Origin of the sequence: Citrobacter sp. KTE30, assembly GCF_000398825.1 — a bacterium.
GTDB classification, from domain to species: domain Bacteria; phylum Pseudomonadota; class Gammaproteobacteria; order Enterobacterales; family Enterobacteriaceae; genus Citrobacter; species Citrobacter freundii.
The window spans coordinates 3,735,002-3,792,672 of the sequence record NZ_KB976055.1 but is presented as its reverse complement, the minus strand read 5'-3'; the positions used below and the strand labels follow the sequence as shown (position 1 = coordinate 3,792,672).

Genomic DNA, 57,671 nt, shown 5'->3' with positions numbered 1-57,671 from the left:
GGCGACTATCCGTACGCAGGAAGCGCACGGTGCGGTTGCGCGTCAGGCGTTTCACGGCGAGGGGATCCTGGCATTCCTGCCGCTCAGCGATCCACACCTGTGTTCTATCGTCTGGTCGCTCTCGCCGCAGGAAGCAGAACGTATGCAGCAGGCAAGCATTGACGAGTTTAATCAGGCGCTGAATATCGCTTTTGATAATCGTCTGGGGCTGTGCAGCCTTGAAAGCGAACGTCAGGCGTTTCCGCTGACGGGACGTTATGCCCGTCAGTTCGCCGCCCATCGTCTGGCGCTGGTGGGGGATGCGGCGCATACCATCCACCCGCTGGCGGGTCAGGGGGTTAACCTTGGCTTTATGGATGCGGCGGAGCTGATCAATGAACTTAAGCGGCTACAGCGTCAGGGTAAAGATATTGGGCAGTATCTCTATTTACGCCGCTACGAACGCAGCCGTAAGCACAGCGCAGCGCTGATGCTGGCAGGGATGCAGGGTTTCCGTGAACTGTTTGCAGGCGAGAATCCGGCGAAAAAACTGCTACGTGATATTGGGCTGAAGCTGGCCGATACCCTCCCGGGCGTAAAACCACAACTCATCCGTCAGGCGATGGGACTGAACGATCTTCCCGAGTGGTTACGTTAGTGTCCGTAAGGACAATCTTAAGAGTTTGAGACCCGTCACACTTTCCTCTCCCGGCCTGCGCGCCGGGGTGCTTCTCTCATTTGAAATAATCTAATTCCACGCCTTTTTTCGCATTAGTTTTTTTAATATCACGTTTTTTTCATAACGCCATTTTTGACATTTTTTCCACATTTAATGTGGATTGGTGCTGTAAGTTTGCGCTTATCTTTGTTTGTTATTCTGATTTATCACTATATACATGGAGTTTTATTCTGTTGCCGATCTGGCTGTTTTTCGCCATAAGCTAATGTGATGGTTAATTTTGACTTATGGTTTAGCGTCTGTTTCGGTGGTAAGTTCAGGACAAAGAGAACGTTTGCGTCGTAGCCCCTGGAGCGGCTGCGGTGCTGGGTTTCGTGGCGAAAATTTCACCGCGAAAGAGTTGGTAGCCCCGCTTATTCAACGAGGAAAAGATGGCTCAACAGACTCCTTTGTACGAACAACACACGCTATGTGGCGCGCGCATGGTCGATTTCCATGGCTGGATGATGCCACTGCATTACGGTTCTCAGCTCGATGAACACCATGCTGTTCGCACCGATGCCGGAATGTTTGATGTGTCGCATATGACCATCGTCGACCTGCGCGGTAGCCGCACCCGGGAGTTCTTGCGTTATCTGCTGGCAAACGACGTCGCGAAGCTAACGAAGACGGGTAAAGCCCTCTACTCCGGTATGCTTAACGCTTCGGGCGGCGTGATAGATGACCTGATTGTCTACTACTTCACTGAAGACTTCTTCCGCCTCGTTGTTAACTCCGCCACCCGCGAAAAAGACCTCTCCTGGATTACCCAACACGCTGAACCTTACGCCATCGACATCACCGTTCGTGACGATCTGTCGCTGATTGCGGTACAGGGTCCAAACGCACAGGAAAAAGCAGCTACGTTGTTTACTGACGAGCAGCGTCAGGCGGTAGCAGGCATGAAGCCGTTCTTCGGCGTTCAGGCGGGCGACTTGTTTATCGCAACCACCGGTTATACCGGCGAAGCAGGTTATGAAATTGCCATGCCGAATGAAAAAGCGGCAGATTTCTGGCGTGCGCTGGTACAGGCTGGCGTTAAACCTTGCGGTCTCGGCGCGCGTGACACGTTGCGTCTGGAAGCGGGCATGAACCTGTACGGTCAGGAGATGGACGAAGGCATTTCTCCGCTGGCGGCCAACATGGGCTGGACCATCGCATGGGAACCGGCTGACCGCGACTTTATCGGTCGTGAAGCGTTGGAAATGCAGCGTGAAAAAGGCCACGAACTACTGGTCGGGCTGGTGATGACCGAGAAAGGCGTGCTGCGTAATGAACTGCCGGTGCGCTTCACCGATGCTTCCGGCAACCAGCAGGAAGGCATTATCACCAGCGGGACATTCTCCCCAACTCTTGGTTACAGCATCGCGTTGGCGCGTGTCCCTGCGGGTATCGGCGAAACTGCGATCGTGCAGATCCGTAACCGCGAAATGCCGGTAAAAGTGACTAAACCTGTTTTTGTGCGTAACGGCAAAGCCGTCGCGTAATTCATCCTTTTTTGGAGATTGATTGATGAGCAACGTACCTGCAGAACTGAAATACAGCAAAGAACACGAATGGCTGCGCAAAGAAGCTGACGGCTCTTACACCGTTGGTATCACCGAACACGCTCAGGAGCTGTTAGGTGACATGGTTTTCGTTGACCTGCCAGAAGTTGGCGCAACCGTCAGCGCGGGCGATGATTGTGCCGTTGCGGAGTCCGTAAAAGCGGCATCCGATATCTATGCGCCAGTAGGTGGTGAGATTGTGGCGGTTAACGACGCGCTCAGCGACTCCCCGGAACTGGTCAACAGCGAGCCGTATGCGGGCGGCTGGATTTTCAAAATCAAAGCCAGCGATGAAAGCGAAATTGAATCGCTGCTGGATGCGACCGCATATGAAGCATTGTTAGAAGACGAGTAAATACGCTTTTGCCGGATGGCGCTGCGCTTATCCGGCCTACAAAGCATGCGTAGACCCGGTAAGCGCTAGCGCTGCCGGGCTCGTAGACAGAGACAATCACGATTCACTGCACGTTTCAGGAACCATCGCCCATGACACAGACGTTAAGCCAGCTTGAAAACAGCGGCGCTTTCATTGAACGCCACATCGGACCGGACGCCGCGCAGCAGCAAGAGATGCTGAATGCGGTTGGCGCCGAGTCGTTAAACGCGCTGATCGGCCAGATTGTGCCGAAAGACATTCAGCTCGCAACCCCGCCGCAGGTGGGCGAGGCGGCGACCGAATACGCTGCGCTGGCTGAATTAAAAGCCATCGCTGGGCGTAACAAGCGCTTCACGTCCTACATTGGCATGGGCTACACCGCCGTGCAGTTGCCACCGGTTATCCTGCGCAACATGCTGGAAAACCCGGGCTGGTACACTGCGTATACGCCGTATCAGCCAGAAGTTTCTCAGGGGCGCCTGGAAGCGCTGCTCAACTTCCAGCAGGTGACGCTGGATCTGACCGGTCTGGACATGGCCTCCGCCTCTCTGCTGGATGAAGCCACCGCGGCGGCTGAAGCGATGGCGATGGCAAAACGCGTCAGTAAACTGAAAAACGCCAACCGCTTCTTTGTGGCCGCTGATGTCCATCCGCAAACGCTGGATGTTGTGCGTACTCGTGCACAAACCTTTGGTTTTGACGTGATTGTTGATGACGCGGCGAAAGCACTGGATCACCAGGATGTGTTTGGCGTGCTGTTGCAGCAGGTTGGCACCACCGGTGAAGTGCATGACTACAGCAAACTGATTACCGAGCTGAAATCCCGTAAAGTTGTGGTCAGTGTCGCTGCCGACTTTATGGCGCTGGTACTGCTGACTGCTCCGGGCAAACAGGGCGCGGATATCGTTTTCGGTTCTGCACAACGCTTCGGCGTACCGATGGGTTACGGTGGCCCACACGCGGCATTCTTCGCCGCTAAAGACGAATTCAAACGTTCCATGCCAGGCCGTATTATCGGCGTCTCCAAAGATGCGGCGGGCAATACCGCACTGCGCATGGCGATGCAGACTCGTGAGCAGCATATCCGCCGCGAGAAAGCGAACTCCAACATTTGTACCTCGCAGGTCCTGCTGGCCAACATCGCCAGTCTGTATGCTGTTTATCATGGTCCAGTTGGCCTGAAACGCATTGCTAATCGCATCCACCGCCTGACTGATATCCTGGCAGCCGGTCTGCAACAGAAAGGATTGAAGCTGCGTCATGCGCACTACTTCGACACCCTGTGCGTTGAAGTAGCCGATAAGGCCGCAGTGCTGGCGCGTGCCGAAGCGGCAGAAATCAACCTGCGTAGCGATATCCATAACGCGGTAGGTATTACGCTCGATGAAACCACCACCCGTGAAAACGTGGTGCAGTTGTTCAATGTACTGCTGGGCGACAGTCACGCTCTGAACATCGATACGCTGGATAAAGACGTGGCGCTCGACAGCCGTTCTATTCAGGAAAGCATGCTGCGTGACGATGCGATCCTCAGCCACCCGGTGTTCAACCGCTATCACAGCGAAACCGAGATGATGCGCTACATGCACTCACTGGAGCGTAAAGATCTGGCGCTGAATCAGGCAATGATCCCGCTGGGTTCCTGCACTATGAAGCTCAACGCCGCTGCCGAGATGATCCCTATCACCTGGCCTGAATTCGCTGAGCTACATCCGTTCTGCCCGCCAGAGCAGGCTGAAGGTTATCACCAGATGATCGGCCAGCTTTCCGAGTGGCTGGTAAAACTGACCGGTTATGATGCCGTCTGCATGCAGCCGAACTCCGGCGCGCAGGGCGAGTATGCGGGTCTGCTGGCGATTCGTCATTATCACGAAAGCCGTAACGAAGGTCATCGCGATATCTGCTTGATCCCGGCTTCTGCCCACGGTACCAACCCGGCGTCTGCACAGATGGCGGGTATGCAGGTAGTGGTTGTCGCCTGTGATAAGAACGGCAACATCGACCTGGACGATCTGCGAGCAAAAGCAGAACAACATGCCGACAACCTTTCTTGCATCATGGTGACCTATCCATCCACCCACGGCGTTTATGAAGAAACGATCCGTGAAGTGTGCGACGTTGTGCACCAGTTCGGCGGCCAGGTTTACCTTGATGGCGCGAACATGAACGCTCAGGTTGGGATCACCACGCCGGGCTTTATTGGCGCAGATGTCTCGCACCTCAACCTGCATAAAACATTCTGCATTCCGCACGGCGGCGGCGGCCCAGGTATGGGACCGATCGGCGTGAAATCACATCTGGCGCCGTTTGTACCGGGCCACAGCGTAGTGCAGATTGAAGGGATGCTGACCCGTCAGGGCGCAGTTTCTGCGGCGCCGTTCGGTAGCGCATCCATTTTGCCAATCAGTTGGATGTACATCCGTATGATGGGCGCAGAAGGTCTGAAGCATGCCAGCCAGGTGGCGATTCTTAACGCTAACTACATTGCCAGCCGTCTGAAAGATGCTTATCCGGTACTGTATACCGGTCGCGATGGTCGCGTGGCGCATGAATGTATTCTCGACATTCGCCCACTGAAAGAAGAGACCGGCATCAGCGAACTGGATATTGCCAAGCGCCTAATCGATTACGGTTTCCATGCGCCGACTATGTCATTCCCGGTCGCGGGTACCCTGATGGTTGAACCGACTGAATCTGAAAGCAAAGTGGAACTGGATCGCTTTATCAATGCGATGCTGGCAATCCGCGCTGAGATCGATCGCGTGAAAGCCGGTGAATGGTCACTGGAAGATAACCCGCTGGTTAACTCACCGCACACGCAAAACGAGCTGGTCGCGGAGTGGAATCACGGTTATAGCCGCGAAATCGCCGTCTTCCCGGCGGGTGTGGCGAACAAATACTGGCCAACTGTGAAACGCCTTGATGACGTTTACGGTGACCGTAACCTGTTCTGCTCCTGTGTACCGATGAGCGAATATCAGTAATCTGCTGATTCAACTATCTTTTAAAGGCGCTTCGGCGCCTTTGTTTTTTGGGAGAAACGTTATGGCTATAGCATTGGTGACGGGCGGCAGTCGTGGCATTGGTCGAGCAACCGCGCTGCAACTGGCGCAAGAGGGTTACACGGTCGCCGTGAATTTTCATCACCATATTCGTGCGGCAACCGAGGTGGTGAACAACATCGTCGCTGCAGGCGGTAAAGCATTTGCTTTGCGTGCGGATATCAGTGATGAAAGCCAGGTGGTGGCAATGTTTGAGTCTATTGACCGTGAAGGCGAGCAACTGACTGCCCTGGTGAATAATGCCGGGATCTTGTTTGAGCAAAGCACGGTCGAAAACTTAACCGCCGAACGAATTAATCGCGTACTGGCAACCAACGTTACCGGCTATTTTCTGTGCTGTCGGGAAGCGGTAAAGCGCATGTCGTTCAAGCACGGCGGTCAGGGTGGATCGATTGTAAATGTCTCTTCGGCGGCATCGCGGCTTGGTGCGCCATTCGAATATGTTGATTACGCGGCCTCGAAAGGCGCTGTGGACACGCTCACCACCGGCCTGGCGCTGGAGGTTGCGGCGCAAGGGATCCGCGTAAACTGCGTGCGACCAGGTCTTATCTACACTGAAATGCACGCATCAGGCGGCGAGCCGGGAAGAGTCGATCGCGTGAAATCACTGTTGCCTATGCAGCGTGGCGGGCAGCCGGAAGAAGTCGCGCAGGCGATTACCTGGCTGTTGAGCGAGAAAGCATCTTACGTAACGGGCAGTTTTCTGGAACTGGCGGGCGGGAAGTAGGGATTTAATTGCCGGATAGCGCTGCGTTTATCCAGCCTACGGGAGTATAAACTGTAGGCTGGATAAGGCGTTTACGCCGCCATCCGGCAAAAAATTACAGATTCTCGCCGTTGCTGGCAATCACCTCTTTGTACCAGTCAAAACTCTTCTTCCGTGAACGTGACATATCGCCGGTGCCGTCGTCATGTTTGTTCACGTAGATAAAGCCGTAACGTTTGCTGTACTGACCGGTGGTAAACGACACGCAGTCGATGCAGCCCCACGGCGTGTAGCCCATCAGGTCTACGCCATCATAGGTCACTGCTTTCATCATCTCTTCAACGTGGGCGCGCAGATAGTCGATGCGATAGTCGTCGTTGATGCTGCCGTCTTCTTCCACTTTGTCGTAGGCACCAAATCCGTTTTCAACGATAAACAGCGGCTTCTGGTAGCGTTCATACAGCTCACATAAGGCATAGCGTAGACCGACGGGGTCAATCTGCCAGCCCCAGTCGGAGGCTTTTACGTGCGGGTTCGGTACGCTGCCCTCAAAACCAGAAATGGCATCGCCGCTGCCGCCTTCCGCTTTTACCGCGTTGGTCATGTAGTAACTGAATCCGAGATAGTCACAGGTGCCTTCACGCAGGATTTGCTCATCGCCGGCTTCTATTTGGATGTTGAATTCGCGGCGTTCCCACTCGTTCAGTACATATGATGGATAGTAGCCGCGCAGCTGAACGTCAGTGAAAACGTAGCGCTCACGCATCGATTCCTGCGCGAACATTACATCCTCAGGCTTACAGGAGAACGGATACAGTGGCACCATCGCCAGCATGCAGCCGACTTTCATTTCCGGGTTGATGCGACGTGCCGCCTTTACCGCCAGCGCGCTGGCCACGAACTGGTGATGCAGCACCTGGTACATAGTCTCTTCAGGGTTTTCATGCTCGGTATACACCACGCCGGAGCAGCAATAACCAAACAGCGGCGCGCGCCAGTTACGCTGGTTGTTGATCTCATTGAAGGTCATCCAGTATTTGACCTTGTGCTTATAGCGCTCAAAAACGACTTCAGCAAAACGGACAAAGAAATCGACGACTTTACGATTGGTCCAGCTACCGTACTGTTGAACCAGGTGCAGCGGCATTTCAAAGTGGGAAAGGGTGATGACTGGTTCAATGTTGTACTTCAACAGTTCATCGAACATGTCGTCGTAGAACTTTAGCCCTTCTTCATTCGGTTGGATTTCGTCCCCTTTGGGGAAGATACGGGTCCAGGCGATGGAGGTACGGAAGCATTTGAACCCCATCTCGGCAAACAGCTTGATGTCTTCTTTGTAATGACTGTAAAAATCGACAGCTTCGTGGTTGGGGTAGTACTTACCGGGCTCAACTTCCTGAGTGATTTCTCGCGGAACACCGTGTGCCCCTCCGGTCAGTACGTCGCAAATGCTGGGGCCTTTGCCACCTTTGTTCCAGCCGCCTTCAACCTGGTGCGCCGCAACCGCGCCGCCCCATAAAAAATCGTTTGGTAAGGTAAGTTTTTTCATCTGCGCTCAGTCTCAAATTAATACAATCTGATTTTGAGTCTAACAAAGGAAAGATAAATGTCACGATATAACAAAATAGCGTAAATGTGATTTGTTACATCAAAAAAACAGATTGTTTTTTTACGCTATTCTTTTCGCCAGCTTGCGACCGAGTGATTCCAGAATATAAATAACGGGGATCTGCGTGGTTATATCGTATACCCCGGCAATACGCGTCTGTGGAACGTGCCAGGAGAGATTAAAGTCAGCCAATTTGGCCAGCCGCGAATGTTCATGACTGGTGACAGACAGGACCTTACAGTTATGCAGGCTGAACTGGCTGGCAAAGCGCAGGATCTCTTCTGTTTCACCGGAAACAGAAAGCACGATCGCCAGCGCGTTTCTGGCCATGTCATTCGTTACCGGGAAATAAGGATCGTCAATGTGATTACTGAATTTACCGACGTTTGAGAAAAAACGTGCGCCATATTTTGCCAGCGCTCCAGACGTTCCTGCTCCGACGAATATAATACGTTCGGACGATAATATAATATCAACAGCCTGATCGAGCAGTTTATCGAACTCGTCGTTATTGACGCCTTTAAAGAAACTGATAATTTCGCTGGCACCGAAATTAGCCTGTTGCGGTTCATTCTGCTCTAAATATAATTTGAAGCGCACGCGAAATTCTGAGTAACCTTCACATTTAAGCTTGCGGCAAAAGCGCAGTACGGTGGTAGTGGAAACACCCACGGCATCGGCCAGCTCGCGAATGGTCATGTACATGACTTTGTCACGGTTTTTGATGACATAGTTGTAGACCAGCATCTCAAGATTGTTGAGACTGGCGATGGCAGCGTGGGAGAACATACTCACAATGGCAAAACTCACTCATCAGACTTCATCTACAGGGAATAATAACATGCAGCCAAATGACATCACTTTTTTTCAGCGTTTCCAGGATGACATTCTGGCCGGACGCAAGACCATCACCATTCGTGACGAGTCCGAATCACACTTCAAAGCCGGGGACATTTTACGGGTTGGGCGCTTCGAAGATGACGGTTACTTTTGCACGATTGAGGTTGTTGGCACCTCAACCGTCACGCTGGATACGCTAACGGATAAACATGCCCAGCAGGAAAACATGACGCTTGAAGAACTTAAACATGTGATTGCCGAGATTTACCCGAATCAGACGCAATTTTATGTGATTGATTTTAAATGCCTTTGATTTAAAGAAACATCTGTTAGTTGAAAAATCACTTACAACACAATGATTTTAAATGATTAATATTAATGTGATATTTATTTTAGCTAACAGGTGTTCACTGGAACCATTCTCAGTTACGCTAGAGGCGCAATAACGAAAGTGTTCGTTTCTGGGGAGTAACTTATGGTTCAGAAGCCATTAATCGCGCAGGGATATTCGTTGGCAGAGGAAATAGCCAATAGCATCAGTCACGGTATTGGGCTGGTGTTTGGGATTGTCGGACTGGTGTTATTACTGGTCCAGGCAGTAGATACCAACGCCAGCGCTATGGCCATTACCAGCTATAGCCTGTACGGCGGCAGCATGATCCTGCTGTTTCTCGCCTCAACCTTGTATCACGCGATCCCCCATCAGAGAGCGAAAATCTGGCTGAAAAAATTTGACCACTGTGCGATTTATCTGCTGATTGCCGGGACCTACACGCCATTCCTGCTGGTGGGGCTTGATTCGCCGCTGGCACGTGGACTGATGATTGTTATCTGGAGCCTGGCGCTGATCGGTATTTTATTCAAACTGACCATTGCGCACCGATTTAAGGTTCTGTCGCTGGTAACCTACCTGACAATGGGCTGGCTATCGCTGATTGTGGTGTATCAACTGGCGGTTAAGTTGGCAGCGGGAGGCGTGACGTTGCTGGCTGTTGGCGGTGTGGTGTATTCCCTGGGCGTAATTTTCTACGTCTGTAAGCGTATTCCTTATAACCATGCGATCTGGCACGGCTTTGTGCTGGGCGGCAGCGTTTGCCACTTCCTGGCGATCTATCTCTACGTTGGTCAGGCGTAATCATTGACGCCGGATGGAGGCTAGCGCCTTATCCGGCCTACAAAACAAAAGCCAGCATGCCTGATAGACGCATCGCAATCAGGCATTATTCATTTACTCTTCCAGCGAATACGGCAGCGGTACGATTTGCAGCGTTTTTGCGTCGTCACGAACGCGGAACACGCTGTCGGCCTCCATGTCGTTATTCATCACAACCTGCACCAGTACCTGACCATCGGCCAGTTTTACTGCGGCAAGTACGGTACCGGTACGACGCCAGTTCTCGCCCATTTTTAATTCAAGGTCTTCACCAGCTTCCGGTACTCGACCGGCGGCACCCGCCAAAGTCCACATGGCGCGTTTATTGGCTCCGCGGAATTTTGCACGAGCAACCATTTCCTGACCGGTGTAGCAGCCTTTTTTAAAGCTGATCCCGCCCAAAGCCTGCAGATTGGTAGCCTGTGGAATAAACTGTGCGCTGTTGGCTGTATCAATAACGGGGATACCCGCTTCGATATCCAGCGCCAGCCACTGCTGGCTGTTATTTAACTCTGCTTCGCCACGCAGCTTTTCAACCAAGGTTTCTGCTGTGGTGGCATCAACGATCAGCAGAAAACGTTCAGCAGGGTGTTCGAACCACAATATCGTGGAGGCACCTTCGGTAATGACCTGCTTATCACTGTTCGGTAATTCGCTAAAGAGATTGGCCAGCGCTGCACGTGCCTGGAATCCCGCTACGCCCAGCAGGACACGCTCGTCATCCGGGGCAATCGCCACCTTCGAGAAGACCGCGTATTTTTTCAGCTCGGTGAGCTGCGCATCACGCAGGCTACGGCGCTCAAGCCATGCAAAACCGTCACCCTGTCGGAACAGACGCAGGTTGCTCCACATTTTACCTTTGGCGTCACAATGTGCAGCTAACAGGTGCTGATGCTCGGTCATCTGGCTGACATCCGCCGTGACCTGACCCTGAATATACTTCTCACTGTCGACACCGGTGATGGTGGCGAGCGCCCAGTCATCGAGCGTCATTAGCGTCAGAGGCAAACGCGTTGACGCGAAAGGCTGGCGAGGAGGAAAAGATGTAAAAGCCATAATAATGTCCTGATTTGCTTAACGCAGTGATAATGACTAATGGTAAAAGAGCTATGGCCCATTGCAAGCGGTTTAAACAGGCTATTTGTGCCATATATTGCGCTTTGCGAGGAAACATCAAAAAATGGTGAATCCTTTGGCTTAATAAGGTTTTATTTAGCGAGCGCGCTTCAGTTTACTGATATTCCCGTAAAAGAGCGGGAAAAACACGTTACAATAGCGGGATACTTCGTTTTCGCGAGACAGGGAGAAGAACATGGATATTAACAACAAAGCACGTATTCATTGGGCATGCCGCCGCGGTATGCGCGAGCTGGACATCTCGATCATGCCGTTTTTCGAACATGAATATGACAGCTTAAGTGACGAAGAAAAACGTATCTTTATCCGTCTGCTAGAATGTGATGATCCAGATTTATTTAACTGGTTGATGAATCATGGGAAACCAGCTGATGTTGAGCTGGAGCAGATGGTGCGACTTATCCAGACACGGAATCGGGAACGTGGTCCAGTGGCAATCTGATTTACGCGTATCATGGCGCGCGCAGTGGCTTTCACTGCTAATTCATGGGCTGGTCGCGGTGTTTATTTTATTGATGCCCTGGCCATTGAGCTACACCCCATTATGGCTGGTTTTGCTCTCTCTGGTGGTATTCGATAGTGTTCGCAGTCAGCGTCGAATCAACGCCTGTCAGGGTGAGATTCGGCTGTTGATGGATGGCCGTCTGCGCTGGCAAGGGCAAGAGTGGTCTATCGTTAGCGCCCCCTGGATGGTTAAAACAGGCATGATGCTGCGTTTGCGCTCTGATGCCGGAAAACGTCAACATTTGTGGCTGGCGGCAGACAGTATGGATGATGCTGAGTGGCGGGATTTACGGCGGTTGATGCTGCAAAAGGCGAAGCAGAAGTAGTACTGACGGTAAGGTTGCGACCTTAGCCGTCAGTCGGCAGAAATTCAGGACCAGTGCTCGGCCATTTCGCCAAGAATTTGCTCGCACCAGGCCTGAATGCGTTCATCGCTGAGATCGTACTGGTTCGTTTCATCCAGCGCCAAACCAACAAACAGCTGTCCATCGGCAATGACGGGTTTATCGCTGGTGAATTCGTAGCCTTCGGTGGGCCAGTAGCCGACAAACTTTACACCTTTGGTGATCAGTTTATCGTGCAACATACCCAGCGCATCCAGGAACCATTCACCGTATCCCAACTGATCGCCCATACCGTAAAGCGCGACAATCTTTCCTTCCAGGTTGAGGTCGTCCAGTTGCTCCCAGACCGCTTCCCAGTCCTCCTGAATTTCACCGAAATCCCAGGTTGGGATGCCCAAAATGAGCACGTCATACTGCTCCATTAGGATCGGGGAATCGTCTTTGAGGTTGTGCAGTGTCACCAGTTCGGGACCCAGGATATCGCGGATTTTTTCTGCTGCCATTTCGGTGTAGCAGGTGCTGGAACCGTAAAAAAGACCCATGTTCATGACGTAAACATCTCAATTCTGCTGTAGCGTTGCGGGTAGTGTAACAGAATCGCCGCAATCCCGGCACAATGAGGCATAATGCATCAAAAATGAGAGTGGAATAAGGGGCGCGAGTGGAACAGGATCTGGCGCGCATCGAGCAGTTTCTTGATGCCCTGTGGCTGGAACGAAATCTGGCGGAAAACACATTAAGTGCGTATCGTCGCGATCTGACCATGCTTGTGGAATGGTTACATCATCGCGGCGCTTCGCTTGCGACCGCGCAAAGTGATGATCTGCAAGCCTTGCTGGCTGAGCGGATGGATGGAGGGTATAAAGCCACCAGTTCTGCACGTTTGCTCAGTGCGACGCGACGTTTTTTTCAGCATCTGTACCGCGAAAAATATCGCGAAGATGACCCCAGCGCCTCGCTTGCATCACCTAAACTTCCGCAGCGTCTGCCCAAAGATCTCAGCGAAGCGCAGGTAGAACGACTGCTGCAGGCGCCGCTTATCGATCAACCGCTGGAGCTACGCGACAAAGCCATGCTGGAAGTGTTGTATGCAACGGGCCTGCGCGTGTCTGAACTGGTAGGACTGACGATGAGTGACGTCAGCCTGCGTCAGGGCGTGGTACGGGTGATCGGTAAAGGTAACAAAGAGCGCCTTGTCCCGTTGGGTGAGGAGGCAGTGTACTGGCTGGAAACATACCTGGAGCATGGGCGTCCATGGTTGCTCAACGGCGTATCGATTGATGTGCTGTTTCCTAGTCAGCGGGCGCAACAGATGACCCGTCAGACCTTCTGGCATCGTATCAAACACTATGCTGTGTTGGCGGGAATCGACAGCGAAAAGCTGTCACCGCACGTCCTGCGGCACGCATTTGCCACGCATCTGCTCAACCATGGCGCAGATCTGCGCGTGGTGCAGATGCTACTGGGGCATAGCGATCTCTCGACAACGCAAATTTATACTCATGTCGCAACGGAGCGCTTGCGGCAACTACATCAACAGCATCACCCGCGAGCGTGAGTGCTGACAGGATAGGATAGGCTATGAAAAAACGTTTTATGATGTTCACCCTGCTGGCGACGGCGTTTTCCGGCATGGTACATGCAGACGACGCTGCAATTCGCCAGTCATTAGCAAAGCTGGGTGTGCAGAGCACCGAGATTCAACCTGCTCCGGTTGTGGGCATGAAAACCGTACTGACCAATAGCGGCGTGCTGTACGTAACTGAAGACGGTAAACATATTATTCAGGGACCGATGTATGACGTGAGCGGCGCAAGTCCGGTGAACGTCACCAACCAACTGCTGATGAAGCATCTGAACGCGCTGGAAAAAGAGATGATCATCTACAAAGCGCCGCAGGAAAAACACGTCATTACTGTTTTCACCGACATCACTTGTGGTTACTGCCACAAGCTGCATGAAGAGATGAAAGATTACAATGCGTTGGGGATCACCGTACGTTATCTGGCCTTCCCACGTCAGGGGCTGGACAGCCAGGCTGAGCAGGACATGAAGTCTATCTGGTGTGCTAAGGACAAAAACAAAGCCTTTGATGACGCGATGACTGGCAAGGGTGTAAAAGCGGCGACCTGTGATGTGGATATCGCTAACCACTATGCGCTGGGCGTACAGTTTGGCGTCAGCGGTACACCGGCGATTGTGCTGAGCAATGGCTATGTCGTACCTGGTTATCAGGGCCCGAAAGAGATGAAAGAATTCCTCGACGCACATGCAAAACAAACCAGCGGTAAATAATTCGCGTGAAACAACAGATACAACTTCGTCGGCGTGAGGCCGACGAGACCGCCGAGCTACCTGCCGACTTGCCGCCACTGCTGCGCCGTTTATACGCCAGCCGTGGTGTACGTAGCGCGCAGGAGCTTGAGCGTAGCGTGAAAGGCATGCTGCCGTGGCAACATTTGAACGGCGTCGAAAAAGCGGTTGAGATCCTCTACAACGCCTTTCGCGAAGGAACCCGAATCATCGTTGTCGGCGATTTTGACGCTGATGGTGCGACCAGCACGGCGCTAAGCATCCTGGCGATGCGTGCGTTGGGCTGCAGTAACGTTGACTACCTGGTGCCAAATCGTTTTGAAGACGGTTATGGTTTAAGCCCGGAAGTCGTTGATCAGGCCCATGCCCGGGGCGCTCAGCTGATTGTCACCGTAGACAACGGCATCTCGTCTCACGCAGGTGTCGAACATGCCAGAACGTTGGGGATCCCGGTCGTTGTGACCGATCACCACCTGCCAGGGGATACGCTGCCGGGCGCAGAGGCAATCATTAATCCTAACCTGCCCGACTGTGAGTTCCCGTCGAAATCGCTGGCAGGCGTTGGTGTAGCCTTCTATCTGATGCTGGCGCTGCGTACTTTCCTGCGTGACAAAGGCTGGTTTGATGAACGCGGCATTGCACCGCCGAACCTGGCGGATTTGCTCGATCTGGTTGCACTTGGCACGGTGGCGGACGTGGTCCCGCTGGATGCCAATAACCGTATTCTGACGTGGCAAGGCTTAAGCCGCATTCGTGCCGGAAAGTGTCGCCCTGGTATTAAAGCGCTGCTGGAGATTTCCAATCGCGACCCCCTAAAGCTGGCAGCCAGTGATTTGGGTTTTGCCCTGGGGCCACGGCTGAATGCGGCGGGCCGTCTGGACGATATGTCCGTTGGTGTGGCGCTATTGCTGTGCGACAACATTGGCGAAGCGCGTGTGCTGGCCAATGAGCTTGATGCGCTCAACCAGACGCGCAAAGAGATTGAACAGGGTATGCAGGCCGAAGCACTGACCTTGTGTGAAAAGCTGGAACGCAGTAGCGATACACTACCGGGCGGCCTGGCAATGTATCATCCCGAGTGGCATCAGGGCGTTGTGGGGATTCTGGCATCGCGTATTAAAGAGCGATTCCATCGTCCAGTGATAGCGTTTGCCCCGGCAGGTGACGGTACTCTCAAAGGATCCGGGCGTTCGATTCAGGGGCTGCACATGCGCGATGCGCTGGAGCGCCTGGACACCCTTTATCCGGGCATGATCCTCAAGTTTGGCGGTCACGCCATGGCGGCGGGTTTATCGCTTGAAGAGGCGCAGTTTGAGCGTTTCCAGCAGCGTTTTGGCGAGCTGGTAACCGAGTGGCTGGATCCTGCCTTACTGCAAGGTGAAGTGGTGTCGGATGGCCCACTGAGCGCGGCGGAGATGACCATGGAGATCGCACAAATGCTGCGCGATGCCGGACCGTGGGGGCAAATGTTCCCGGAACCGCTGTTTGACGGGCATTTCCGTTTGCTCCAGCAGCGTCTGGTCGGTGAGCGTCATCTGAAGGTGATGGTCGAGCCCGTGGGCGGTGGTCCGCTGCTGGACGGTATTGCGTTTAATGTCGATACCACCTGCTGGCCGGACAACGGCGTGCGCGAAGTTCAGCTTGCCTACAAACTGGATATTAACGAGTTTCGCGGCAACCGCAGCTTGCAGATTATAATCGACAATATCTGGCCACTTTAGCGTCACTAATCGCTATAAAAAAGGGCGTGGATTAGTTACAATCCCGCTCTTATCACCGCATTTTGACTAGTCCAATAAAAGAAATCAGACAATGTTTGAAATTAATCCGGTAAATAACCGCATTCAGGACCTCACGGAGCGCTCTGACGTTCTTAGGGGGTATCTTTGACTATGATGCCAAGAAAGAGCGTCTGGAAGAAGTAAACGCCGAGCTGGAACAGCCGGACGTGTGGAACGAACCCGAACGCGCTCAGGCGCTGGGCAAAGAGCGTTCCTCCCTTGAGGCCATCGTTGATACGCTCGATCAGATGAGCCAGGGCCTGGAAGATGTCTCCGGCCTGCTGGAACTGGCTGTAGAGGCCGACGACGAAGAAACCTTTAACGAAGCCGTAGCAGAACTCGATACGCTGGAAGATAAGCTGGCCCAGCTGGAATTTCGTCGTATGTTCTCCGGTGAATATGACAGCGCGGATTGCTATCTCGATATTCAGGCAGGTTCTGGCGGTACGGAAGCGCAGGACTGGGCAAGCATGCTGATGCGCATGTATCTGCGTTGGGCTGAAGCGCGCGGCTTTAAGACTGAAATCATTGAAGAGTCTGAAGGTGAAGTCGCGGGTATTAAATCCGTGACCATCAGAATTGCTGGTGAATATGCTTACGGTTGGCTGCGTACTGAAACCGGCGTACACCGCCTGGTACGTAAGAGTCCGTTCGACTCCGGCGGACGTCGCCATACGTCGTTCAGTTCGGCGTTTGTTTATCCGGAAGTTGACGATGATATTGATATCGATATCAACCCGGCGGACCTGCGTATTGACGTTTACCGTGCCTCCGGTGCAGGCGGTCAGCACGTTAACCGTACGGAATCTGCGGTGCGTATTACCCACATCCCGACCGGGATTGTGACGCAGTGTCAGAACGACCGTTCCCAGCACAAGAACAAAGACCAGGCCATGAAGCAGATGAAAGCGAAGCTTTATGAACTGGAAATGCAGAAGAAGAATGCCGAGAAACAGGCGATGGAAGACACCAAGTCAGATATCGGCTGGGGTAGCCAGATTCGTTCTTATGTCCTTGATGACTCCCGCATCAAAGATCTGCGTACCGGGGTTGAAACCCGTAACACGCAGGCGGTGCTGGATGGCAGCCTGGATCAATTTATCGAAGCAAGTTTGAAAGCAGGGTTATGAGGAACCAACATGTCTGAACAACACGTACAGGGCGCTGACGCGGTAGCCGACCTTAACAATGAACTGAAAACGCGCCGTGAGAAGCTGGCGAGCCTGCGTGAGCAGGGGATCCCGTTCCCGAACGATTTCCGTCGCGATCATACCTCAGACCAACTGCATGCTGACTTCGACGCGAAAGAAAACGAAGAGCTGGAAGCGCTGAACATTGAGGTATCCGTTGCTGGCCGTATGATGACCCGTCGTATTATGGGTAAAGCATCATTCGTTACGCTGCAGGACGTTGGCGGCCGTATTCAGCTGTACGTTGCTCGCGATGACCTGCCGGAAGGCGTCTACAACGAGCAGTTCAAAAAATGGGATCTGGGCGATATCCTCGGCGCGAAAGGTAAGTTGTTCAAGACCAAGACCGGTGAGCTGTCTATCCACTGCACCGAACTGCGTCTGCTGACCAAAGCGCTGCGCCCGCTGCCGGACAAATTCCACGGTCTGCAGGATCAGGAAGCGCGCTATCGTCAACGTTACCTGGATCTCATCTCTAACGATGAATCCCGCAATACCTTTAAAGTGCGTTCACAGATTATGGCTGGCATTCGTCAGTTCATGGTTGCTCGCGGCTTTATGGAAGTAGAAACCCCGATGATGCAGGTGATCCCAGGCGGTGCGGCAGCGCGTCCGTTTATCACTCATCATAACGCGCTGGATCTGGACATGTACCTGCGTATCGCGCCGGAACTTTACCTCAAGCGTCTGGTGGTTGGCGGCTTCGAACGCGTATTCGAAATTAACCGTAACTTCCGTAACGAAGGCATCTCTGTTCGCCATAACCCAGAGTTCACCATGATGGAACTCTACATGGCTTATGCGGACTACAAAGATCTCATCGAACTGACTGAATCTCTGTTCCGTACGTTGGCGCAGAACGTTCTGGGAACGACTGAAGTGCCTTACGGTGAAGAAGTCTTCGACTTCGGTAAGCCGTTTGAAAAACTGACCATGCGCGAAGCGATTCAGAAATACCGTCCGGAAACCAACATGGCCGATCTGGATAACTTCGACTCTGCAAAAGCGATTGCTGAATCTATCGGCATCAAAGTTGAGAAGAGCTGGGGTCTGGGCCGTATTGTGACCGAGATCTTTGAAGAAGTTGCAGAAGCGCACCTGATTCAACCAACCTTCATTACCGAGTACCCGGCAGAAGTTTCTCCGCTGGCGCGTCGTAATGACGAAAACCCGGAAATCACCGATCGCTTCGAATTCTTCATCGGCGGACGTGAGATCGGTAACGGCTTCAGCGAGCTGAACGATGCCGAAGATCAGGCGCAGCGTTTCCAGGATCAGGTTAACGCCAAAGATGCGGGTGATGACGAAGCGATGTTCTACGACGAAGACTACGTTACCGCTCTGGAACACGGTCTGCCGCCGACTGCGGGTCTGGGCATTGGTATCGACCGTATGGTTATGCTGTTCACCAACAGCCACACCATCCGTGACGTGATCCTGTTCCCGGCGATGCGCCCGGTTAAGTAAGATGTGAAATGCCGGATGGCGGCTGACGCCTTATCCGGCCTACGATTCGTTATGTAGGCCAGATAAACGTAGCGCCATCAGGCAATAATTTGTTGGCAGTAATTCTGCAACAGCGCACGCGCTTCTTTGTTTGCAACCTGCATTACCATCCACGGGCTGAAAGCCCACGGCGTCGCGTCAATCCCGCTTAAGACATCCTCAAGATTGCTCCACTGGCAATCCATCACTTCATCTGGGTTTAGCTGTAGCTCACTGACGATATGTGCGGCATAAACCGGACATACTTCGTTTTCAACTATTCCACTCGGGTCCGTGGCGCGATAACGAAAATCAGCGTATACGGGGGTGAGCAAGTTGATATCTGCACCCAGTTCGAAGCGAGCCCGGCGGACAATAGCAGCTTCGTTGGTTTCACCTAACTGCGGGTGACCGCAGACAGAGTTGGTCCAGACACCTGGCCAGGCTTTTTTGTGCAGCGAGCGGCGGGTGACCAGCAGTTGGCCCTGCTCGTTAAATATCCAGCACGAGAAAGCGGAGTGCAGGGGGGTTGTGGCGGTATGCGCCGCATACTTCTCCAGCGTTCCGCAGGGTTGGTCCTGCTCATTCAATAAAATGACATGTTCCTGTCGCATAGCGTCCACCATCAATCTTAAGCACTCACATTATATGCTTAATTAAGTCAGAGTGATTAACAGAGGGTGTGAAATGCCAGAGCCGCCGGTTCGTTGCGCGATATGATTTGGCATCCGGTTTCTGGCTGCTATGATAAAGCGTCTGAAAATGTTGCGAGGTATTGTTTTGAGTGCAGGACGCCTGAAGAAAAATGGCCTGGGTATCGTGATGCTGCTGTGTGTCGGTCTGCTGTTAGCGGGCTGTTCCGGGAGCAAGTCGTCTGATACAGGAAGTTATTCCGGCTCCGTGTATACCGTGAAGCGGGGAGATACGCTATACCGTATTTCGCGCGCCACCGGTACCAGCGTGAAAGAGATCGCTCGCCTGAATAATATTTCACCGCCCTATACCATTGAAGTGGGGCAAAAGCTGAAGGTCAGCGGCGGCGCGAAAACCAGTTCTGGAGCTGGCAAAACAACCAAGAAATCCTCAACCAAAACGGCGGCGGTCAGACCATCTTCTTCTGTGCCGCAGTCGTCCTGGCCACCAGTAGGGCAACGTTGCTGGCAGTGGCCTGCCAGCGGTAAGGTGATCCTGCCTTATTCTACGGCGGACGGCGGCAATAAGGGCATTGATATCTCAGCTGCGCGCGGTACGCCGATTTATGCGGCCGGAGCAGGGAAGGTGGTTTATGTCGGTAATCAGCTGCGGGGCTACGGTAATCTCATCATGATTAAGCACAGTGAGGACTACATCACTGCGTATGCGCATAATGACACCATGCTGGTGAACAACGGTCAAAACGTGAAGGCCGGGCAGAAGATAGCGACGATGGGCAGCTCGGATGCGACGACGGTGCGCCTGCATTTCCAAATCCGCTACCGGGCAACGGCTATCGATCCGCTGCGTTATTTACCGCCGCAGGGGAGTAAGCCAAAATGCTGACGGTGAATTAATCGCCAGTCAGTCTGTTAGTCCCTTGCCAAGAAGAGCGTAAGGTTTATAATCCCTTACGCACTTCAATGCGGGCGTAGTTCAATGGTAGAACGAGAGCTTCCCAAGCTCTATACGAGGGTTCGATTCCCTTCGCCCGCTCCAAAACTCTCTCCTGTAGTTATTCTTTATAAATGTTAAATAGCGACACCGAAATCCGGTGGTAGTGTGCTGTTACCTTCACCCAGATTACGTTGTAGCAATACCGTGTCGAGCCATAGTCCATGTTTGAAGCCAATGTTTTTCAGTGTGCCGATTTCCGTAAATCCGGCCTGCTGATGGACTTTTAACGATCCCTGATTATTGCTGTCGCCGACGATGGCAATCAGTTGCCGATAGCCCTGTGCTTCAGCCCAGCCGATCACATGACGCAGTAAAGCTTTTCCTACACCCTGACGCTGAGCAGTTGGGGCAATATAAATCGAATCCTCAAGGGTATAGCGGTAGGCATAACGCTCGCGATAGCGGGTGAGGTAGCAATACCCGATGACCTTATCTTCCTGTAGCGCGACGACCCACGGCAGCCCGAGGCTGCGGATTTTTTCCAGACGAGCAAACATCTGGTGAGCATCCGGAGGGTCGGTTTCAAAACTGCCGGTACCGTGAAGAACATGATGTGCATAAATATCGCGTATGGCGGGGATGTGCTTTTCTTCTGCGTTAACGATTTTCATTGACCGGCTCCCATTGGCGTCTTTGCCCAGATTACCTGAAAGACTAAGGGGAAGGTAAGTGCAAAAAATTATGCTTCGATCAGTTGCTTGCAATGCTAATAGGCTTTCATATTGTAAGGGGAAATAATTGATTGTGGTTGATGTTGTCAATAATACGCAAGGTTGGTAAATACATTAACGCGTAGAGTAATACACAATTACTTGTGCACGTCTTCGAGCGTGTATCCAAATACCACTTATGGTAGGTTTCGAAAAATGATGAAGAAAGTTATTTGATTTCAATGTGTTGTTTCTGTATCTAATTCTTCTTGCGCCTGTACTCTTATTTTCATTTCATTGGCCCTGTTTGAGCCCTAAAAATTAAGTTATATTTTGTTGTTAGCAGAGAGCCTATTATCAGATTTTTCTCTATTCATCTCTCAAAATAGTTACCATGCAAACAGTTGCGCGGTGTAGCTATGCTAACCAGCAATAGTAAGCATCGTCACATTATGTCACCGGGCAAACTTTGTTTAAATCCAGAATTCAATCCCAAGAGTATTAGGATTATTTAGTCTAAAATACTTTTTTGACTAAGACTTTTCTTATTACGTAGCCATGAACTACATGGAGTGATAAAATTCCCGAGTTTATGCCTCCTGCTCAACGATTAGAGGACGCGGTGCGGGTAGTCAATAAGACGAAAGAATTAATTGCTTTATAACCCTATTACGAAATAAGCGGCAGTGCATCTTACATGGTCGGCAATCGTCAGGGATTGACCTTAACTTATTGAAAACGCTTATTTTTACTCTGATGTAAGATATAAGGGCAGATATGTTCAGTATGCGTCGACATGCCAACTTCATTAAACGTTTTAAGTCCGTAAGCTGTTTATTTACGGCCAGCATTCTTTTCCCTATGCAAATCTCTGCTGCGGTATCTGATTATGATGCTTTGGTTATTGAAGCGCGGGGGGGGAATAGTGCGCCGCTATTGCGCTACCTTGAGGATCAGGGAAAGAAAAGTGCGCTAACGCCAAACCAGGTTGCCGACTGGCTGCAAGTTTCCAGTTGGGTTGAGAACAACGATAAAACAACAATTGAAATCTGGCAGCGGTATCGTGGGCAGATGGATGTACCTGCACGGGGAAAAGTCGCCGCAGCGCGTGCGTATCGTAACCAGAAAAACTGGAATGATTCATTGGCGGTGTGGGAACGCGTTTTACAGGAAGAACCTGATAACGTGGATGTACGCACCGGCTGGATAATGACGCTGGCAGATGCGCGCTACAATCAGCAAGCCCTTACCGAAGCGAATAAATGGGCTCAGGCGCATCCGGGGGCTGATTCCGATGCGCTACTTGCCTATGTCTATCACTCTCAGGGGAAAAACTGGGACGCGCTGTTGGTTGCCAGCCTGGCGGATGACGTCGATCCTGGCAACAAAAATGCAAAATCCACGCTGCTGTCTGCGCTGTCAGCGAACCGTGTTTCCGGACCAGCCTTAAATATGGCGGAAGTCGTACCCACGGCAGATCCGGTGAAGCGTCGCCTTGAGCTTGATGCGGCGGCTGAAATGGTCCGATCCTCTTATACGTCCGCACGTAATGAAGAAGAACGTTTTATCGTAGCAGATAAAGCGCTGGCCCGTTATGACCAGTTGTTGGCGGCCTGGAAAGATGAGCCGTCTGCGCAGAATGATGTCCGCCGGGCGAGAATAGACCGTATGGGTGCCCTATTGGTGCGTAAACGTACTGCCGAAGTGATCGAGGAATATGAGTCCCTTTCCGCAAGCGGCGAAGTACCAAACTACGCAAAACGTTGGGTGGCATCAGCATGGTTAAGCGAGCGTCAGCCGGAAAAAACCGAAGCGATGTTGGCGAGCATCTACTACCCGAATGGGCCTATTCCGGTGACGCCGCTCAGTCCAGAGGATCAACAAGATCTGTTCTATGCACACATTGATAATGAAAACTTCGATGCTGCCAAAAAACAAGTCGATGATTTGATCAAAGAGAGTCCTTATCTGCGGCGTATCTATGGCTCGCCAACACCGCAGCCTAACGATAACTGGCTGCTCGGACAGTCGCTGCTGACGCAATATCATATCGCTGCAAATGAACTGCCAGAGGCAGAAAAGCTCGCAGAGCATCTGGCACGAACAGGCTCCGGTAACCAGGGACTGCGCATTTCCTATGCCTCTGTGCTTGAAGCGCGTGGATTGCCGCATGCGGCGGAGAAAGAGCTTAAGCTGGCGGAAGTGATTGAGCCAAGCAACCTGGAGCTGGAGCGTCAGCAGGCTTACGTTGCGCTGGATCTCCAGGAATGGAAGCAGGTCGATGAACTGACGGATGACGTTATTGCCCGTAGCCCGGATGATGAAGCGACGCTGCGCCTCGCGCGTATTCGTGATGTCCACAAAATGTCGGAAGTGCGCATTAGCGGCACGCAGGGGATCTCGTCCGATAGCCCGGTCAGCGGTAAGAATGACTTCAACATCAACACGGCTATTTACAGTCCGCCGATTAATGACAACTGGCGACTGTTTACTGGATTCAACTTCGCTACCGGTGAATTTGAGGAAGGGAAGGGCATCAGCCGCGATCTGGCGGCGGGTGCAGAATGGACTTCCCGTGATTACTGGGCGGAAATGGAAGTGTCTGGCCGAAATTATGGCGATGGTCAGAAGATTGGTGGGCGTCTATCCGGCTGGCATGACTTTAATGACAACTGGCGCGTAGGCGGTTCGGCCGAGCGCTTGTCGCGTAATACGCCATTGCGCGCGCTGCGTAGCGGTGTGTATGCCAACGGCGGCGATATGTTCGTTCGCTGGTATCAAAACGAACGACGTGAATATCAACTGTCGTTTGCTGCATCACATTTCTCAGACGGTAACGATCGCATCGAATACGGACTCAGCGGAAAAGAGCGCATCTGGACCACGCCTCGCTTCACGCTGGACTTTACGCCGGGCATTGGCGGGAGCACCAACACCAAAGAGAATGTGCCGTATTACAACCCGAAGAGTGATTTTTCGGTTGTCCCTGGCCTGAGCGCAGAGCAGGTTCTTTACCGCCACTATGATACCGTCTGGACGCAGCAAGGTCTGGCAGGCGTAGGTGGCTACTGGCAGCAAGGTGAAGATGCAGGCGCTATCGTCCAGGTAGGATACGGACAACGGCTTAAATGGAACAACGTCGTAGATGGCGGGGTGATGCTGATTTGGGATAAACGCCCCTATGACGGTAAACGTGAGCGGAATATCTCCCTCGCTTTCGATTTAAATGTCAGGTTTTAAGGATTGTTCATGCTGAAAAGATGCCTGTGGCTTAGCGCATTAATCGCTGGCTGGTTGATGATTACCGCGTGCAGCAGCGCGCACAATACAACGCCTCGCTATGTTCCTCCTGGGGAGAGAACACCGCTGACGGCGGATCATCAGTGGCCGAAAAATAGTTTCCTGGTACTGGGTTATCACGATGTTGAAGATGGTGCTGCCGACCAGCGTTACCTCTCTGTGCGTACCAGCGCGTTGAGCGACCAAATGGCCTGGCTGCGTGATAATGGCTATCAGCCGATCAGCGTGCAGCAAATTCTGGATGCCCATGACGGTAAAATTGTACTACCGGAAAAAGCGGTATTACTCACCTTTGATGACGGGTATAGCAGTTTTTATACCCGCGTCTGGCCATTGCTGAAAGCCTACAACTGGCCTGCGCTCTGGGCGCCAGTAGGCAGTTGGGTTGATGCACCAGCCAACAAAAAAGTCGATTTTGGCGGCTTAATGACAGCGCGAGATAAATTCGCCACCTGGAAAATGGTCGAAGAAATGGGGAAATCGCCGTTGGTGGAAGTCGGTGCGCACACCTGGAACTCGCACTTTGGCGCTGAGGCCAATCCGCAGGGGAGTAAAGAGCCAGCTGTAGCGAACCGCCTGTATGATAAGAAAACTGGCACTTACGAAACGGACGAACAGTACACGCGACGTATAAACACGGATATTTCTCTGATCACTAACAAGATAAAATCGGTGACCGGGAAATCGCCGCGCGCGTGGGTATGGCCGTACGGCGCAGCCAACGGCACGACGTTAAACCTGGCCAAAGAGCATGGCTATAAGATGGCCTTTACGCTTAATGAAGGGTTGGCGAATGCCGCGTTTCTCGATGATATTCCGCGCGTGCTGATCTCTGATAACCCATCCCTTAAGCGCTTTGCCAGTCAGGTCGCTCAGGTCCGTGAGCCACAGACGATGCGCGTGATGCATGTCGATCTGGATTACGTGTATGACAAGGACCCTGCTCAGCAGAAGCGAAATATCGATAAGCTGATCCAGCGCGTTTATGACATGCGTATTTCTCATGTCTTCCTGCAGGCGTATGCCGACCCTAAAGGTGACGGGAATATTCGTGAGGTCTATTTCCCCAACCGCTGGCTGCCGATGCGTGCCGATCTCTTTAACTATATCTCCTGGCAATTACAAACGCGGGCAGGGGTGACGGTATATGCCTGGATGCCGGTTCTGGCTTTCGATCTCGACGCGTCTATTCCACGCGTAACCGCATGGGATCCGAAAACGGGACGTACTGCTATCAATCACGAGAACTATGTCCGCCTTTCACCCTGGAGCAGCGAAGCGCGTCAGCGCATCACTGAAATCTATGAAGACCTGGCGAAACATGCCAGTTTCAAAGGTATTTTGTTTCATGACGATGCTTTCCTGACGGACTTTGAAGATGCGTCACCGGAGGCGTTAGCCGCTTACCGCGCCGCAGGGCTTCCGGGAAGTATTGAGCAAATCCGTAGCAACCCTCAGACCTTTGAGCGCTGGACGCGCTTGAAAAGTAAGAAGCTGATCGACTTCACCAAACAGCTGACTCAGTCTGTGCGTAATATTCGCGGTCCACAGGTGCAAACTGCGCGCAATATTTACGCCATGCCGGTACTGGAGCCTGAAAGTGAAGCCTGGTTTGCACAAAACCTGAATGATTTCCTCAATACCTATGACTGGACGGCGCCGATGGCGATGCCATTCATGGAACAGATCCCGGCCAATGATGCCAACGCATGGCTTGACCGACTGGTGAATGCCGTTGCACAAAACCCTGGAGCGCTGGATAAAACCGTGTTTGAACTGCAGGCACGAGACTGGCGTAAATCCGGGGATCAGGCTGAAATCAGCGGAAAACAAATAGCCGAATGGATGCGCCAGCTGAAATTAAGCGGTGCAGGTAACTACGGCTATTACCCGGATGATTTCATCAGCGACAAACCTGAGATGTCAGAGATTCGCTCGACGTTCTCCTCATACTGGTATCCGCAAAAATGACCGATCGCATTATTGCTTTCCTGATACTTTGCCTGATGTTCAGCCTGCCGTTTGGCGTGGCTGTCATCTTTACAGGTGAAGTGATGTTGAACTTCGTCTTCTTCTGGCCTTTGTTCATGTCTGCTTTGTGGATAAGCGGCGGAGTCTATTTCTGGTTTTACCGTGAACGTCACTGGAAATGGGGAGATGACACGCCACCACCGACCCTGCCGGGGAATCCACTGGTTTCCATTCTGATCCCCTGTTTTAACGAAGGGATCAACGCGCGTGAAACCATTGAGGCCGCACTGGCACAGCGATATAAGAATATCGAAGTGATTGCCATCAACGATGGTTCAACGGATGACACTCACGACGTGCTGGAACAACTGGCAGTGGAATACCCCAGCCTGCGGGTGATTCATCTGGCTGAAAACCAGGGCAAAGCGCTGGCGCTCAAGACCGGTGCGGCCGCGGCGCGCAGCGATTACCTGGTGTGCATTGATGGCGATGCGTTACTGGATCGTGATGCCGTTGCCTATATTGTGGCTCCGCTAATCCAGTTCCCACGTGTTGGCGCAGTGACGGGGAACCCGCGTATTCGAACCCGCTCTACGTTAATCGGTCGTGTGCAGGTCGGTGAGTTCTCTTCCATTATCGGTTTAATTAAGCGTACTCAGCGAGTCTATGGGCAGATCTTTACCGTTTCAGGCGTAGTTGCGGCGTTTCGTCGTCGCGCGCTGGCCGAGGTCGGTTACTGGAGCCCGGACATGATCACTGAAGATATCGATATCAGTTGGAAGCTGCAATTGCGCCACTGGTCGGTATTCTTTGAGCCGCGCGCACTGTGTTGGATCCTGATGCCAGAAACGTTAAAAGGGCTGTGGAAGCAGCGTTTGCGCTGGGCGCAGGGTGGTGCAGAGGTGTTTATCGTTAACATGCGTCGTCTGTGGTCGTGGGAGTTCCGTCGCATGTGGCCGCTGTTTCTTGAGTTTTGTTTTTCTACCGCCTGGTCGTTTGCCTATGCGATTAGTATCGTGCTGTTCCTGTTAGGGCTGATGATCCCGATGCCGGACTCGCTGTATGTGCAGCATCTGTTCCCGCCAGCCTTCACCGGACTTATCCTCGGCGTGGTGTGCTTGCTGCAGTTTGCGGTGAGCCTGATGATTGAACGACGTTATGAAAAAGGCATTGGCGCCTCGTTGTTCTGGATTATCTGGTTCCCGGTGGTGTACTGGATGCTAAGCCTGTTCACCACGCTGGTCGCGTTCCCGAAAGTGATGCTCAAACGCAAACGCGGCAGAGCGCGTTGGGTGAGTCCTGACCGTGGAATTGGGAGGATCGAATCGTGAATCAGCCACTGATCTTTACGGAGCGGCGTCTGCTGCCTCGCATTATCGATGTGTTGTTGACGCTCATCGCCTGGGTTGGTTTCTTATACCTGATCTATAAAGGATTGATCACGGCCCTGGCGCATTCACCGTATATGGGGGTGCGACCCTTTTTCACCACGCTGGATACGGTCACGTTTTATATCCTTGTCGCCCTGGTCAACGGCCTGGTGCTGATTGGCTGGGCTAAGTACAACCAGTTTCGTTTTCGGGTGGAACGCCGCAGTCGCAGACCCGGGCTGGAAGACCATGAGCTGGCAGAAAGTTTGCGTATTACCCGGGAGCTGGTTACGGAACTGAACAAGGCGAGGGTGCTGACGGTCCACCATCATGAGAATGGCGAAATCAGTCATATCGATGTGGATAGGGATATTGCCGATAACCGCCTCCCGCCGCCAACGCCTGCGATGCTGGAGTATTTGCCACCAGAGCAGCAGCCGTCGTTGCAGAACAGGCCCGAGTGATATTTCTGCTTTCAGCAGCTTCCTTCAGCCTCGCATAGGTCTATGATTAGACCCAGACAATAAAAAAATGTGAGGCAATGTCGTGGATAAGGAACTACTGGATGCAGGTTACCGGGCCTATACCGGCGAGAAGATTGACGTCTATTTCAACACGGCGATATGTCAGCATTCGGGCAATTGCGTGCGGGGAAGCGCGAAACTGTTTAACCTGAAACGTAAACCGTGGATCATTCCGGATGAAGTGGATGTCGAGACGGTCATCAAGGTCATCGATACCTGTCCGAGCGGTGCGCTGAAATATCGCCAGAAATGAGTGAGGGGACCATGGAAATTCTTGCAGGCCACAACAAGTTTTATGTCAATGATGCTGAGGGCAACCAGGTTGCCGAGATAGTATTTGTGCCGACGGGCGAGCATCTGAGCATCATTGAACATACCGATGTCGACCCCAGCCTGAAAGGTCAGGGCGTCGGCAAACAGCTGGTGGCGAAAGTGGTAGAGAAGATGCGCGCTGAAAACCGCAAAGTTATTCCGCTGTGCCCGTTTGCCAAACATGAATTTGATAAAACCCGCGAGTACGACGATATCCGCGCCTGATCATCTTATGTGTACCGGAAGGTATAACAGCCATCCGGTTCATCACTCCCGATGCAGCAGATCCTGATAAATCCCCGTCAGTATCCCTTGTGGCCCAAACTCTTTTTTAATCCACTGAGTTACACGACCGGTTGCCGAATGCTGGGTGGCCAACAGCATTCGTGAATCCTGACGCGGGTTGTGGATCTGCCGCGTCACCAGCAACGACTTTTCCATCGCCTCGCGCACCATGTAGTCCGGTAGAAAACCGATGCCTTCACCCAGGATCTGGCACTGGCACTTGGTATTAAAATCGGGAACCAGAATCGACTCCTGTCCGTGTAACAGCCAGCCGACCTTCTTGTTGATGGTGTGTGCGGTGTCTTCCACCATGATGTTTGGGTACAGGCGTAACTGGCTCTCAGAAATGGGTTCCGGCATAAAGGCGAGGGGATGATCCGGGGCAATCGCAAACGACCAACGGATCGCGCCGATCTCGGTGTAATCAATTCCGCCGCCATCCAGTAACGTATCGGGCGCGCCAATGGCGATATTAGCCAGGTTGTTGATGATCGAATCCCAGACGCCGTTATACACCTCGGTGGTGACGGTTATCTGGCAGGTTGGAAACTGTTTCTTGAGTACCTGCAGCAGCCGCGCTGTATGTTGAGGGGTATACAACAGCTGGTTAATGCAGATGCGTACCCGGGCTTCAATGCCCTGAGCGATGGTATCAATACTGCGCTTGATGGCGTGGAAATCGTTGAGCAGGTCGGTCGCCTTGCGAAACAGGTAGCGCCCGGACTCGGTCAGTTCAATGCTGCGAGTACTGCGGGTAAACAGCACCACGTCGAGACCCATTTCCATGCGCTTAATGGTGTAACTAATTGCCGATGTGGTTAAGCCAAGCTCTTCAGCCGCCTTGCTAAAGCTGCTGTAACGGGCTGCCATCGTAAACGCCAGCAGGTTTTCCTCGGTAAATATTGAATTCATCTTTCTCCCTTCCGGCGACAATGCGCATCCGCAACACGATGATTGTTGAATGTATTTGTAATCCTTATACAGAGCAATCAGTTTTGAACAAAATTTAACACTAGTTTTACATTTGATTTGAAGGCAATCACACTTCTGTATTTTAATTGCAGGCCGCTATCCGTGCAGCATACCGCCTGATTCACCGGACTACTGATTAGTGGCTAAAAGGGCCCCAGCCATAAGGGAAAGATTGCACTACAGCACGTTTTGTTCTCATTGTTAAAATTGATTCAATAATCGATGCGCTTACGATGAATGAAATTTAAGCGGATGTTATTCTCCGCACTCTGTTGCTATTCTCAGGTTATCGGATATTTAAAAAGTCTAAAAAACTGCAGGAGAGCGATTATGTCAGAGAAAGAACTCATTACTGAATTTCTGCTGGCGGCAGAACAGGGCAATGCCGATGGATTAAAATCCTGTCTGGCAAAAAATGTGGATATTAATGCCACTAACCGCCAGGGGCGTACTGCCATTATTATTGCCAGCCTGAATAAACATTATGACTGTGTTTCTTTATTGATTGCTGAGGGTGCCGATATTAATAAACAAGATCAAACTTGTTTTAACCCCTTCCTGATTAGCTGCCTGACGAATGATTTAACGCTGTTGCGTACGGTATTACCGGCTAACCCAGACCTTAATTGTCTGAGCCGTTTTGGCGGGGTCGGTATTACGCCAGCCAGCGAAAAAGGCCATGTCGAGATCGTGCGTGAGCTGCTGCTGCGTACCGATATCAATGTCAACCATACTAATTTTGTTGGCTGGACGCCGCTCCTGGAAGCCATCGTACTTAATGACGGTGGCGCGAAGCAGCAGGAGATCGTTAAGCTGCTGCTCGACCATGGCGCAAATCCGCACATGACGGATAAATACGGTAAAACCCCGCTGGAACTGGCGCGAGAGAAAGGGTACCACGAAATTGCCGAGCTGCTGATTGCGGCCGGAGCCTGACACAGGAGCGCCATTATCGCTACGCCATCACGGCGATGCGTACGGGCGCTAACCGCAGACAGCGCGTTTCTCACTTTCCGGGGAACGGGACGGGTTGAACAGGTTTTTTCCCACGCGGTAAACCTGTTGATACCTGAACAGCAGCGGCTGCTGACGTTACTGAGTGAAGATTGTGATAACGCACCTAACAGCTGTCGGCTGGCGCTGACGCATTGTGAAGACCTGTTTCACTCCGGTGAGCTGGTCAATTTTAGCGGGTCGGGAATAGTTGTTGGCAATGATAAATGGATAGAAACCGCCGGTTGCCTGCTGTGGCGAATACCACGGTGGACATCTGATGCAGCAAGTCTTGCCACAGTCGGCTGGCAGCATTGGGAAGAGGTTATCCGCCAACAGCTAAGAAGCGACGACACATTATTTCTGTATCAGGGTGACAATCCGTTTTTTCAGGAAATCACCCGTCAATTACACAACCGCCGACAAACATTACTGACGGCGTTGCGTACAGGAGAAAATATCTCTACAGCGGTCAGTCATTTAATTGGTTTGGGGATTGGTCTGACGCCCTCATCGGATGATTATTTAGTGGGCCTAAGCACTATTCTATTTATTCCCGGGCATCCGTTGAGGAAATATCGTGAAGATTTTTTAGCAGCTTTACAATGTGCCGGAAATAATACGACGCTACTCAGCAAAATAACGTTAGAGGAAGCTTTTCATCAGCGTTATCGGGAAAGCGTTGGACGGCTGCTGAACCAATTTATTACTGAGCAACAACCCGTTTCTACGCAATATATTACTGACATTAAAAATATTGGCTCAAGTTCTGGCTGCGACATGCTGTATGGCATGGCGGATGCCTGCGCCCTGAGCCACAGGTCCGGAGGGAATTATGTCGATCAGGATAGTTGTTAAAAAGAACACGTATTTTGATTCTGTCTCACTGATGTCTATCTCCACGCGCGCAAATAAGCTCGATGGTGTTGAGCAGGCGTTCGTAGCTATGGCGACAGAAATGAATAAGGGCGTGCTGAAGAATCTCGGCCTGCTCACGCCTGAGCTGGAAGAGGCGAAGAGTGGCGATCTGATGATTGTCATTAAAGGCGCGAGCGACGAAGCAAACGCGCAAACGCTGGTGGCGATTGACGATCTGTTTACGCATAAAGAGCAGGGTGGCCAGCACGAAGCGCGCTATGCCACGCTCGCCAGCGCGAAGAAGCACGTTCCCGACAGCAACCTGGCGGTGATCTCGGTCAATGGCCTGTTTGCCGCGCGTGAAGCGCGTCAGGCGCTGCAAAATAACCTCAACGTGATGTTGTTCTCTGACAACGTCTCTCTTGAAGACGAGCTGACGCTTAAGCAACTGGCGCACGAAAAAGGACTGTTGATGATGGGGCCAGACTGCGGAACCGCCATCATTAACGGCGCGGCGCTGTGTTTTGGCAACGCAGTGCGTCGCGGCAACATCGGAATTATTGGTGCGTCCGGTACCGGTAGCCAGGAGCTGAGCGTACGCATTCACGAGTTTGGCGGCGGAATTTCTCAACTGATTGGCACTGGTGGACGCGATCTGAGTGAGAAGATTGGCGGCCTGATGATGCTTGACGCGATTGGCATGCTGGAGGCCGATCCGCAAACTGAGATCATCGCGCTTATCTCTAAACCTCCTGCGCCAGCGGTGGCGCGCAAGGTGCTGGAACGTGCGCGCGCCTGTCATAAGCCCGTGGTGGTGTGTTTCCTCGGACGTGAAGCCGCGCCTGCGGATGAAAAAGGCCTACAGTTTGCCCGCGGTACTAAAGAGGCGGCGTTGAAAGCGGTACTGCTGACCGGCGTGAAAAAAGAGAGCCTGGATCTGCATCCGCTCAACTGGCCGCTGATTGAAGAGGTTCGTGCCCGTCTGACCCCGCAACAAAAGTACATCCGTGGCTTGTTCTGCGGTGGCACGTTGTGCGATGAGGCGATGTTTGCTGCCATGGAAAAACATGCCGAAGTTTACAGCAACATTCATCCGGATCCGGCGTTCCGCCTGCAAGATCTCAACCGCAGCGTGGCGCATACCTTCCTCGATTTCGGTGATGACGATTTTACCAACGGTAAACCGCACCCGATGATCGATCCCACCAACCGCATTAGTCGTCTGTTGCAGGAAGCGCGCGATCCTGAAGTCGGCGTGATCGTGATGGACTTCGTCCTTGGTTTTGGATCGCATGAAGATCCGGTTGGCGTGATGCTCGACGCGATCGTTGAAGCCAAAGCGATCGCCGCCGCAGACGGTCGTCCGCTTGAGATCCTCGGCTATGTGCTGGGGACCGATCTTGATACGCCGTCGCTGGAAAGACAATGTCAGATGCTGACTGATGCGGGCGTTATCTGGGCGAGCAGTAGCACCAACACCGGATTGCTGGCGCGTGAATTTATCTGTAAAGGGGAGGAAGCCTGATGAGCCAGACACTGTTTAACCAGCCGCTGAACGTGATTAACGTCGGTATCGCGATGTTCAGCGATGACCTGAAAAAGCAGAACGTTCCCGTGACCCAGCTCGACTGGACGCCGCCGGGTCAGGGCAACATGCAGGTGATTGCTGCACTGGACGAGATTGCCGATTCGCCGCTGGCAGACAAAATCGCTGCCGCTAACCAGCAGGCGCTGGAACGTATTATCCAGTCGCATCCGGTGCTGATTGGCTATGACCAGGCAATCAATGTCGTGCCGGGGATGACCCGCAACACCATCCTGCATGCCGGGCCGCCGATCCGCTGGGAAAAAATGTGCGGTGCAATGAAGGGCGCGGTAACCGGGGCGCTGGTGTTTGAAGGACTGGCGAAAGATCTGGATGAAGCTGCCGAACTGGCCGCCTCGGGTGAAATTATCTTCTCACCATGTCACGAGCATGACTGCGTTGGCTCGATGGCGGGTGTGACGTCAGCGTCGATGTTTATGCACATCGTTGAGAACAAAACCTACGGCAACCGCGCATATACCAATATGAGCGAGCAGATGGCGAAGATCCTGCGTATGGGCGCGAACGATCAGAGCGTTATTGATCGTCTGAACTGGATGCGTGATGTGCTGGGACCGATGCTGCGCGACGCCATGAAGCTGGCGGGAGAAATAGACTTGCGCCTGATGCTGGCGCAGGCGCTGCACATGGGCGATGAGTGTCATAACCGCAATAACGCCGGGACGGCGCTGCTGATTCAGGCGCTGACGCCGTGGATTATTCAGACCGGCTATCCCGTTGAGCAGCAGCGTGAGGTGTTCGAGTTCGTCCTCAGCAGCGATTACTTCTCCGGGCCGACCTGGATGGCGATGTGTAAAGCCGCAATGGACGCCGCCCACGGCATTGAATACAGCACTGTGGTGACGACGATGGCGCGAAACGGTGTTGAGTTCGGTCTGCGCATCAGCGGCTTACCGGGTCAGTGGTTTACCGGTCCGGCGCAGCAGGTGATTGGCCCGATGTTTGCGGGCTACAAGCCGGAAGATTCCGGACGTGATATTGGCGATAGCGCGATCACCGAAACCTACGGCATTGGCGGTTTCGCTATGGCGACGGCGCCGGCCATCGTGGCACTGGTGGGGGGTACGGTCGAAGAGGCCGTTGATTTCTCTCGCCAGATGCGTGAAATCACTCTCGGCGAAAACCCCAACGTCACCATTCCACTGCTGGGTTTTATGGGCGTACCGACCGCTATCGATATTACGCGCGTGGGCAGCACCGGCATTCTGCCGGTGATTAACACCGCAATTGCGCACAAAGATGCGGGGATCGGCATGATCGGCGCCGGAATAGTCCACCCGCCGTTCGCCTGTTTTGAAAAGGCGATCCTCAACTGGCGCGACCGCTACTGCCAATAACAACAATCGGGGCTAACGCGGTTAGCCCCACAGTAGCGAAGCGAAAAACGTTGCTTACCTGCAGGGCTGGGCGATCTCCGCGATCGCAAACGATGCTTAACCTGTTAAGGATATTCCATGAACAGCATAAAACTAGAATGGAAACGTGGTGACTGGGCAGCTTACTTTGGGCTGATGACCAACAACCTGACTAACCTGCTGACAATGATGGGGCTGCTCATTTTTGTCGTCGGGATCCCTACTGAAATTGTCTATGGTCGCATTGCGCCTGCCTTTGGTCTGGCGGTGCTGGTGGCCAGCGTCTGCTACGCCTGGTTTGGCCTGCAGATGGCAAAACACACCGGGCGTAAAGACGTGACGGCGCTGCCGTCCGGACCGAGCGCACCGTCAATCTTTACCGTAACCTTCCTGGTACTGATGCCGGTTTATCAGCAAACCAAAGATGCCAACTTTGCTATCCAGATAGCCCTGGTGTGGTGCTTTGTCGAAGCGTTGATCCTGGTCGGCGGCTCCTTCCTGGGCGAGACCATCCGCAAGATGATTCCACGTACGGTACTGCTTTCTTGTCTGTCCGGCCTGGGACTGTTGCTGCTGGCGATGAACCCGATGCTGCAGGCATTCGAAGCGCCGACCGTCTCTTTCATCGTCCTGTTGCTGATCTTCATTAACTGGTTCGGTAAGAAGCCGATTTTTGCCCGCATTCCTACCGGCTTGCTGCTGCTGATTGCCGGTACGGCCCTGGCGTGGATCTCCGGTTTACAAAGCCCGGAGGCCATTAAAGCGTCGATGTCTTCCTTTGGCTTCAACCCGCCGGAAATTCATGTCGACAGCTTCTTGCAAGGTTTGCCGCATGCACTGCCGTATCTGGCTTCTGCGGTTCCTCTGGGTCTGGCGAACTACATTTTCGACCTTGAGAACATTGAAAGTGCGCACGCGGCGGGGGATGAGTACAACACCCGTAAGGTGATGATGGCGAACGGCTTTGCCTCCATGCTCGGCTGCATGCTGGGCAACCCGTTCCCGGTGACCGTGTATGTTGGGCATGCGGGCTGGAAAGCGATGGGCGCCAGTATCGGCTATACCCTCGCTTCAGGCATCACCATGTTCCTGGTACCGCTGTTTGGCCTGGGCGCGTTTATGCTCGCCATTATTCCGATGACTGCGATAGTGCCGATTCTGGTGTTTATCGGCGTGGTGACCGCCAACCAGGTGGTGCGAGAAACGCCCAAAGTCGAGGTTCCCGTTATCTTCATCTGCCTGTTCCCGTGGATCGCTAACTGGGCATTGACCATCGTTAACAGCGTGATGGGCGCCGCCGGAACATCCGCGGGGAAACTGGGTAGCGACTTACTGCACAGCAAAGGTGTCTATTACGACGGACTGGTGCATCTGGGAAGCGGCGCGCCGCTGGCCAGCATGCTGTGGGGCTGCGTCGCTATCTTCGCCATTATGAATAAGCCGCTGCGCGGGGCGATTGCCGCAGCCTTTGGGGCACTGTTATCGCTGTTTGGCGTGATCCACTCCCCGGCAGTTGGCTTTGCTGAGGGCAGCTCGATGATGTTTGTTGTGGCCTACCTGATGATGAGCGGCATGTTTGTCCTCAAGCATGTTCTTGATAGCCGTGAAGCGGTGACTGCGCCTGAGCAGGAACCGACGAAAACGACCTGAATCGCCTGTAAGCGGAAGATAACACTATGAAAGAACTTGTGGTCGTTGCCATTGGCGGCAACAGCATTATCAAAGATAACGCCAGCCAGTCGATTGAGCACCAGGCTGAAGCGGTGAAGGCGGTGGCGGATACGGTGCTGGAGATGTTGGCATCGGACTACAACATTGTGCTTACGCACGGTAACGGGCCGCAGGTGGGGCTGGATCTCCGACGTGCGGAAATCGCGCACGAGCGTGAAGGGTTACCGCTTACCCCGCTGGCAAACTGCGTCGCCGATACGCAGGGGGGCATCGGCTATTTGATCCAACAGGCGCTGAACAACCGTCTGGCGCGGCGCGGCGAGCAGAAGGCAGTCACGGTGGTCACGCAGGTGGAGGTCGACAAAAACGATCCGGGCTTTGCTAATCCGACCAAGCCTATCGGGGCGTTCTTTAGCGCAGTGCAGCGCGATGAGTTGCTGCGGGTCAATCCAGGCTGGCGCTTTGTTGAGGATTCGGGGCGTGGCTACCGCCGGGTTGTGGCTTCCCCTGAACCAAAACGTATTGTTGAAGCAGAGGCGATCAAAACGCTGACTCAGCAGGGGTTTGTGGTGATTGGTGCGGGTGGTGGTGGCATCCCGGTGGTGCGTAGCGATCAGGGGGATTACCAAAGCGTGGATGCGGTGATTGATAAAGATCTCTCCACGGCGTTGCTGGCACAGGAGATCCGTGCCGACATTCTGGTGATCACCACCGGCGTCGAGCAGGTCTGTATTCATTTTGGCAAACCTAACCAGCAGGCGCTGGATACGGTGGATGTCGCCACGATGACCCGTTACATGCAGGAGGGACATTTCCCGCCGGGCAGCATGTTACCCAAGATTGTTGCCAGCCTGGCGTTTCTGGAGCGTGGCGGTAAACGAGTGATCATCACCACGCCGGAATGCCTGCCCGCCGCACTGCGCGGCGAAACGGGCACCCATATTGTCCATTCCTGAGAGGAGATGCGAATGAAGGAAAGTAACAGCCGCCGTGAATTTTTAAGCCAGAGCGGAAAAATGGTCACTGCTGCCGCGCTGTTTGGCGCAGTCGCCCCGGTCGCGTATGCTGCTAATCCTGTCGGGAACACCTGCGGGTCGAAGAGCACAATGACGATTAACGATAAGCACTATTACCTGGATAACGTCCTGCTGGAAGCGGGGTTTGATTACGAAAGCTCAGTGGTGGTGCACACCCGTACCGCGCTGCAAACCGTTGAAATCCAGGACGGGAAAATAGTTGCGCTGCGCGAGAATAAGCAGCATCCGGATGCGACGCTGCCGCACTACGATGCGGGTGGAAAGCTGATGCTGCCCGCCATGCGCGACATGCATATCCATCTGGATAAAACCTTTTACGGCGGTCCCTGGCGTTCGCTGAACCGTCCGGCGGGTACCACCATTCAGGATATGATCCGCCTGGAACAAAAGCTGCTGCCTGAACTCCAGCCTTACACCCAGGAGCGGGCGGAAAAGCTGATCGATTTGCTGCAATCAAAAGGCACCTCGATTGCCCGCAGCCACTGCAACATAGAACCGGTTTCCGGACTGAAAAACCTGGAGAACCTGCAGGCGGTGCTGGCGCGTCGCCAGCCGGGTTTTGCCTGTGAAATTGTGGCATTTCCACAGCATGGCCTGCTGTTATCAAAATCTGAACCGCTAATGCGTGAAGCGATGCAGGCGGGAGCGCATTATGTCGGCGGTCTGGACCCAACCAGCGTGGATGGGGCGATGGAAAAATCACTCGATACCATGTTCCAGATTGCGCTCGATTACAACAAAGGCGTGGATATCCATCTGCATGAAACCAGTCCGGCGGGCGTGGCGGCGGTGAATTACATGGTAGAAACGGTGGAGAAAACGCCGCAGTTAAAGGGCAAACTGACCATCAGCCACGCGTTTGCGCTGTCTACGCTGAACGAACAGCAGGTGGATGAACTCGCAACCCGCATGGCGGCGCAGCAGATTACTATTGCCTCGACGGTGCCGATTGGCACGATGCACATGCCGCTCAAGCAGCTGCGCGACAAAGGCGTGGAAGTGATTACCGGGACCGACAGCGTGATTGACCACTGGTCACCGTACGGCCTGGGAGACATGCTGGAGAAGGCGAATCTGTACGCGCAGCTCTATATTCGCCCGAATGAACTTAATCTGTCGCGGGCGCTGTTCCTCGCTACCGGTGATGTGCTGCCGCTTAACGATAAAGGTGAGCGCGTCTGGCCGAAAGCGCAGGCTGAAGCCAGCTTTGTGCTGGTAGATGCCTCATGCTCAGCGGAAGCGGTCGCGCGAATCTCCCCACGCACTGCGACCTTCCATAAAGGGCAACTGGTGTGGGGGAATGTCGCAAGCTAGTTTGGTTTTCCGCGCAGCGGCTATCGCTGCTGCGCTCTCATATATTAACCGACGATCCCCATATAGCCGTGAATCCCCATATATAAGCCGACCATTGCAATGAGCACGCTGGAAAAATAGGGCGCTTTGCGTGCCAGTGTGTTAAATCCGCTCCAACGCTTGGCCGCCTGCTGCACGCTGATTGCCGCACCCACGCCCACCGTTACCAGTGTCAGCGCCAGCCCGAGGCTGAAGCACAGCACCATGGTGGCGCCCAGCGTGAAGGCTTTGAGCTGGATGCATATCAGCAGCACCGTAATGGCAGCTGGGCACGGGATCAGCCCACCGGTCAGACCGAACAGTAATATTTGGCCGTTGGTGACCTCTTTGCCCGCAAAGCGGCGCTGAATATCGGTGGCATGCGCCCGTTCGTGGGCATCCTGATACTCTTTCGAACCCTCGTTCAGCCCTGCTAACGCGGCATGGTTATGATCGTGGTCGTGGTCATGATGATGGTGGTGATGGTCGTCATGATCATGGTGGTGGTGATGCCCGTGATCGTGGTCGTGATGCGTCTGGGCCAGCCAGTTCTGCTCTCCCTGCCAGGTTCGCCAGAACATCCAGAATGCGGTCCCGAGAATAATTATCGCCGAGACAAATTGCAGCCAGGGCTCAACGGCCTGGGCGGTAAACGCTTTGCTGATATACATCCCACCGAGCGCAATCAGCCATACTACGGCGGTATGCGACAGCGTTGCTGCCAGCCCCAGCATCACCGCCTGTTTGATGGTCCCCTTAATAGCAATAATAAAGGCCGCCATCATCGTCTTGGAATGCCCTGGTTCCAGACCGTGCAACACACCTAATAGAATCGCGCTGGGAATGAAAAACCAGGCGTTGCCTTGCTGAAGAAGCGTAGAAAACTCACCCATGAGAATGATTCTTAGTTGTTTAATTTCGCCTGATTCTACTCCCCCCCAGTATCAAATACTACCCCCCAGTAGAATGTCGATGGTATTGTCCTTACAGCCAGATGTTAAAAAGGTAAAGTTATGTCACATACGATCCGCGACAAACAAAAGCTGAAAGCCCGAACCAGCAAGATTCAGGGGCAGGTAGCGGCGTTGAAAACCATGCTGGATGAACCGCATGAATGCGCGGCGGTATTGCAGCAAATAGCGGCGATCCGCGGGGCGGTAAATGGATTAATGCGCGAAGTGATTAAAGGTCATCTGACCGAGCACATTGTGCATCAGGGCGATGAAATTAAGCGCGAAGAAGATTTGGATGTGATTCTGAAAGTACTGGATTCGTACATCAAATAAGCCAGTTTAACGGCTCATCCACGTGATGGAATGAGCCGTTAAGCAACACGTTCTAGCCAAAAAACATCACAGATACGCACAGCAGACCGACAATCAGGGTGATCAGGTTACCCACTGAACGGTATGGCTTCAGCGCCGGGATCAGATAGGTAGACAATGTCGGCATGATAAACAGAATCATGGCAATCAGCGGCCCACTAATCGCGTAAATCATTGAAATAGCATTAGGATTGATGCAGCAGATGATAAACGTGATGCTTGAGACCAACATAATGGACAGAGCGCGGTTAAAGGCCCGGCTTTTCTTCACACCCACCTGATGCAACGATGTTTTTACTACCTCCGTTGCCCCTTCAATCACGCCAAAGTAGGTGCCAAGGAACGATTTTGACATCGCTACGACGGCAACGATGATCCCGGAAATCGACAGCCATGCCGGTGCGTTAGGCATCATCGATAGTGCTGACAGAATGGTCACGCCTTCATTTTTTGCATCCTCGATATAGTTTGTCGGAATCGAAAGCAAACAGCTGAAAACGAAAAACAGCACGCTCAGGCAGATGATGACGTAGGCTACCTTCATGATTTTTTTGCATTTACCCATGGCCTGCTCGCCATATTTCTCACGTCGATCAATGGCGAACGTGGAGATAATTGGCGTATGGCTAAAAGCGAAAACCATCACGGGAATAGATATCCAAACCTGATGAAGCGTGTGCTGATCGACAGACATCTGGCCGGTTAGTAACGTTGGCTGCCAGCTTCCGGTCAGGTAGAGCGAAAGGAACAAAAAGTACGCGATGAGCGGGAACACCAGAAAGCCCATCACCCGGATAGTGGCTTGTCGACCCATCAGAAAAATTAAATTCAGCACCAGTACCACGCCCAGACTGACCAGCATGCGGATCCGCAGGTCGATAGTGATATGTTTTGCCAGCTGTTCAGTGAGTGAGTTGGTTATCGCCACGGCGTAGATCAGCACCACCACAAAGAAGGCAATAAAATAGAGGGTGGTGATCAGGCTGCCAATCTTCTTGCCGTAGTAGTGTGTAACCGCGCCAGTGATCCCCTCACCAGCTGACGTTTTTGAAGACAGGATAAACTGGCACAGTGCCTTGTGCGGCCAGTAGGTTAAAGGCCAGGCGACGAGAGCGGTGATAAACAGTACCACCGCACCTGCAGAACCCAGCTGTATGGGGAGGAAGAGGGTTCCTGCGCCGACGGCAGTCCCATATAGTGCGAAGCTCCAGAGAGTCTCTTCTTTTGACCAAAATTTCGACATTATTTGAACGTATCAACTATAAAATAAACAAAAAGAAGCGCAATTTACCACAAATGGCAGGGGCTGGGGGAGATGTGAACAAGCGGGCTGGTGAATGGATGAATAGCCGGAACCGAGAAAATTCCGACTATTGTTTGAATAATCAGGCAGTAACGCGCTGCTGGCGGCGCTTCAAAACACGCTCGCGTAACGTGTCATAAGCCCAGTTATAGAACATGGTATACGGCAGGAAGAACAGGAAGAAACCTATTTCCAGCGTGAATGCCTGAAGCAGGCTGACGTTCAGCACATACGCCACGATGCTCACCCCGATCACAATAAAACCGCTCTCAAAACCTAAGGCGTGAAATGCTCGCACTTTCGCCGTACGTTTTACCAGGTGCGACGGCCACAGACGGTCAAACAGGGCGTTATAAATGATATTCCAGATCATCGCTGTAGTGGCGAGAAGAATGGTCAGTCCGCCCATTTCCAGCACCGAGCGCTGCATCAACCATGCGGTGGTTGGTGCGAGAACAGCGGTGGCAATGCCTTCAAAGCAGACGGCATGAAAAATACGCTCTACTAACGAGCGGCGTTGGACTGTATCGTGTTGCATAACCTAAAACCTTCTTTGATGCCCGGATAACGGAATGGTGGCAATTTTATCGTTTAATGTGATATCTAAAAGATAGTATCCATCGATAAAGTAGATAGTTCATGCGTTACTCTCCTGAAGCGTTAACGGCATTTGTGGAGACCGTTTCCTGCGGTTCATTTTCTGCTGCGGCTCGTCGGCTGCGTAAAAGCCAGTCCACTATCAGTACGGCCATTGCGCATCTGGAAGCCGACCTTGGTTTTGCGCTGTTTGACCGTTCATCACGCCAGCCAACGCTGACCGAAGAAGGTAAGCGGGTGCTGGGTTATGTGCAGGCGATTCTGACGGCCAGCGAACGACTTGATGAAGCGGCGATTTCACTGTCGGGTGAAACGGAAGCGCGTCTGACCTTCGTGTTGTCAGACACGCTGCATCCGGATGTGCTGGAAGAGTTGATGGTGCAGTTTGATCGCAAGTTTCCCCATACCGAGTTTGAATGTCTGATTGGCGAAGACGAGGACGTGATCGATCTGCTGCAAAAAGGACGTGCTCAGGTGGGGTTGATCGAAGCGCGGGAGGATTACCCGACCGACATGGGCGTTACGCGTCTGCCGATGCAAACCTGGATGGGATTATACGTGGCGGCATCGCATCCGTTGGCGGCTCAAGAAAAACTGCAGTGGGAGCAGCTACACACCTGGCGCGAGCTGCGTTTGAATACCTATCTGGAAAGCGGGACTAACGTGGCGCGCGGTCCCGTCTGGTCGGCTCCTAACTACCTGTTATTGCTAAGTATGGCTGTTCAGGGATTCGGCTGGTGCGCGCTCCCGTGTGCGCTGGTGGAGGAGTTTGCGGCAGAAAAACCATTGGTTCAATTAAAGCTGCCCGGCTGGCCAAAGGCTATCTCTATCGATCTGTTGTGGAATAAGAAATCACCGCCTGGCGTGGCGGGAAGTTGGCTGCGCGACCATTTACAGCAGAGTGGCGTTCAGATGACCAATAAATGATACGAATTTCCTTTGTGATAAAAATCACCATTCTTAAACAACCTTGATAACTATTTTTAACAATCATCTACTATTGCGGTGTTATTTTGCGCTGAGGTGGTGATGAAAGAGGTTGTGATAGTCGGGGCGTTACGGACACCGATTGGCTGCTTCCAGGGGACGCTGGCGCGCCACTCTGCCGTTGAATTAGGCAGCATGGTGGTCAGGGCGTTGCTGGAACGCACGGGCGTGGACGTTCATGCTGTGGATGAAGTGATCCTCGGTCAGGTGCTTACCGCAGGCGCCGGACAGAACCCGGCGCGTCAGTCTGCCATCAATGGTGGGCTACCCAATACCGTTTCCGCCATCACCATTAACGATGTCTGCGGTTCGGGCCTGAAAGCGCTGCATCTGGCGACCCAGGCTATTCAGTGCGGCGAAGCCGACATTGTGATTGCGGGCGGGCAAGAGAATATGAGCCGTGCCCCGCATGTCCTTACCGATAGCCGCACCGGCGCACAGCTGGGGAACAGCCAACTGGTCGACAGCCTGGTACATGACGGTCTGTGGGATGCATTCAACGATTATCACATGGGCGTTACTGCGGAAAACCTGGCGCGAGAATACGGCATTAGCCGCGAATTACAGGATGCCTACGCGCTGCACTCGCAGCACAAAGCGCGGATGGCAATTGATGCTGGACGCTTTAAAGATGAAATCGTGCCGGTGGTAACACAGCGTAATGGGCAATCATTGGTGGTGGATACCGACGAGCAGCCGCGTACCGATGCCAGCGCCGAAGGGCTGGCGCGTCTGGATCCTACCTTTGACAGGCTCGGTTCGGTAACGGCAGGTAACGCGTCATCCATCAATGACGGCGCCGCTGCGGTGATGATGATGAGCGAGGCCAAGGCGCAAGAGTTGAACTTACCTGTACTGGCCCGTATTCGCGCCTTTGCCAGCGTCGGGGTCGACCCTGCGCTCATGGGGATTGCGCCAGTGTATGCGACGCGCCGCTGCCTTGAGCGTGTGGGCTGGCAACTGGCTGATGTTGATCTTATCGAAGCTAATGAGGCCTTCGCCGCGCAGGCATTATCCGTTGGGAAAATGCTGGAGTGGGATGAACGGCGGGTGAATGTTAACGGCGGAGCCATTGCGCTCGGTCATCCGATTGGTGCGTCTGGCTGCCGAATTCTGGTTTCGCTGGTGCATGAAATGGTGAAGCGTCGGGCGCATAAGGGCCTGGCAACGCTGTGTATCGGTGGTGGTCAGGGTGTGGCGCTCGCTATCGAACGAGATTAACGATCTTACATTTACCGTCTTAAACGCCTTTCTAAGAGTTTCCCTGCACCTGTAAAAAAGCCCTCCAGCAGGAGGGCAAGGCCAGTTACAGAAACATACACTCTAAACACAGTCAACTTATCAAAACATTGTTTCATTTCATGTGATTAACTGCGCACTTTGTTAGAAAAGGTGTCTTTTCGACTGATCATCTCAGCTGAATTTTCCATTTTTTATCCCCGCCCCTAATGAATAAATAAATTTATCGTATTGTTATTCAATCATTTTATTAAGGTCCATTTCGCTATTCATACGCGCTAGCGTGATCGCACTTACACTTTTGATAATAAGATGCGAAAAAAGTGAAACATCGTTTTATTTATAATTGAAAACACATTCAGGGAGGAATATCATGAGTGCATAAGATAAAACGGAACAGCGTTTTGCTATTCGTTTAAGCATTCACGGTCAATTTATCACTGGAGGTAAATGTGGACGTAAGACAAAGCATCCATAGTGCGCATGCGAAAACCCTGGACACTCAGGGGCTGCGTAATGAGTTTTTGGTCGAAGAAGTGTTTGTCGCAGATGAATACACCATGGTCTACAGCCACATCGACCGCATCATTGTTGGCGGCATTATGCCAGTGGCCAAAACCGTCTCTGTGGGTGGCGAAGTCGGCAAACAGCTGGGCGTAACCTATTTCCTCGAACGTCGTGAACTGGGTGTGATCAATATCGGCGGCCCGGGCACGATTACCGTTGACGGCCAGTGCTATGAAATTGGCCATCGCGACGCGCTGTACGTCGGGAAAGGGGCAAAAGAAGTGGTATTCGCCAGTATTGATACGACAAAACCGGCGAAGTTTTACTACAACTGCGCGCCGGCCCACACGACTTACCCAACTAAGAAAGTCACGCCTGCAGACGTTGCGCCAGTGACGCTGGGCGATAACCTCACCAGTAACCGTCGTACCATCAACAAATACTTTGTGCCGGATGTTCTGGAAACCTGCCAGTTGAGCATGGGTCTGACTGAACTGGCACCGGGTAACCTGTGGAACACCATGCCGTGTCATACCCATGAACGTCGTATGGAAGTCTATTTCTACTTCAATATGGAAGAAGATACCTGCGTATTCCACATGATGGGGCAGCCTCAGGAAACGCGTCATATTGTGATGCACAACGAGCAGGCGGTGATTTCTCCAAGCTGGTCTATTCACTCCGGTGTCGGCACAAAAGCGTATACGTTCATTTGGGGCATGGTCGGCGAAAACCAGGTCTTTGATGATATGGACCATGTTGCAGTAAAAGATCTGCGCTAGTTGCGGGCGACAGCCGTGCCTGCTGCGGCGGGCATTATAAAAAATTAAGGATTTACAATGATTTTGAATGCATTCTCTCTTGAAGGTAAAGTCGCCGTTGTGACCGGTTGTGATACCGGTTTGGGTCAGGGTATGGCGCTGGGCCTGGCTGAAGCGGGCTGCGATATCGTCGGTATCAACATTGTTGAACCGACAGAAACCATCGAACGTGTGACCGCACTGGGCCGCCGTTTTTTAAGCCTGACCGCCGATCTGCGTCAAATCGACGGTATTCCGGCGCTGCTGGAGCGCGCAGTGGCAGAATTCGGCCATATCGATATTCTGGTCAACAACGCGGGTCTTATCCGTCGTGACGATGCGATCGACTTCAGCGAAAAAGACTGGGATGACGTGATGAACCTGAACATTAAGAGCGTGTTCTTTATGTCTCAGGCCGCGGCGAAGCACTTTATCGCCCAGGGTAACGGCGGTAAAATTATCAACATCGCCTCTATGCTTTCCTTCCAGGGCGGGATCCGCGTGCCGTCTTACACCGCGTCTAAAAGCGGCGTAATGGGTGTTACCCGTCTGATGGCGAACGAGTGGGCAAAACATAACATCAACGTCAACGCGATTGCACCGGGTTACATGGCGACGAATAACACTCAACAGCTGCGTGCTGATGAGCAGCGTAGCGCAGAAATCCTCGATCGTATTCCGGCGGGGCGTTGGGGTCTGCCGAGCGACCTGATGGGGCCTGTCGTGTTCCTGGCGTCCAGCGCATCTGACTATATCAACGGCTATACCGTTGCGGTAGACGGCGGCTGGCTGGCGCGTTAATTGCTATCCAGAGCCAACAAACCCTGCTAAATGGCAGGGTTTTTTTACTTTTGAATCATTAAAATCCATATTGTGGTTATAAATTATTCCATATTAAATTTCATGTGTATCAATTTATTATTTTTAATATTCTTTAATATCAATAAATTAAATTTAATTGAGTGATTGTCGGTAAATTTTAAAATTGGAATATCCATCACATAACGATGTGGTGTAGCTATTTAATCCATGTTTTTGCCGTTTCCCGCCTGACGCTTCCTGCAAGGGATCCCTTACTTTCAATGGCATGGTTACTCTGTATCTGGCAGGAAAAAATGGTCTCAATAAATAATGATGCTGCTTTAGCGCCGCGCTCAGTGCGCGATACGCGACGTATGAATATGTTTGTTTCTATCTCTGCGGCTGTCGCAGGGTTGTTATTCGGCCTGGATATTGGCGTGATTGCCGGGGCGTTGCCTTTCATCACCGATCACTTTGTGTTGACCAGCCGCCTGCAGGAGTGGGTGGTCAGCAGCATGATGCTGGGCGCGGCAATTGGTGCGCTGTTTAACGGTTGGCTGTCATTCCGCCTGGGACGTAAATACAGTCTGATGGCGGGGGCGATCCTTTTCGTCGTCGGATCTCTGGGCTCGGCGTTTGCCTCCAGCGTAGAAATGCTCATTTTTGCCCGCGTGGTACTGGGCGTTGCGGTGGGGATCGCCTCTTACACCGCACCGCTCTATCTCTCTGAAATGGCAAGCGAAAACGTGCGTGGCAAGATGATCAGTATGTATCAGCTGATGGTGACGTTGGGCATCGTTCTGGCCTTTTTGTCTGATACCGCGTTCAGCTACAGCGGTAACTGGCGCGCTATGCTGGGCGTGCTGGCTCTTCCGGCTGTATTGCTGATTATTCTGGTTGTGTTCCTGCCCAACAGCCCGCGCTGGCTGGCGGAAAAAGGTCGCCACATTGAAGCTGAAGAAGTATTGCGCATGCTGCGCGATACGTCAGAAAAGGCCCGCGATGAGCTGAACGAAATCCGTGAAAGCTTGAAGCTGAAGCAGGGTGGTTGGGCGCTGTTTAAAATTAACCGTAACGTGCGCCGCGCAGTTTTTCTTGGGATGTTACTGCAGGCGATGCAGCAGTTCACTGGGATGAACATCATCATGTATTACGCGCCGCGCATTTTCAAAATGGCGGGTTTTACCACCACAGAGCAGCAGATGATTGCCACGCTGGTGGTTGGCTTAACGTTTATGTTCGCTACCTTTATTGCTGTCTTCACGGTCGACAAAGCAGGACGTAAACCGGCGCTGAAAATTGGTTTCAGCGTAATGGCCATCGGGACGCTGGTGCTCGGATATTGCCTGATGCAGTTTGATAACGGCACGGCTTCCAGTGGACTATCCTGGCTGTCAGTTGGCATGACGATGATGTGTATTGCAGGCTATGCGATGAGCGCCGCGCCGGTGGTGTGGATCCTGTGTTCGGAAATTCAGCCGCTGAAATGCCGTGATTTTGGTATTACCTGCTCCACCACCACCAACTGGGTGTCGAACATGATCATTGGTGCAACGTTCCTGACGCTGCTCGATAGCATTGGCGCCGCCGGTACGTTCTGGCTATATACTGCGCTGAACGTCGTGTTTATCGGTATTACGTTCTGGCTGATTCCAGAAACCAAAAACGTCACGCTTGAGCATATCGAACGTAAGCTGATGGCAGGTGAGAAGTTAAGAGATATTGGGGTGTAAGTGAGCAGGGAGCCCGATAGAACAACTGATTATCGGGCTCTCATTACTACTTATTTCAGTGTGGAGCCGCCTGCCTTGCGAGGAGATCCTTAGCAGACAGCCCGGTTATCTTTAGTATAATTTCATGGCTAATACCATTCGCTAACATCATCTGGGCAATGCGTAACGCTTCTTGTTGTTTGGCTTCTTGTTGCAACACTTCCGCAATAGTCATCAGACTTTCCTTTTGCTGTGGTACCCGCTGAGCGACTTCACGGATAAATTTATCTACGTGAGGCGTATTTCCAAACTGCATCATGTAATTAAATAGCGTTTTGAGCTGGCTGTCATTAGCGTATCCCGTAGCCAGCAACGAGACCAGTTGTTCCACTAATCCCATTAAATCACGCTTGCGGATATGTTTTTGCATCAATTCCAGCAGTGCTATACGGCGATGTTGCATAATTTCGTCATCGGGTATTACGGTGATATCTACCAGCGGAAATGTTGCTGAGTATAGCTGTCGTGCCACTATGGGGTCGTCAAACTCATCCAGCCAGCAGAGTGAAAAGGGGTAGGGGCTGAGTGCACCATGATAAAACAGCATCGGTATCACCAAAGGTAATGTTTTATGGCCAGCATCCAGATGGCGTTGCATTGCGGCCATTGCATAGCGCATTAGCCGAAATGCCATGTGAGCGTCTGGCGAACTCTGATGCTCGATAACAACATAGATATACCCATCGCCTTCATTTGTTTTTAATGACCACAGTACGTCGGAGTAGCTGGCTCGCAGGCTATCCTCAATAAAACTGCCTGATTCCAGTTTTAGTGTTTGCAGATCACATAGCTCCCGCAAGGTTGATGGAAGATAGATATCCAGAAAATCTCTTGCGGTATCAGGATGGTACAAGAACTGTTTGAAGACTGCGTCATGTGGAGTGGATGTTGTCATTTTTGTCATGGCGATCCGTCACCGTTAATTAAGATAACGTGACTGTAATCGCCCACATGGCGAGACGCATCGGGTGATTAATGCTTATGCGAATTGGTATCGAAGGAAAATGCCCCACATTGTAACGTATTCATTTTTAGGGAACTGAGTACGCATTTTAGCGTGTTCTCAAACCGGTCAGTAGCACGGCTTGAGAACAACGAAATTACCCGTGTAGAAAATCTTCGCGTATGGGCGTAAAGGTATCCAGCAGCGTTCCCGGTTTTAAACAGACGCAGCCATGCATAATGTTGGGTTGTTTATACAGGGTATCGCCCGCCCTAACGACATGCTTTTCTTCGCCGATGGTAAATTCAAACTCACCGGACAACACGTAAGTCAGCTGCTCGTGCGGATGATTGTGCATCGGGCCAATCGCGCCTTGCTCGAAGTTCACCTCAACCGCCATCATGTTACCGTCGTGAGCAAGAATGCGCCGGGTAACGCCATTGCCCAGATCGTCAAGCGTGGTCTCTTTATGAAAAATAAACATCCGGCCTTCCTGTAATTAATTAAAACAATGTTTCATTAAACCTATATCAGAAAATTAAAAAAAGAAATGCACGCCAACATATGTGGAAAGTTGATCACATCTTTGGTTCACTGGAGAGACAACAACGAGTCAGGGGAAATGATGAAAACGATCGGTCTGTTAGGCGGTATGAGCTGGGAATCTACCATTCCTTATTATCGACTCATTAATGAAGGGGTAAAACAGCGCCTGGGCGGCCTGCATTCAGCGCAGATCCTGCTGCACAGCGTGGATTTTCATGAGATTGAGTTGTGCCAGAGTCGCGGTGAGTGGGATAAAGCAGGCGATATTCTGGCGCAGGCGGCGCTGGGGTTACAGCAGGCGGGTGCGGAAGGGATTGTGCTGTGTACCAACACCATGCACAAGGTTGCTGAGGCGATTGAAGCCGCCTGTGATGTGCCATTCCTGCATATTGCCGATGCGACGGGTCGGGCGATACAAAAGCAGCAGATGCGCAATGTGGCGCTACTGGGCACGCGTTACACCATGGAGCAGGATTTTTATCGCGGGCGTTTACAGACTGAATTTGGCATTAGCACGCTGATTCCTGAAGCTGATGACCGTCAGAAAATAAACCAAATTATTTTCGATGAGCTGTGTCTCGGTGAATTCAGCGAGTCCTCCCGCGACTATTACCTGAGCGTCATTAACCAGTTAGCGAAACAGGGGGCGCAAGGGGTGATATTTGGCTGTACCGAGATTGGTCTGCTGGTTCCCACCGAGCGAAGCCCACTACCGGTTTTCGACACCGCGGCAATCCATGCGCAAGATGCGGTGGCATTTATGCTTTCGGTTGTGGATGCAAAATAGCCTCCAGCGGGTCAATAAGACTTGGTAGATGGTCCTGCAGATGCGCCGTAAAAGCATCAACCAGCGCCGAGGCGGGGCGATGAAGTGGGTGAATCAGGCTGACCGTAAAGGGTACCGAAATACTGAAGCGGCGGATGACGACCCCGCTACTGGCGTAATCCAGCGCGGTCAGTGGGTTTACCACCGAGATCCCCACGCCTGCCCGCACCATTGCACAAATTGAAGCGGCGCTATGGGTTTCAATCACCATACGGCGCTTCACCTGGTGCTCATTAAACAGGGTATCCAGTAGCTGACGGTAACTGTCGGTCCGTGACAGGCTGATGTAGTTTTCCCCCTGAAAATCCTGCGGCGTTAACACCGCTTTCTTAGTCAGCGGATGCCCCTGGGGCAGCACGCACACTTCATCCAGCGCCAGCAATTCGGTGCGTTTTGTTCCGGCAGGCGTATGCAGCGTTTCCGTTAACCCCAGATCGTGGCGCTGCGCTGACAGCCACTCTTCCAGTAGCGGTGACTCCTGCGGCACTATCTGAATATTGACCTGCGGATAGCGTGCGAGGAATGGCTGCAGTAGTGGCGGTAAAAAGGACTGTGAGAATACCGGCAGGCAAACAATCGACAATTCGCCCTGGCGGAACTCGCGCAGGCTTTCGGCGGCGCTCACAATTCTGTCCAGGCCATACCACGAACGTTGCACCTCTTCAAACAGACGTAACCCTTGCACGGTTGGGTGCAGCCGGCCACGCGTGCGTTCAAACAGCGTTAATCCCAGTACTTTCTCGAATCGGGCCAGTTCCCGACTAACGGTGGGCTGCGAGGTATGTAGCATGCGCGCGGCTTCCGTCAGATTGCCTGCCGTCATGATGGCGTGAAAAATTTCGATGTGTCGCAGGTTAACGGCGGGCATGGGCAATCCTCGAATGAACCAATCCATATCATTTTTGCATAGACTCACGATAAAACGATATTTTTTATTCTTTTCGGGCTGTGGCGTAATCATAAAAAAGCCAATACCGGAGCACACCATGCCACGCCCACTCAACAACACAGACACTGACCTGACCGCCGACAACCTGCTGCGCCTGCCTGCCGAATTCGGCTGCCCGGTGTGGGTCTATGATGCGCAGATTATCCGCGCGCAGATTGCCAAACTGAGTCAGTTTGACGTGGTGCGTTTTGCCCAGAAGGCATGCTCGAATATTCATATTCTGCGCCTGATGCGCGAGCAGGGCGTGAAGGTGGATTCCGTCTCGCTGGGCGAAATTGAACGTGCACTAGCGGCAGGTTTTGTACCGGGGAAAGATGAAATCGTCTTTACCGCCGATATGATTGATGAGGCGACGCTTGCGCGGGTGCATGAATTGCGCATTCCGGTAAATGCCGGGTCGGTGGATATGCTGGAACAACTGGGTCAGGTCTCGCCGGGCCATCGCGTGTGGCTACGCGTAAACCCTGGCTTTGGGCATGGACACAGTCAGAAAACCAATACCGGCGGCGAAAACAGCAAGCACGGGATCTGGTATAGCGATCTTCCCGCGGCGCTGGAGGTGATTCAGCGCTACAAGCTGAAGCTGGTGGGGATTCATATGCATATTGGCTCCGGTGTGGACTACGCGCATCTGGAGCAGGTGTGTGGTGCGATGGTGCGTCAGGTAATTGAATTTGATCAGGATCTGGAGGCGATCTCTGCGGGTGGCGGTTTATCAATCCCGTATCGCGAAGGTGAAGAGGCGATCGATACCGATCACTACTTTGGATTGTGGAACGCTGCGCGTGAGCAGATTGCTAAATACCTGGGGCACCCGGTCGCGCTTGAGATAGAGCCGGGTCGTTTTCTGGTCGCGGAAGCCGGCGTGCTGGTAGCACAGGTACGCAGCGTAAAAGAGATGGGTAGCCGTCACTTTGTGCTGATCGATGCGGGCTTCAACGATCTGATGCGCCCGGCGATGTACGGCAGCTATCACCATATCTCCGCGCTGGCTGGGGATGGTCGGTCTCTGGAACACGCCCCGCAACGGGAAACCGTGGTGGCCGGGCCGCTGTGCGAATCTGGCGACGTGTTTACCCAGCAGGAGGGCGGAAATGTGGAAACCCGTCTGTTGCCTGCGGTGGTGCCGGGTGATTATCTGGTCTTGCATGATACCGGGGCGTACGGCGCGTCTATGTCGTCAAACTACAATAGCCGTCCTCTGCTGCCGGAGGTTTTGTTCGATAACGGCGTGGCGCGGCTGATTCGCCGTCGCCAGACCATTGATGAGCTGTTAGCGCTGGAATTAATCTGATTACAGCGTGGTGAAATGCCGGATGGCGCTACGTTTATCCGGCCTACGAAATTAACTGTGGGCGCTGTTGGCCGGATAAGGCACTTGTGCCGCCATCCGGCATTTAATTACTTAAAATACGGCCCGAGCGTTACTGAGTCACGTAGTACCAGTTTGCCGGTAAACGGTGGGATTGGCTCGACGCTCTCGCCGTTGGCCAGCCGGATAGCCTGGTCGATTGCCGTGGTTATCATGGTATCAATCGGCAGATAAACGGTAGACAGCCCCGGCTCCAGCCATTTGGCGCTGGGTGCATCATCAAAACCAAACAGTGAGACGTCCGTTGGGATCCTCAGCCCGGCCTGATGTAACGCTTTTGATGCGCCCAATGCCATGTCATCGTTACAGGCGAACAGTGCGCTGAATTTCACCCCTTCCTCCAGCAGTTCACGACAGGCTTCATAGCCTCGTGTCATCGTGGAGTCGCCGTATTTGACCTTGTCGGGATCCCAGGGAATACCGTTTTTTTCCAGCGCTTTACGATACCCCATCAGGCGGGATTTACCGGTCGGGGTATGGCCTGGCACAGTGATACAAGCAATATCGCAATGGCCCTGGGAGATAAGATAATTGACCGCCTGATAGGCCGCGTCTTCCTGTTCAAAGAAAATCGCGCGATCGCGGGCCTGGCTGACATCACGGTTGATGACCAGCAAGGGCATAGCGATGCTGTTCATCAGCGACATTATCTCTTTTTCACTCATATAGCGGGTATAGAGAATAATGGCGTCGCACTGCCTGTCCGCCAGCATTTGCACGGCTTCCTGCTCACGCTCTGGTGTGTCGTGTCCGTCGGTGACGATCAACTGCTTGCCGTGAGATTCCGTCTGGCGTGAAGCCTGTTGCAGCAGCCGGCCAAAGTAGAATCCATCAAATGTAGAAACCACCAGACCAATGCTGTTGCTGGTGCGGTTTGCCAAAGATCGCGCTAAAAAATTAGGCCGATAATCAAGTGCCTGCATGGCCTTAAACACTTTCTGGCGCGTGCTCTCTTTTACCTGACCCGTGCCATTCAGTACGCGCGAAACGGTCGCTTTTGAGACGCCTGCGTGTCGTGAAACGTCCAACATCGTAGTCATAACGCTATCCTGGTTAATCGTTTGACGATGAATTCCCCGGCTCTGTCAGCGTCGAAACGGAATGGCGACGTACCAGAGTTGGGTTAAAAACGTGGGTAATTTCAGGTACGGGGCGCTTCTCCGCCAGCGCGAGCGCCAGTTCGGCAGCCTGGGTTGCCATCGTCACGATCGGATAGCGCACCGTGGTCAGACGCGGGCGCACGTAGCGGGAAACCAGCACATCATCAAAACCAATCAGCGAGATTTCTCCCGGTACATCAATGCCGTTATCATTTAATACGCCCATGGCACCAGCCGCCATTGAGTCGTTGTAGCAGGCTACCGCTGTGAAGTTTTTGCCACGACCAAGTAACTCGGTCATCGCCTGTTCACCGCCGCTTTCATCCGGTTCACCAAACGTTATCAGGCGATCGCTGACCGGTATATTGCTCTCTGCCAGCGCGTCGTAATAGCCTTGCAGACGATCTTCCGCATCTGAAATTGTGTGATTGGAGCACAGATAGCCAATGCGTGTATGGCCCTGTTGAATGAGGTGCCGGGTCGCGAGCCATGCGCCGAAACGGTCATCAAGGGCAACGCAGCGTTGTTCGAATCCTGGCAGAATTCGGTTAATTAATACCATGCCGGGGATTTGCTTCATTAGTGATGCCAGCTCAGCATCCGGGATGATTTTTGCGTGGACAACAAGGGCTGCGCAGCGGTGGCGAATGAGCTGTTCAATCGCCTGTCGTTCCTTCTCTTCGTTATGGTAGCCGTTGCCAATCAGCAAAAAATTACCGGTGTTATAGGCCACCTGCTCGACAGCTTTAACCATTGCCCCAAAGAATGGATCGGACACATCACCAACTACCAGACCGATGGTCTCTGTGGATTGTTGTGCCAGCGCACGCGCGTTGGCGTTGGGGTGGTAGCTGAGTGATTCCATTGCACTCGTTACAGCCAGGCGCGATGCTTCGCTGGCTTTAGGGGAATCATTAATCACTCGAGAAACGGTGGCGACTGATACACCTGCTAGTCGGGCTACATCCTTTATGGTCGCCATGATAGTACCTGTTGTGGGTAAACGCTTACATTCCGTCAGTGTTACGGAAAATGGCTGGCTGTTCAAGCAGATTGCCCGTCAGAACGTCGCAAATGTGAGCGCACACGAGCGAAGTAAGACAGAAAATAGAAAATGCTAATTTTTGCTTACACTTTGCGATGTGCTGTTGCGATTGTTCGCTGGTGAGGGAACTGAGCAGATTGCTAGAGTTGAGATCCCAGAGGTATTGATAGGTGAAATCAACTTTCGGGTTGATCACTAGAATTACACCAGCCTGCGCAGATGCGCAGGTTTTTTTTTACCTTCAGCCTATCTGTAACAGTAACCGATAATTTACACAACTCGTTGCATTTGGGTTCATTCCTTTGCGTTTTCGCACTGGCGTATCTGGCTGCTGACGACCACAATCAAGATCCCAGAGGTATTGATTGGTGAGATTATTCGGTACGCACTTCGTACCTGTCTCTTGCACCAACCTGCGCGGATGCGCAGGTTTTTTTTCGAATTGTATTTAACAGTTACCTGTCGCACCTATTCCCCAACTCGTATACTCTCCCACCATTGATGTTTATATAATTAATGGCACAGGGAGTTGAGATGCTATTTGGCTTTTTTCGTAATCTGTTTCGCGTGCTTTTCCGCGTTCGCGTCACGGGCGATGTCAGCGCGCTACAGGGAGAACGCGTTCTAATCACTCCCAACCATGTTTCATTTATAGACGGCATCCTGTTGGCGCTCTTTTTACCGATTCGTCCCGTCTTCGCTGTTTACACCTCGATCAGCCAGCAATGGTATATGCGCTGGCTAACCCCGCTGATTGATTTCGTACCGTTAGATCCAACCAAACCGATGTCGATTAAACATCTGGTTCGTCTGGTCGAACAGGGCCGCCCGGTGGTTATCTTCCCGGAAGGACGTATTTCGACCACCGGTTCATTGATGAAAATCTATGACGGCGCCGGGTTTGTCGCGGCAAAGTCAGGGGCCACGGTGGTTCCTGTGCGCATCGAAGGCGCGGAGCTTTCCCGCTTTAGTCGCCTGAAAGGTTTGGTTAAACAGCGATTCTTCCCGCGCATCCGCTTACACATCCTACCGCCGACACAACTGCCGATGCCGGAAGCACCGCGAGCTCGCGATCGCCGTAAAATCGCCGGAGAGATGCTGCATCAAATTATGATGGAAGCACGCATGGCGGTTCGTCCGCGTGAGACGCTCTACGAGTCGCTGCTGGCGGCGAAATACCGTTTTGGCGCAGGTAAAAACTGCATTGAAGATATTAATTTCACTCCGGACAGCTACCGCAAACTGCTGACAAAGACGCTGTTTGTCGCGCGTATTCTGGAAAAATACAGCGTCGAAGGTGAAAAAATCGGCCTGATGCTGCCAAATGCGGGAATCAGCGCGGCGGTCATTTTTGGCGCCATTGCGCGTCGACGCATTCCGGCCATGATGAACTACACCGCGGGTGTGAAAGGATTAACCAGCGCCATAACTGCGTCTGAAATTAAAACGATCTTCACATCCCGACAGTTTCTCGATAAAGGCAAACTCTGGCATTTACCGGAACAGCTTACCCAGGTGCGTTGGGTTTATCTGGAAGACTTGAAAGCTGATGTGACCTTTGGCGATAAGCTGTGGATTTTCTCACATCTGCTGGCACCGCATCTGGCGCAGGTGAAGCAGCAGCCGGAAGACGCTGCGGTGATCCTCTTTACCTCCGGTTCAGAAGGCCATCCGAAAGGCGTGGTTCACAGTCATAAAAGCATTCTGGCGAACGTTGAGCAGATTAAAACGATTGCCGATTTCACCGCCGATGACCGCTTTATGTCGGCGCTGCCGCTGTTCCACTCCTTTGGGCTAACGGTGGGATTATTCACGCCGCTACTAACTGGCGCAGAAGTGTTTCTATATCCCAGCCCGTTGCATTACCGCATTGTGCCAGAGCTGGTATACGACCGGAACTGCACCGTGTTGTTTGGTACGTCAACGTTCCTCGGCAACTACGCGCGTTTCGCGCATCCATACGATTTCCATCGCCTGCGCTATGTGGTTGCGGGAGCGGAAAAACTGCAGGACAGCACAAAGCAACTGTGGCAGGAGAAATTTGGCCTGCGTGTCCTTGAGGGCTATGGGGTGACGGAATGTGCGCCGGTGGTGTCGATTAACGTACCGATGGCGGCAAAATCGGGAACGGTAGGGCGCATCTTGCCTGGTATGGATGCTCGACTGTTGGCCGTTCCGGGAATTGAGGATGGTGGGCGTTTACAGCTGAAAGGCCCTAATATTATGAGCGGCTATTTGCGCGTCGAAAAACCTGGGGTGCTGGAAGTGCCGACGGCAGAGAATGCGCAAGGTGAGATTGAGCGCGGCTGGTATGACACCGGTGACATCGTGCGCTTTGATGAAAACGGCTTTGTACAGATTCAGGGGCGCGCTAAGCGTTTTGCTAAAATTGCCGGAGAGATGGTGTCGCTGGAAATGGTTGAGCAACTGGCGTTGGCGGTATCAGCAGACAAAATGCATGCCACGGCGATCAAGAGCGATGCCAGCAAAGGTGAGGCGCTGGTGCTGTTTACCACCGATAGCGAACTCACGCGTGAAAAACTACAGCAGTATGCGCGGGCGCACGGCGTACCTGAACTCGCCGTACCGCGTGATATACGCCACCTGAAGCAACTCCCATTACTCGGCAGCGGTAAGCCGGATTTTGTTACGCTGAAAAGCTGGGTCGATGAGCCGGAAAAACAACATGAGTGAGTCAGTGCACACTAACACGTCAATCTGGTCCAAAGGGATGATGTCCGTTATCGCCGCGCAGTTTCTGTCGGCGTTTGGCGATAACGCGTTGCTGTTTGCTACGCTGGCGTTGCTGAAGGAGCAATTTTATCCGGACTGGAGTCAGCCTATCCTGCAAATGGTGTTTGTGGGCGCTTACATTCTGTTTGCGCCGTTTGTTGGACAGGTGGCGGATAGCTTTGCCAAAGGCAGAGTG

Annotated in this window: 53 protein-coding genes and 1 tRNA gene (2 of these 54 running past the window's edge); 39 read left to right on the top strand and 15 right to left on the bottom strand. The window is 52.7% G+C overall.

What is annotated here, in order from left to right; all coding sequences use genetic code 11:
• From ubiI to WC1_RS05240, 5 genes are all read left to right on the top strand, one after another.
• Positions 1-637: the 3' portion of an FAD-dependent 2-octaprenylphenol hydroxylase gene (gene ubiI / locus WC1_RS05220; protein ID WP_016150952.1), read on the top strand. The gene continues 566 nt to the left of window position 1, outside the view; the window shows 637 of its 1,203 coding nt (coding positions 567-1,203); its start codon lies beyond the left edge, outside the window; the stop codon is at positions 635-637.
• A 452-nt stretch (positions 638-1,089) separates the two neighbouring features.
• A complete protein-coding gene (gene gcvT, locus WC1_RS05225) occupies positions 1,090-2,184 on the top strand; it encodes a glycine cleavage system aminomethyltransferase GcvT (protein ID WP_016150951.1) in 1,095 nt (364 codons plus the stop codon).
• A 25-nt stretch (positions 2,185-2,209) separates the two neighbouring features.
• The gene (gcvH, locus tag WC1_RS05230; protein WP_003026965.1) at positions 2,210-2,599 is read left to right on the top strand and encodes a glycine cleavage system protein GcvH; all 390 of its coding nucleotides are present in this window, start codon (positions 2,210-2,212) and stop codon (positions 2,597-2,599) included.
• A 131-nt stretch (positions 2,600-2,730) separates the two neighbouring features.
• On the top strand, positions 2,731-5,604 hold the full coding sequence (gcvP, locus tag WC1_RS05235; RefSeq protein WP_016150950.1) for an aminomethyl-transferring glycine dehydrogenase: 2,874 nt from the start codon (positions 2,731-2,733) through the stop codon (positions 5,602-5,604).
• A 61-nt stretch (positions 5,605-5,665) separates the two neighbouring features.
• Positions 5,666-6,409, top strand: coding sequence for an SDR family oxidoreductase (locus WC1_RS05240; protein ID WP_016150949.1), 744 nt, complete (start codon positions 5,666-5,668; stop codon positions 6,407-6,409).
• Between the two features lie 94 nt (positions 6,410-6,503).
• Here WC1_RS05240 and bglA read toward each other — a convergent pair whose 3' ends face one another.
• Positions 6,504-7,937 carry a 6-phospho-beta-glucosidase BglA gene (bglA, locus tag WC1_RS05245; protein WP_016150948.1) on the bottom strand — a complete coding sequence of 478 codons (1,434 nt, stop codon included), beginning with the start codon at positions 7,935-7,937 and terminating at the stop codon, positions 6,504-6,506.
• A 120-nt stretch (positions 7,938-8,057) separates the two neighbouring features.
• A complete protein-coding gene (locus tag WC1_RS05250) occupies positions 8,058-8,786 on the bottom strand; it encodes a MurR/RpiR family transcriptional regulator (RefSeq protein WP_003838265.1) in 729 nt (242 codons plus the stop codon).
• A 52-nt stretch (positions 8,787-8,838) separates the two neighbouring features.
• Here WC1_RS05250 and yqfB point away from each other — a divergent pair, with 52 nt between their 5' ends.
• Together yqfB and WC1_RS05260 are read left to right on the top strand one after the other, a co-directional pair.
• The gene (gene yqfB, locus WC1_RS05255) at positions 8,839-9,150 is read left to right on the top strand and encodes a N(4)-acetylcytidine aminohydrolase (protein WP_003026949.1); all 312 of its coding nucleotides are present in this window, start codon (positions 8,839-8,841) and stop codon (positions 9,148-9,150) included.
• Positions 9,151-9,312: 162 nt separating this feature from the next.
• On the top strand, positions 9,313-9,972 hold the full coding sequence (locus WC1_RS05260; protein ID WP_003838267.1) for a PAQR family membrane homeostasis protein TrhA: 660 nt from the start codon (positions 9,313-9,315) through the stop codon (positions 9,970-9,972).
• Between the two features lie 93 nt (positions 9,973-10,065).
• Here WC1_RS05260 and ygfZ read toward each other — a convergent pair whose 3' ends face one another.
• Entirely contained in the window at positions 10,066-11,046 is a 981-nt protein-coding gene (gene ygfZ, locus WC1_RS05265) for a tRNA-modifying protein YgfZ (RefSeq protein ID WP_016150946.1), read from the bottom strand.
• A gap of 256 nt (positions 11,047-11,302) precedes the next feature.
• Between ygfZ and sdhE the strand changes: the two genes are divergently transcribed.
• Both sdhE and WC1_RS05275 read left to right on the top strand, forming a co-directional pair.
• The gene (gene sdhE / locus WC1_RS05270; protein ID WP_016150945.1) at positions 11,303-11,569 is read left to right on the top strand and encodes an FAD assembly factor SdhE; all 267 of its coding nucleotides are present in this window, start codon (positions 11,303-11,305) and stop codon (positions 11,567-11,569) included.
• Entirely contained in the window at positions 11,550-11,957 is a 408-nt protein-coding gene (locus WC1_RS05275; protein ID WP_003026936.1) for a protein YgfX, read from the top strand. Before sdhE ends, WC1_RS05275 begins: the two co-directional genes overlap by 20 nt.
• Positions 11,958-12,001: 44 nt before the next feature.
• Here WC1_RS05275 and fldB read toward each other — a convergent pair whose 3' ends face one another.
• Positions 12,002-12,523 (bottom strand): flavodoxin FldB, encoded by a 522-nt coding sequence (gene fldB, locus WC1_RS05280; protein WP_016150944.1) that lies wholly within the window; start codon positions 12,521-12,523, stop codon positions 12,002-12,004.
• Positions 12,524-12,636: 113 nt separating this feature from the next.
• Here fldB and xerD point away from each other — a divergent pair, with 113 nt between their 5' ends.
• From xerD to lysS, 5 genes are all read left to right on the top strand, one after another.
• Positions 12,637-13,533, top strand: a complete 897-nt coding sequence (xerD, locus tag WC1_RS05285) for a site-specific tyrosine recombinase XerD (RefSeq protein WP_003026928.1) — start codon at positions 12,637-12,639, stop codon at positions 13,531-13,533.
• 23 nt (positions 13,534-13,556) lie between these two features.
• Positions 13,557-14,270, top strand: coding sequence for a bifunctional protein-disulfide isomerase/oxidoreductase DsbC (gene dsbC, locus WC1_RS05290; RefSeq protein WP_003026923.1), 714 nt, complete (start codon positions 13,557-13,559; stop codon positions 14,268-14,270).
• Positions 14,271-14,275: 5 nt separating this feature from the next.
• The gene (recJ, locus tag WC1_RS05295) at positions 14,276-16,009 is read left to right on the top strand and encodes a single-stranded-DNA-specific exonuclease RecJ (RefSeq protein WP_016150943.1); all 1,734 of its coding nucleotides are present in this window, start codon (positions 14,276-14,278) and stop codon (positions 16,007-16,009) included.
• A gap of 91 nt (positions 16,010-16,100) precedes the next feature.
• Positions 16,101-17,199, top strand: a protein-coding gene (gene prfB, locus WC1_RS05300; RefSeq protein WP_096878465.1) for a peptide chain release factor 2 whose coding sequence is annotated in 2 segments (ribosomal slippage) — positions 16,101-16,175 and positions 16,177-17,199 — 1,098 coding nt in all. Because the reading frame shifts where the segments join, the coding sequence is not laid out codon by codon here.
• 9 nt (positions 17,200-17,208) lie between these two features.
• Positions 17,209-18,726, top strand: a complete 1,518-nt coding sequence (lysS, locus tag WC1_RS05305) for a lysine--tRNA ligase (RefSeq protein WP_003026911.1) — start codon at positions 17,209-17,211, stop codon at positions 18,724-18,726.
• A gap of 77 nt (positions 18,727-18,803) precedes the next feature.
• Here the strand turns inward: lysS and idi are convergent, their stop codons facing one another.
• Positions 18,804-19,358, bottom strand: coding sequence for an isopentenyl-diphosphate Delta-isomerase (gene idi, locus WC1_RS05310; RefSeq protein WP_032948043.1), 555 nt, complete (start codon positions 19,356-19,358; stop codon positions 18,804-18,806).
• 166 nt (positions 19,359-19,524) lie between these two features.
• Between idi and actS the strand changes: the two genes are divergently transcribed.
• Positions 19,525-20,283 carry an amidase activator ActS gene (gene actS, locus WC1_RS05315; RefSeq protein WP_016150941.1) on the top strand — a complete coding sequence of 253 codons (759 nt, stop codon included), beginning with the start codon at positions 19,525-19,527 and terminating at the stop codon, positions 20,281-20,283.
• 79 nt (positions 20,284-20,362) lie between these two features.
• A tRNA-Gly gene (locus tag WC1_RS05320) sits at positions 20,363-20,436 on the top strand.
• Positions 20,437-20,468: 32 nt separating this feature from the next.
• On the opposite strand, the gene WC1_RS05325 is transcribed toward WC1_RS05320, so the two are convergent.
• The gene (locus WC1_RS05325; protein WP_003033852.1) at positions 20,469-21,005 is read right to left on the bottom strand and encodes a GNAT family N-acetyltransferase; all 537 of its coding nucleotides are present in this window, start codon (positions 21,003-21,005) and stop codon (positions 20,469-20,471) included.
• Positions 21,006-21,821: 816 nt separating this feature from the next.
• On the opposite strand from WC1_RS05325, the gene pgaA reads away from it, so the two are divergent.
• From pgaA to WC1_RS05355, 6 genes are all read left to right on the top strand, one after another.
• Positions 21,822-24,284, top strand: coding sequence for a poly-beta-1,6 N-acetyl-D-glucosamine export porin PgaA (pgaA, locus tag WC1_RS05330; protein ID WP_016150940.1), 2,463 nt, complete (start codon positions 21,822-21,824; stop codon positions 24,282-24,284).
• A 9-nt stretch (positions 24,285-24,293) separates the two neighbouring features.
• On the top strand, positions 24,294-26,315 hold the full coding sequence (pgaB, locus tag WC1_RS05335) for a poly-beta-1,6-N-acetyl-D-glucosamine N-deacetylase PgaB (RefSeq protein WP_016150939.1): 2,022 nt from the start codon (positions 24,294-24,296) through the stop codon (positions 26,313-26,315).
• Positions 26,312-27,646 carry a poly-beta-1,6-N-acetyl-D-glucosamine synthase gene (pgaC, locus tag WC1_RS05340; RefSeq protein WP_003033859.1) on the top strand — a complete coding sequence of 445 codons (1,335 nt, stop codon included), beginning with the start codon at positions 26,312-26,314 and terminating at the stop codon, positions 27,644-27,646. The genes pgaB and pgaC overlap by 4 nt, the downstream gene beginning before the upstream one ends.
• The gene (pgaD, locus tag WC1_RS05345) at positions 27,643-28,149 is read left to right on the top strand and encodes a poly-beta-1,6-N-acetyl-D-glucosamine biosynthesis protein PgaD (protein WP_003033860.1); all 507 of its coding nucleotides are present in this window, start codon (positions 27,643-27,645) and stop codon (positions 28,147-28,149) included. The genes pgaC and pgaD overlap by 4 nt, the downstream gene beginning before the upstream one ends.
• Before the next feature lie 82 nt (positions 28,150-28,231).
• The gene (gene yjdI / locus WC1_RS05350) at positions 28,232-28,462 is read left to right on the top strand and encodes a 4Fe-4S mono-cluster protein YjdI (RefSeq protein ID WP_003033864.1); all 231 of its coding nucleotides are present in this window, start codon (positions 28,232-28,234) and stop codon (positions 28,460-28,462) included.
• An 11-nt stretch (positions 28,463-28,473) separates the two neighbouring features.
• Positions 28,474-28,746 carry a GNAT family N-acetyltransferase gene (locus WC1_RS05355; RefSeq protein WP_003033869.1) on the top strand — a complete coding sequence of 91 codons (273 nt, stop codon included), beginning with the start codon at positions 28,474-28,476 and terminating at the stop codon, positions 28,744-28,746.
• Positions 28,747-28,788: 42 nt separating this feature from the next.
• Here WC1_RS05355 and WC1_RS05360 read toward each other — a convergent pair whose 3' ends face one another.
• The gene (locus WC1_RS05360; protein ID WP_003033874.1) at positions 28,789-29,718 is read right to left on the bottom strand and encodes a LysR substrate-binding domain-containing protein; all 930 of its coding nucleotides are present in this window, start codon (positions 29,716-29,718) and stop codon (positions 28,789-28,791) included.
• Between the two features lie 390 nt (positions 29,719-30,108).
• Between WC1_RS05360 and WC1_RS05365 the strand changes: the two genes are divergently transcribed.
• From WC1_RS05365 to WC1_RS05395, 7 genes are all read left to right on the top strand, one after another.
• Entirely contained in the window at positions 30,109-30,714 is a 606-nt protein-coding gene (locus tag WC1_RS05365) for an ankyrin repeat domain-containing protein (protein ID WP_003033877.1), read from the top strand.
• 126 nt (positions 30,715-30,840) lie between these two features.
• Entirely contained in the window at positions 30,841-31,629 is a 789-nt protein-coding gene (locus WC1_RS05370) for an oxamate carbamoyltransferase subunit AllH family protein (protein ID WP_016150938.1), read from the top strand.
• Positions 31,607-33,154 (top strand): acyl-CoA synthetase FdrA, encoded by a 1,548-nt coding sequence (fdrA, locus tag WC1_RS05375; RefSeq protein ID WP_016150937.1) that lies wholly within the window; start codon positions 31,607-31,609, stop codon positions 33,152-33,154. Before WC1_RS05370 ends, fdrA begins: the two co-directional genes overlap by 23 nt.
• Positions 33,154-34,572, top strand: coding sequence for a YlbE family protein (locus WC1_RS05380; RefSeq protein WP_016150936.1), 1,419 nt, complete (start codon positions 33,154-33,156; stop codon positions 34,570-34,572). The genes fdrA and WC1_RS05380 overlap by 1 nt, the downstream gene beginning before the upstream one ends.
• A gap of 117 nt (positions 34,573-34,689) precedes the next feature.
• Positions 34,690-36,240, top strand: a complete 1,551-nt coding sequence (locus WC1_RS05385; protein WP_003840986.1) for a hypothetical protein — start codon at positions 34,690-34,692, stop codon at positions 36,238-36,240.
• A gap of 26 nt (positions 36,241-36,266) precedes the next feature.
• Entirely contained in the window at positions 36,267-37,217 is a 951-nt protein-coding gene (locus tag WC1_RS05390; protein ID WP_016150935.1) for a carbamate kinase family protein, read from the top strand.
• 12 nt (positions 37,218-37,229) lie between these two features.
• The gene (locus tag WC1_RS05395) at positions 37,230-38,612 is read left to right on the top strand and encodes an amidohydrolase family protein (RefSeq protein ID WP_016150934.1); all 1,383 of its coding nucleotides are present in this window, start codon (positions 37,230-37,232) and stop codon (positions 38,610-38,612) included.
• 44 nt (positions 38,613-38,656) lie between these two features.
• Here the strand turns inward: WC1_RS05395 and WC1_RS05400 are convergent, their stop codons facing one another.
• Positions 38,657-39,523 (bottom strand): nickel/cobalt efflux protein RcnA, encoded by an 867-nt coding sequence (locus tag WC1_RS05400; protein WP_016150933.1) that lies wholly within the window; start codon positions 39,521-39,523, stop codon positions 38,657-38,659.
• Positions 39,524-39,643: 120 nt separating this feature from the next.
• Here WC1_RS05400 and rcnR point away from each other — a divergent pair, with 120 nt between their 5' ends.
• A complete protein-coding gene (gene rcnR / locus WC1_RS05405; RefSeq protein WP_003033900.1) occupies positions 39,644-39,916 on the top strand; it encodes a Ni(II)/Co(II)-binding transcriptional repressor RcnR in 273 nt (90 codons plus the stop codon).
• A gap of 52 nt (positions 39,917-39,968) precedes the next feature.
• Here rcnR and WC1_RS05410 read toward each other — a convergent pair whose 3' ends face one another.
• Positions 39,969-41,198: an amino acid permease gene (locus tag WC1_RS05410; protein WP_003033903.1), complete on the bottom strand. Its 1,230-nt coding sequence runs from the start codon at positions 41,196-41,198 to the stop codon at positions 39,969-39,971.
• Positions 41,199-41,340: 142 nt separating this feature from the next.
• Positions 41,341-41,796 carry a multidrug/biocide efflux PACE transporter gene (locus WC1_RS05415; RefSeq protein ID WP_016150932.1) on the bottom strand — a complete coding sequence of 152 codons (456 nt, stop codon included), beginning with the start codon at positions 41,794-41,796 and terminating at the stop codon, positions 41,341-41,343.
• 101 nt (positions 41,797-41,897) lie between these two features.
• Here WC1_RS05415 and WC1_RS05420 point away from each other — a divergent pair, with 101 nt between their 5' ends.
• The 5 genes from WC1_RS05420 (at position 41,898) to araE (ending at position 47,922) form a co-directional block, all read left to right on the top strand.
• Positions 41,898-42,782, top strand: coding sequence for a LysR family transcriptional regulator (locus WC1_RS05420; protein ID WP_003033908.1), 885 nt, complete (start codon positions 41,898-41,900; stop codon positions 42,780-42,782).
• A 102-nt stretch (positions 42,783-42,884) separates the two neighbouring features.
• Positions 42,885-44,063 carry an acetyl-CoA C-acetyltransferase gene (locus tag WC1_RS05425; protein ID WP_003033912.1) on the top strand — a complete coding sequence of 393 codons (1,179 nt, stop codon included), beginning with the start codon at positions 42,885-42,887 and terminating at the stop codon, positions 44,061-44,063.
• A 470-nt stretch (positions 44,064-44,533) separates the two neighbouring features.
• Positions 44,534-45,370, top strand: a complete 837-nt coding sequence (gene kduI, locus WC1_RS05430; protein WP_003840972.1) for a 5-dehydro-4-deoxy-D-glucuronate isomerase — start codon at positions 44,534-44,536, stop codon at positions 45,368-45,370.
• A 57-nt stretch (positions 45,371-45,427) separates the two neighbouring features.
• Positions 45,428-46,189: a 2-dehydro-3-deoxy-D-gluconate 5-dehydrogenase KduD gene (kduD, locus tag WC1_RS05435; protein WP_003033923.1), complete on the top strand. Its 762-nt coding sequence runs from the start codon at positions 45,428-45,430 to the stop codon at positions 46,187-46,189.
• A gap of 314 nt (positions 46,190-46,503) precedes the next feature.
• The gene (gene araE / locus WC1_RS05440; RefSeq protein WP_003840970.1) at positions 46,504-47,922 is read left to right on the top strand and encodes an arabinose-proton symporter AraE; all 1,419 of its coding nucleotides are present in this window, start codon (positions 46,504-46,506) and stop codon (positions 47,920-47,922) included.
• Between the two features lie 55 nt (positions 47,923-47,977).
• Here araE and WC1_RS05445 read toward each other — a convergent pair whose 3' ends face one another.
• Both WC1_RS05445 and WC1_RS05450 read right to left on the bottom strand, forming a co-directional pair.
• Entirely contained in the window at positions 47,978-48,865 is an 888-nt protein-coding gene (locus WC1_RS05445) for an Rpn family recombination-promoting nuclease/putative transposase (protein WP_003033929.1), read from the bottom strand.
• Between the two features lie 196 nt (positions 48,866-49,061).
• A complete protein-coding gene (locus tag WC1_RS05450; protein ID WP_003033932.1) occupies positions 49,062-49,388 on the bottom strand; it encodes a cupin domain-containing protein in 327 nt (108 codons plus the stop codon).
• 141 nt (positions 49,389-49,529) lie between these two features.
• Between WC1_RS05450 and WC1_RS05455 the strand changes: the two genes are divergently transcribed.
• The gene (locus tag WC1_RS05455) at positions 49,530-50,237 is read left to right on the top strand and encodes an aspartate/glutamate racemase (protein ID WP_032948040.1); all 708 of its coding nucleotides are present in this window, start codon (positions 49,530-49,532) and stop codon (positions 50,235-50,237) included.
• On the opposite strand, the gene WC1_RS05460 is transcribed toward WC1_RS05455, so the two are convergent.
• Positions 50,209-51,144 carry a LysR family transcriptional regulator gene (locus tag WC1_RS05460; protein WP_003033937.1) on the bottom strand — a complete coding sequence of 312 codons (936 nt, stop codon included), beginning with the start codon at positions 51,142-51,144 and terminating at the stop codon, positions 50,209-50,211. The two genes, WC1_RS05455 and WC1_RS05460, sit on opposite strands and share 29 nt — an antisense overlap.
• Before the next feature lie 118 nt (positions 51,145-51,262).
• Here WC1_RS05460 and lysA point away from each other — a divergent pair, with 118 nt between their 5' ends.
• Complete coding sequence (gene lysA / locus WC1_RS05465) at positions 51,263-52,519, top strand: diaminopimelate decarboxylase (protein ID WP_016150930.1); 1,257 nt, start codon at positions 51,263-51,265, stop codon at positions 52,517-52,519.
• Positions 52,520-52,626: 107 nt separating this feature from the next.
• Here the strand turns inward: lysA and WC1_RS05470 are convergent, their stop codons facing one another.
• Positions 52,627-53,637: a LacI family DNA-binding transcriptional regulator gene (locus WC1_RS05470; protein WP_016150929.1), complete on the bottom strand. Its 1,011-nt coding sequence runs from the start codon at positions 53,635-53,637 to the stop codon at positions 52,627-52,629.
• 13 nt (positions 53,638-53,650) lie between these two features.
• Positions 53,651-54,679, bottom strand: a complete 1,029-nt coding sequence (galR, locus tag WC1_RS05475; RefSeq protein ID WP_016150928.1) for an HTH-type transcriptional regulator GalR — start codon at positions 54,677-54,679, stop codon at positions 53,651-53,653.
• Positions 54,680-55,276: 597 nt separating this feature from the next.
• Here galR and aas point away from each other — a divergent pair.
• Entirely contained in the window at positions 55,277-57,436 is a 2,160-nt protein-coding gene (aas, locus tag WC1_RS05480; RefSeq protein ID WP_016150927.1) for a bifunctional acyl-ACP--phospholipid O-acyltransferase/long-chain-fatty-acid--ACP ligase, read from the top strand.
• Positions 57,429-57,671, top strand: partial view of a lysophospholipid transporter LplT gene (gene lplT / locus WC1_RS05485; protein WP_016150926.1) — the start only. It continues 951 nt past the right edge of the window; the window shows 243 of its 1,194 coding nt (coding positions 1-243); its start codon is at positions 57,429-57,431; the stop codon falls past the right edge of the window. Before aas ends, lplT begins: the two co-directional genes overlap by 8 nt.

Excerpts from the sequence above, each read along its gene's own strand:
- WC1_RS05260 (WP_003838267.1), top strand. The coding sequence starts at position 9,313 with ATGGTTCAGAAGCCATTAATCGCGCAGGGATATTCGTTGGCAGAGGAA.
- WC1_RS05470 (WP_016150929.1), bottom strand. The coding sequence starts at position 53,637 with ATGACTACGATGTTGGACGTTTCACGACACGCAGGCGTCTCAAAAGCG.
- WC1_RS05390 (WP_016150935.1), top strand. The coding sequence starts at position 36,267 with ATGAAAGAACTTGTGGTCGTTGCCATTGGCGGCAACAGCATTATCAAA.
- ygfZ (WP_016150946.1), bottom strand. The coding sequence starts at position 11,046 with ATGGCTTTTACATCTTTTCCTCCTCGCCAGCCTTTCGCGTCAACGCGT.
- aas (WP_016150927.1), top strand. The coding sequence starts at position 55,277 with ATGCTATTTGGCTTTTTTCGTAATCTGTTTCGCGTGCTTTTCCGCGTT.
- WC1_RS05250 (WP_003838265.1), bottom strand. The coding sequence starts at position 8,786 with ATGTTCTCCCACGCTGCCATCGCCAGTCTCAACAATCTTGAGATGCTG.
- WC1_RS05365 (WP_003033877.1), top strand. The coding sequence starts at position 30,109 with ATGTCAGAGAAAGAACTCATTACTGAATTTCTGCTGGCGGCAGAACAG.
- WC1_RS05400 (WP_016150933.1), bottom strand. The coding sequence starts at position 39,523 with ATGGGTGAGTTTTCTACGCTTCTTCAGCAAGGCAACGCCTGGTTTTTC.
- kduD (WP_003033923.1), top strand. The coding sequence starts at position 45,428 with ATGATTTTGAATGCATTCTCTCTTGAAGGTAAAGTCGCCGTTGTGACC.
- gcvT (WP_016150951.1), top strand. The coding sequence starts at position 1,090 with ATGGCTCAACAGACTCCTTTGTACGAACAACACACGCTATGTGGCGCG.
- pgaB (WP_016150939.1), top strand. The coding sequence starts at position 24,294 with ATGCTGAAAAGATGCCTGTGGCTTAGCGCATTAATCGCTGGCTGGTTG.
- galR (WP_016150928.1), bottom strand. The coding sequence starts at position 54,679 with ATGGCGACCATAAAGGATGTAGCCCGACTAGCAGGTGTATCAGTCGCC.
- WC1_RS05445 (WP_003033929.1), bottom strand. The coding sequence starts at position 48,865 with ATGACAAAAATGACAACATCCACTCCACATGACGCAGTCTTCAAACAG.
- WC1_RS05410 (WP_003033903.1), bottom strand. The coding sequence starts at position 41,198 with ATGTCGAAATTTTGGTCAAAAGAAGAGACTCTCTGGAGCTTCGCACTA.
- gcvH (WP_003026965.1), top strand. The coding sequence starts at position 2,210 with ATGAGCAACGTACCTGCAGAACTGAAATACAGCAAAGAACACGAATGG.
- WC1_RS05380 (WP_016150936.1), top strand. The coding sequence starts at position 33,154 with ATGAGCCAGACACTGTTTAACCAGCCGCTGAACGTGATTAACGTCGGT.
- WC1_RS05460 (WP_003033937.1), bottom strand. The coding sequence starts at position 51,144 with ATGCCCGCCGTTAACCTGCGACACATCGAAATTTTTCACGCCATCATG.
- gcvP (WP_016150950.1), top strand. The coding sequence starts at position 2,731 with ATGACACAGACGTTAAGCCAGCTTGAAAACAGCGGCGCTTTCATTGAA.
- yqfB (WP_003026949.1), top strand. The coding sequence starts at position 8,839 with ATGCAGCCAAATGACATCACTTTTTTTCAGCGTTTCCAGGATGACATT.
- araE (WP_003840970.1), top strand. The coding sequence starts at position 46,504 with ATGGTCTCAATAAATAATGATGCTGCTTTAGCGCCGCGCTCAGTGCGC.
- idi (WP_032948043.1), bottom strand. The coding sequence starts at position 19,358 with ATGCGACAGGAACATGTCATTTTATTGAATGAGCAGGACCAACCCTGC.
- pgaC (WP_003033859.1), top strand. The coding sequence starts at position 26,312 with ATGACCGATCGCATTATTGCTTTCCTGATACTTTGCCTGATGTTCAGC.
- WC1_RS05360 (WP_003033874.1), bottom strand. The coding sequence starts at position 29,718 with ATGAATTCAATATTTACCGAGGAAAACCTGCTGGCGTTTACGATGGCA.
- sdhE (WP_016150945.1), top strand. The coding sequence starts at position 11,303 with ATGGATATTAACAACAAAGCACGTATTCATTGGGCATGCCGCCGCGGT.
- pgaA (WP_016150940.1), top strand. The coding sequence starts at position 21,822 with ATGTTCAGTATGCGTCGACATGCCAACTTCATTAAACGTTTTAAGTCC.
- bglA (WP_016150948.1), bottom strand. The coding sequence starts at position 7,937 with ATGAAAAAACTTACCTTACCAAACGATTTTTTATGGGGCGGCGCGGTT.
- fdrA (WP_016150937.1), top strand. The coding sequence starts at position 31,607 with ATGTCGATCAGGATAGTTGTTAAAAAGAACACGTATTTTGATTCTGTC.
- WC1_RS05415 (WP_016150932.1), bottom strand. The coding sequence starts at position 41,796 with ATGCAACACGATACAGTCCAACGCCGCTCGTTAGTAGAGCGTATTTTT.
- WC1_RS05420 (WP_003033908.1), top strand. The coding sequence starts at position 41,898 with ATGCGTTACTCTCCTGAAGCGTTAACGGCATTTGTGGAGACCGTTTCC.
- fldB (WP_016150944.1), bottom strand. The coding sequence starts at position 12,523 with ATGAACATGGGTCTTTTTTACGGTTCCAGCACCTGCTACACCGAAATG.
- WC1_RS05325 (WP_003033852.1), bottom strand. The coding sequence starts at position 21,005 with ATGAAAATCGTTAACGCAGAAGAAAAGCACATCCCCGCCATACGCGAT.
- WC1_RS05450 (WP_003033932.1), bottom strand. The coding sequence starts at position 49,388 with ATGTTTATTTTTCATAAAGAGACCACGCTTGACGATCTGGGCAATGGC.
- WC1_RS05455 (WP_032948040.1), top strand. The coding sequence starts at position 49,530 with ATGAAAACGATCGGTCTGTTAGGCGGTATGAGCTGGGAATCTACCATT.
- lysA (WP_016150930.1), top strand. The coding sequence starts at position 51,263 with ATGCCACGCCCACTCAACAACACAGACACTGACCTGACCGCCGACAAC.
- rcnR (WP_003033900.1), top strand. The coding sequence starts at position 39,644 with ATGTCACATACGATCCGCGACAAACAAAAGCTGAAAGCCCGAACCAGC.
- WC1_RS05425 (WP_003033912.1), top strand. The coding sequence starts at position 42,885 with ATGAAAGAGGTTGTGATAGTCGGGGCGTTACGGACACCGATTGGCTGC.
- WC1_RS05240 (WP_016150949.1), top strand. The coding sequence starts at position 5,666 with ATGGCTATAGCATTGGTGACGGGCGGCAGTCGTGGCATTGGTCGAGCA.
- lysS (WP_003026911.1), top strand. The coding sequence starts at position 17,209 with ATGTCTGAACAACACGTACAGGGCGCTGACGCGGTAGCCGACCTTAAC.
- WC1_RS05395 (WP_016150934.1), top strand. The coding sequence starts at position 37,230 with ATGAAGGAAAGTAACAGCCGCCGTGAATTTTTAAGCCAGAGCGGAAAA.
- dsbC (WP_003026923.1), top strand. The coding sequence starts at position 13,557 with ATGAAAAAACGTTTTATGATGTTCACCCTGCTGGCGACGGCGTTTTCC.
- WC1_RS05385 (WP_003840986.1), top strand. The coding sequence starts at position 34,690 with ATGAACAGCATAAAACTAGAATGGAAACGTGGTGACTGGGCAGCTTAC.
- WC1_RS05355 (WP_003033869.1), top strand. The coding sequence starts at position 28,474 with ATGGAAATTCTTGCAGGCCACAACAAGTTTTATGTCAATGATGCTGAG.